Origin of the sequence: Curtobacterium sp. MCBA15_005 (assembly GCF_001864855.1) — a bacterium.
GTDB classification, from domain to species: domain Bacteria; phylum Actinomycetota; class Actinomycetes; order Actinomycetales; family Microbacteriaceae; genus Curtobacterium; species Curtobacterium flaccumfaciens.
This window is the reverse complement of the sequence record NZ_MJGL01000017.1, coordinates 61,375-104,386: the sequence shown is the minus strand read 5'-3', so window position 1 is coordinate 104,386 and position 43,012 is coordinate 61,375. Positions and strand designations below refer to the sequence as shown.

Here is a 43,012-nt window from a genome sequence, read left to right as displayed (position 1 = left end):
TACCGGGCCTCCCGTCTGTCAGGTGGTGACGACTACGCCAGCGTGGCCGCGTCGATCACGAAGCGGTAGCGGACGTCCGAGGACAGCACGCGCTCGTAGGCCTCGTTGATCTGGTCGGCGCTGATGAGCTCGGTCTCCGGGAGGATCCCGTGCTCGGCGCAGAAGTCGAGCATCTCCTGGGTCTCCTGGATGCCGCCGATGGCGGAACCCGCCCAGCTGAGCCGACGCGGGATGAGCGCGAAGGCCGGCACCTCGAGCGGCTCGGACGGAGCGCCCACGTTGACGAGCGTGCCGTCGACCTTGAGCAGGCCGAGGTAGGCGCCCATCGGGATCTTCGCCGAGACGGTGTTGATGATCAGCTCGAAGGAGTTCGCGAGCTTCTCGAACGTCTCCGGGTCCTTCGTCGCGTAGTGGGCCTTCGCGCCGTAGCGGAGCGAGTCCTCCTGCTTGGAGGTGGTCTGCGACAGGACGGTGACCTCGGCGCCGAGCGCGACGGCGATCTTGACGGCCATGTGGCCGAGCCCGCCCATGCCGACGACGGCGACCTTGGTGCCGGGACCGGCGTTCCAGTGGTGCAGCGGCGAGTAGGTGGTGATGCCGGCGCAGAGCAGCGGCGCGACCTTCTCGATGTCGAGCGACTCGGGGACACGGAGGACGAAGTCCTCGTTCACCACGACGGCCTGCGAGTAGCCGCCCTGGGTGATCGAGCCGTCGGCCGGGTCGACGCTGGCGTAGGTGCCGATGTTGCCCTTGAGGCAGTACTGCTCCTGGCCGGCGACGCAGTTCTCGCACTCGCCGCACGAGTTCACCATGCAGCCGACGCCGACGCGGTCGCCGACCTTGTGCTTGGTGACGTTCGCGCCGACCTCGGTGACGTGGCCGACGATCTCGTGGCCGACGACCTGCGGGTACTGGATGGGGCCCCACTCACCGCGGACGGTGTGGATGTCCGAGTGGCAGATGCCGGCGTAGGCGATGTCGATCGCGACGTCGTCCGGGCCGACGTCCCGACGGGTGATGGTGGTCTTGACGAGCGGCTCGGTCGCTGACGGTGCCGCGTACGCGTTGACGGTGCGCAATGATCTCCTCGTGGGGGTGGTGCGTTGCGGGCCGGTTCCGGCCCGGAACCAGTGTGCGCGCAGCCGCGGCCGGGTGGGAGGTACAACCAGGACACCCCTGTGCCCGCGGACGGGCGCGTCGCGGCGTTCTGCTCGCTCAGGCGAGCCGGGCCAGCCGCTGCCCGGCGATCGTGGCGAAGCGCAGCGGGTCGGCGAGGGCGTCGTCGGGCTCGCCGGTGGTCTGCGTCGCGAGCACGGTGAGCGACGCGGCGGCCGCGTAGTCGTCGAGCGGGGCCTCGATCGCGCCCGCGACAAGCATCGAGCGGGCACCGGGAGCGTGCGCCGCGGTCAGGTCGCGGACCACCGAGGGCACCTTGCCGACGGCGCTCTGCCCGTCGAAGCACCCTTCGCCGCTGATCACCACATCGGCACCGTCGAGCAGCGCCGGCAGCCCGAGGACCTCGGCGACGGCCGCGGCCCCACCGGCGAGCGTGGCGCCCCACACCAGCAGGCCGAACCCGACACCGCCGGCGGCTCCGGCGCCCGGGGTGTCCGGGTCGACGTCGGGGAAGCGTGCGGCCCAGGTGGCGAGTCGGTCGTCGAAGGACGCCACACGGTCGGGCGTGATGCCCTTCTGCGGGCCGAAGACGGCTGCGGCACCGGTCGGACCGAGCAGCGGAGAGGTCACGTCGGTGAGCACGGTGACACCGAGCGGGGGGAGCGCGCGGAGGCCGCCGGTGCCGGCTCCTTCGCTGTCGAGTCCGAGCGCCTCGAGCACCGGGCGCCCGCCGTCGGTGGACGCGCTGCCCCCGATGCCGAGCACGAGTCCCGTGGCCCCGGCGTCGAGCGCAGCGGCGATCGCTTCGCCGAACCCGCGGCTCGTCGCCGTGTCCGGCATCGGTGCGTCGAGCAGGGGGAGCCCGCTCGTCGCCGCGAGCTCCACCACCGCACGGCCGTCGGGCAGCCGCAGCCAGTGGGTGTCGACCGGCGTGCCGGCCGGTCCGGTCACGGTGACGGGGACCCGGACTGATCCGGGGACGGCGGACTCGAAGGCGTCGAGCGTGCCCTCGCCGCCGTCGGCCATCGGGACGAGCACCACGTCGTCGTCGGGGCGTTCGGTCAGCCAGCCGTCGCGGACCGCCGCAGCGATCGACGCCGCCGTCGCGGTGCCCTTGAACGAGTCCGGAGCCACGATGATGCGCACGGCTCCCACCGTAGTGGCCGGTCGCCAGACGCCGGCGTGCGTGCGAGACGCCGTCGTGTGCGCGTGTGCGCGTGTGCGAGACGCCGGCGTGTGCGCAGGACGCCTCGTTGTCCTCGAGACGCCTCCGGATCCGGCGGCGTCTCGACGACATGGCGGCGTCGAACGAACACGCCGGCGTCTCGCGAACGACCGCGCGCTGGCCTCAGGGCGCGGGCACGGGCTCCGGCAGGGTGAAGCGCGGGTGCGGCACCCCGCCCGTCGCGAGGTCCGCGAGCATCTCGCCGAGCAGCGGCGCGAACTTGAAGCCGTGCCCGGAGAACCCCGTCGCCACCGTGAGCGGCCCGACCCGGTCGATGACGAAGTCCTCGTCGGGGGAGTTGTCGTACAGGCAGCTGATGAACGTCGGCTTCGTCGCGTCGACCCCCGGCACGTACCGCGCGACGTACGCCTGCAGTCGCTCGGCCTCGGCCGGCACGGGCATGAAGTCCCGGTGGTCCGGGTCGACGACGGGGCCGGTGCCGTGGAACCCGACCTTGACGCCCTCGCCCGGCGTGAGCAGCCCGTACACGTCGTCGCCGTCGGCCCAGTGCACGAAGCTCGGCCAGGCCGCGTCCGGCAGGTGGCTGGGGAAGTGGGCGGGCTGCTCCTGGGTGACGCGGATGGCCGGGAGGCCCGCCCCGCGTCCGGCGAGCAGCCCGCCGACCAGCGTGGGGGCCCACGAGCCCACCGCGGCCACCACGGACGCGGTACGGACCGCGCTGCCGTCGGACAGCGTCACGGTGACGTCGTCACCGTGGTCCTCGAGCCCGGTGACCCGCGTGTCGAACCGCAGGTCGGCGAGACCGGTCCGTTCGGCCAGCGTCAGGAACACCTCGATCGTCCGGTCGGAGCGGATGCGCCCGGCGGAGGGATGGGTCAGCACGTGCCCCTCGAACGCGATGCCGGGCCAGCGCGCCGCCGCCTGGTCCGGGGTCAGTGACTCGTGTGGGATGTCCGCGTCGGCGAGGGCGGCGGCGATCGCGTCGACGACCTCGGGCCGACCGTGGTCGACGGCCCCCGTGCGGACGACGAGCTCCTCGCCGGCGGCGGCCTCGAGCGCTCCCCACAGTTCGAGCGCCCGGGTGGTCAGGGCGACGTACTCCGGGTCGGCGTAGCCCTGCCGGAAGATCCGGGTCGCACCGTGCGAGGAACCGAGGTGGTGGCCGCGGGCGTGCTGTTCCACGAGCAGGACGCGCTCGCCGCGAGCGGTGAGCGCGTACGCGGTCGCGGCGCCGACGACCCCGGCACCGATGACGACGTGCGTTGCCGGTGCGGGGATGGTCATGTCGAGATCGTAGTCGGGCACGCCGACCCCGACACGACCGTCCCCATCAGCCGCCCGAGGTCGGCACCGTGGTCCCGAGGCCTCGTTCGCGAGCGACTTCGAGCACCAGGGCGGCGACCGCCAGATCCTGCGCACCGAGCCCGACCGAGTCGAACACCGTGACCTGGTCGTCGTCGACCCGGCCGGCGGCACGTCCGACGATGACCTCGCCGAGCTCGGTCGGGTGGAGGTCCTGCGGGAGTGCGCCCTCGACGACGGCCTCGAGCAGGTCGCCCGACTTCGACCAGGCTGTGGCCCGGCTGTCGACGAACACCGTCCCACGCGCCATCGCGGGGCCGTCGAGCTCGCGGTGGGTGGGGCGCGGACGGGCGCCGACGGCGTTCACGTGCTGGCCCGCGTGCAGCCAACCGCCCTCGACGACCGGGCGTACCGACGGCGTGAGCGTGCACAGGACGTCGCACTCCTCGGCCACCTGGCGGGGACCGCCCACCACGGTGCACTGTCGAGCGAGGTCGTCACCGACGGCCTCGAGGAACCGACCGGTCGTCGCCGCGGAGCGAGACCAGAGGAGCACCCGTTCGAAGTGCCAGACCTTCGCGAACGCGCGCAGATGCTCGACGGCGAGGTTCCCGGCGCCCACGAGCCCCAGCGTCGTGTTGTGCGATCGAGCGAGGTGCTGTGTGGCCACGACCGACGCTGCCGCCGTCCGCGCGCGGGTGATGTCCTTGCCGTCCAGCACGCCCAGACACTCGCCGGTCATCGCAGACGACACCAAGATGGTGGACCGCTGGGTCGGCAGGCCGCGGGAGGCGTTGTGCGGGATGTCCGCCATGAGCTTCACCGCCACCAGACCCAGCCGGTCGGACCGCACCGCCATCGGCAGGAACAGCGCATCGTCGGCACCGGACATGGCAACCGGGGCCGGTTGCTGCATCCGGCCTGCTCCGAGGTCGGCGTGGACGGCTTCGACGGCTTCGAGCACATCGACGTACTCGAGCGCAGCAGCGACGTCGGACGCCTCGAGGACGAGCGTCACGAGACGGCGACGGCGCTCGGCGAACCGAGGAGTTCGTCGTACGACGGGACATGCGTCGTGAGTCCGCCGTCGAACAGGATCCGCATCCACCGGTCGGACGCATCACGGTCCACGACGGCGGAGTCCCACACGCCGCCCGCCGCCATCTCGTCGGCGGCTCGTCGGAGCAGTGACTGGTCCTTGTCCGGCCAGCGTGCTGCGAGCACGGCGGTGATCTCGGCGTCGGCGTGCCCAGCGGTGATCCGCTGCATGGCCGCAGCGATGCCGTCCATGAACCGGGGCACGCGGTCACCGAGTTCCTCGATGCGGTCGGTGCGGGTGTAGTAGACGCTGTTCGGCATCACCCCGCCGGCATCGAGGTGCCGGAAGACGATCGACCCGCCGCCTGCCGCCACGAGCTCCTCGGCGGAGACGAGGTCGAGGATGATGGCGTCACCGAGGCCTCCCCGGTAGAGCTCCACGAGCATGGCGGTCGACAGGTCGCGGACGAAGCGGGTCGCTGCGACGTCGAAACCGGCTTCGCGGACGAGCCCCGCCGTGAACTCGTACGGCGCGCTGCCGCCTGCACCCGGCGCGAGCACGACCTTCCCCGCGAGCCAGTCCAGGGTGATCGGGGCAGTCTCGTTCCGCGCGACGATGGTCATCGGGAAGGCGTTGTTCAGCTGTCCGACGACCGACAACTCACGGGCGGTGCCGGCGTACATCGCCGGCACCCAGAGGCCCCCGAGCGCGAGGTGGGCTGCACCCGAGTCGATGTCGTCGAGGACGCCGGTCCACGGGTCGCAAGCGGTGGCGGTCACGGTGAGTCCGCGTTCGGCGAAGAGGCCGCCCAGGTCGGCGACGTACTCGGGCAGGTAGTTGAGGCCGTTCGCGGTCGCCGAGATCTGCAGGGTGTCCATGGTGGTGCTCCGTTCGTGGTGTGCGGTGTGCCGGGCGTTCCCCGGCACACCGCTGGATCGTGTGGGTGGATCGGGTGGTTCAGGTGGACCTGGCGGTGAGGACGTTCTCGTTCACGTCCTCGAGGGACCGACCGCGCGTCTCGGGAGCGAACCGCGACGCGATCACGAGCACCGCGTACATGGCTGCCGCGAGTCCGAAGACACCGGCGAAGGCCCAGGAACCGTAGAGCGCGATCGCGGCGAAGGGCATCACGGCGCCGGCGATGTTGCCGATCCCGTTCACGATCGAGGCGCCGGACGCTCGGATCGCCGTGGGGTAGACCTCGGCGGTCCAGGCCGCGAGCGTGGTGTTCGTCAGCATCGTGAAGAACTGGAACAGTGCGCCGAGGGCGAGGATCGCGCCGGTGTCGTTCCCGAACGCTGCGAACGCCAGTGCGGTCAGACAGCCCAGGACCCCCGCGGTGGCGATCAACGGTCGACGCCCGATGCGGTTCGCGAGCAGGGCGGCGGCGGTGCACCCGAGGAGCGAGCCGACGTTCATGATCATCGTGTACAGCAGACTCTGCGAGACGGAGTACCCGCGTTCGACGAGCAGCGTGGGCATGAGGAAGTTCAGCGTGACCTGCACCCCGAAGGCCATCCACGACGCGATCCCGATGGCGATCGTCCGGCGCAGGACCAGCCGGTGGAACACAGCTGCGGGTGAGGCGTGCAAGGACACCGGCGGGAGATCTGCAGGGCTGAGCCGGACGGGGCCGACGGCGTCCGCAGGCGGTGTCAAGGTGTTCGAGGCGAGGACCGCGAGCGAGCGGTTCGCGTCGTCGATCCGGCCCTTCGAGAGGAGCCAGCGCGGCGTCTCGGGCAACTTGCGCCGGTACAGGACGACGAACAGCGCGGGGAGCGCCAGGATCACGAAGCTCCAGCGCCAGACGTGGTCGTCGCCGCCGAGCGGCACGGCCAGCGGGCCGAGGAGGAGCAGGAAGAGCCCGTAGGAGATGAAGTTGCCGATGCCGCCGGCACCGACGTTGATCGTGGCGATGAGTCCGCCCCGGTACCGGGTGGCGACCATCTCGGACAGCATCGCGATGCCGATCATGAACTCACCGCCGACGCCGATGCCGACGATGAAACGGCTGACCAGCAGCATCTCGAAGTTCGGGGAGACAGCGCTCAGCAGGCCGCCCAGCGTGTAGACGAGCAGGTTCAGGCCGAGTGAGAACCGGCGGCCGTAGCGGTCGGCGAGCCAACCGGCGAGGAGCCTGCCGACCAACCCACCGACGACGGTCGCGGTGTTGATGGTGGAGAGCTGGACGTCGCCGATCGCGAGGGAGGCCTTGATGTTGGTGGCCATCGCGCCGATGGAGTTCTGCTCGAGGGTGTCGAAGAACTCACCGGCGAGGATGAGCATGAGGACCCAGAACTGGGCTCGTGTGAACCCGATCGAGTCGAGTGCGGAGCCGACGCCTCCGGAAGGCTGGTCGGTGGTGGTGCGTGTTGGTGCGGTGGAGCGCGTTACAGCAGACATTCGTAACTCCAGCGGGGAAGAGTGAGCGGTGCACCGTGCGGTCACTCTTTTGTATACGAAAAGCTGTTTCGGGCTGGTTTCGACTGCAAGACGTTTCGTGACGTCTCCTGTTTGAACCGCACCAAGTGGGACATGCGGCCGGGGCTCCCGCTTGCGCGCGAACCGACGTCGTATACGTTCTATGCGCTGAGTTCGCGGTAGATCGCTTCGTCGCGACGCAGGTGCTCGTCCATCAGCAGCCCTGCCTGAACCGACGCTCCCCGCAGGATCGCGTTCGCGACGGCGGCGTGGTCCCCGCTGCTCGCGGCGACCTCTTCACGCGTCACGCGCTCGAAGGCCCAGGCGGTCTGGTGGATCAGCTGTTCGATCATGGTCTCGAGGCGGGTGTTCCCGGCGGCGCGTGCCACCAGGCCGTGGAAGGCGAACCGGGGCGACTGGGCCTCGACCTCCTGGTCGGAGCGGCCCTCGTGGCCGACAGCCCGGAGCAGGTCCGCGCAGTCGCCGCCCGTCCGGTCGGCCGCGAGCTCGGCGGCGAGGACCTCGAGCCCGCGCCGGATCTGCATCAACTCGATGACGACCTCGGTGGAGGAATCCGCGACCCGGACGCCCTTGAACTTCTCGGCGACGACGAAGCCCTCGGTCTCCAGCTGCCGGAGGGCTTCGCGGACAGGGACCCGGGAGACGCCGAAGCGCTCCGCGAGCACGTCTTCCTTGAGTCTCGAGCCACGTGCGAGCGAGCCGCTGATGATCTCGGCCCTGATGGCCTTGAGGACCGATGCCGGCTTGGACTCCACGGTTCGATCGTAGTTGGAGCGAGTGACGGGAATCGAACCCGCGCTACCAGCTTGGGAAGCTGGAGTTCTACCATTGAACTACACTCGCGCGCCCCGCAGAACGGGACTCGGCAAGCCTAGCGGATTCTCGCCTGGAAGCCAGCCGACCGCGCACCGTACGCCGTCTCGCGGGCGCGTGTCGCGCCTCCCGAGTCTCCGCTGTGAGGGTGCGAGCCTGACGGACAGGTGCCGCCCCCGTGTGTACCGTCCAGGGAGTTCCAGCCCCGAACCGAGGAGGACCCGGATGGTCAGGCATCCCCTCATCGACGACGTGGTCGGCTCGGCGATCGTGGTCGAGTCCGCCTCGCCCGTCGTGTGGCTGACCGATGCGCTCGCCTCGCTGCTCCGCCGGTCGGCGGACGCCGGACGGACGGTCGTGCTCCGCACCGGCCGGGCCGCGGCGATCACCCCCGCTCTCCGGCACGCGCTCGGCGCGTACGGCGCCGCGTGGGCGGTGTCCGACTTCGACGGCACACTGCGTGACGGCCGGACCGGCGTCGCCGCATCGGACATCGAGGACTTCGTGCACCGAGGCCCCGAACTCGTGGGCACGCCGTCGCCCGAGCACCCGGTCTCGGCCGACTCGGTGCGACAGATCAGCATCGACCTGACCCTCCGGCACCACCCCGGCCGTGCGGTCGACATGGGCTCCGCGATCGAGGCGTTGTGCCACACCGTCGGCACCTGCCCGACCCGGTGGGGCACCGCCGAACCGCTCACCGTGCCGTGGGACCGCTGGGTCGTGACGCAGTACGCCAAGCACGAGGCACCCGGGATCTCGACCTCGTACGCCGTCGGCGAGGGGTTCTCCGCGACGATGACCGCGCACCTGGTCGGCGGGGTCGTCGTCGAGACGATGTCCGCCGTGCTCACCGTGCCAGAGGAGAACACCGACCCGGGGCTGGCGAACCGGATGTTCGACGCCGTGCAGCGGGTCGCCGACCAGGTCGTCCCCGTGTTCGGCGTGGTCATGCAGCGCCGCGGGGACGCCGACCACCTGGTGCGGGCCGTCTCGCACGGCGAACCGTCGCCGCTCGCCGTCGTCGTGGGCCCCGAGGCCGCCGGCTTCCTGGACCGCGACGGCGTCTGGCCGCCGCCGCGCACCACGACCGCGACCTTCGCAGCCGGCTCCGGCTCGGCCGCCCGTCCGGATGCCGACGCGACCGACGACGGTGGGATGATCGTCCGCTTCGAGGACGGCTGGGAAGCGCTCGAGTCGTTCCTCGACCGCATCGACGAGGACCGCTTCCTGCAGCTGGTCGGCGGCGCACCGCTCGACCCCGCGCACGACGAGGGCACGCTCGACGGCCACGTCCGCGACGACCGGATGGTGGGCGGTCACGGTGCCGCGTGACGTCACCATCCTCTGCCGTCAGCCGGTCGAGACGCGCGAGGTGGCGGAGGCGCTCCTGCTGCACGACGAGACCTGGGGCGTCCGGGCGCTCGACGACGGCCCGATGATGCAGGTCTGCCGTGACGCCACGCACCCGGTGATCACCGTGCTCGGCGTGCGCCGGGTGGACTCCTTCGACGAGGTCGAGCGGATCCTGCCGGACGCCCCGACCCTGGCGACGCCGCTGTGGTGGGTCGACACCGTGACCCCCGCGGGCCCCGACGGGGAATCAGGGATCTCGGCCGCCCTCGAGGCCGCGATGGACCTCGACGCGGTCTGCATCGTCCACGGGGACTGACCGGGGTCGTTCCTGCCGTGTGGCCGGTACCGCGGGTCAGTCCCGCTTGCTCATCGCTGCCAGGCGCTCGTTGTAGGCCTTGAGGTCGGCGTCACCGTCGCGGTCGGCCTTGCGGTCCAGGCGCTTCGCGTCGCGCTTGTCCGAGCGCATCCAGTTCCGGACGACGAGCAGGGCCACGAACACCATCGGGAGCTCCGACGCACCCCAGGCGATGCCGCCGCCGGTGTGCTGGTCGTCGAGCAGCGCGGCGTCGTTCGTCTGGCCCAGCGCGTGGAACCAGTCCACCGCGAACACCGACTGCGACGTCATGACCGCGACGCCGAAGAACGCGTGGAACGCCAGGGTGGCCAGCAGGGTGATGATGAGCATCGGGTACGGCGGGCGCTGCGGGCCCGGGTCGACGCCGACGAAGACCCAGAAGAACAGGTAGCCGCTCAGGACGAAGTGGATGATCATCGCGACGTGCCACTCGTGCGACTGCATCGCGGCCTGGTACGCCGGCGTGAAGTAGAACACCACGAGGGACCCGGCGAAGATGATCCCCGCGACGGCGGGCTTGCCGAGGAACTGCATCCAGCGGGAGTGCACGAAGAGCATGAGCCACTCGCGGGCGCCGCGTGAGCCGTCGTTCCGGACCGGCAGGGTTCGGAGCGCGAGCAGCACCGGGCCACCGAGCACGAGCGGCAGCGGGACGAACATCATCAGCAGCATGTGCTGGAGCATGTGCGACGAGAAGTGGATCATGCCGTAGACGGCGGGGCCGGCCGAGGTGGTCCAGATGAACAGGGCGCAGCCGATCAGCCAGGCGATGGTGCGACCGACGGGCCAGGCGTCGCCGCGCTTCCGGAGCTTGCGCACCGCCAGCAGGTACCAGACGGCCCCGACGACGGCCAAGCCGAGCCACACCCAGTCGATGTGCCACTGGGTCAGGTAGGTCTGCGTGGTCTGTGCCGGCGGGAACGGGAACCCGATCAGGCCGGAGCGGGTGTCCTCGCCCGTCGCCGGGGTCTGCGGGATCGGCGGCTGTGAGCGGGACACGGCGACCGAGACGCCGATCGCCACGGCCATGAACACGATCTCGGCCAGCGCGAACCGGGTGAACAGGCGGCGGTCGAGCGGCGCGCGGAGGAGCCCGGGCACGAGCTTCCGGCGCTGCACGATGCCCGCGACACCGAGCAGTACGAGGATGAGCGCCTTGACGGTGATGAGCCAGCCGTACGTCGTCGTGACGAGGTCGAGCGGGCCGGTCAGACGCAGCGACGCGTTGACGATGCCGGAGAACGCCACGGCCCCGAACGACCAGCCGGCGAGCGTCGAGTACCGGGCGATCACGCGTCCGGTCGCGCCCTTGGTGCGGGTGCGGAGCAGGACCACGGCGACCAGGCCGCCGGCCCACACGCACACCCCGACCAGGTGGATCGCGAGCGAGTTCACCGCGTTGGCGTGCTCGAGCGACCCGGCGGCGTGGCCGGACAGGGCCAGGGGGAGCAGGGCGAACAGGCCGATCACGGTGGCGAACGCCAGGGTCGTCACCCGGGTGGCGAAGGCAGCGACCACCGTGGCGACCAGGATCGCGGCAGCCGACACCACGAGCGCCTGGCCGATCTCGACCTGGAACGCGAAGAGCATGAAGTTGCGGGCGAACACCGGGCTGGTGAGCGGGACACCGAGGGTGTTCGCGCCGGTCAGGACGATGCTCACCGCGGCCGCCAGGAACCAGACGGCGCCGGTCGCCGCGGCCCACCGGGTGGCCCGGTGCTGCACGCTCGACAGGGCGCCGTGGTCCTTCTTCTGCGCGGGCAGCGCGAACGCCGCGACGATGAGGAGCCCGATGGTCAGCGCCGCCATCGTGTCGTGCACGACGCGGGCGATCGGCAGGCCGTACTCGACGACGTCGCCGGCGGACACCAGCTGCTGACCCGCGCTGAAGGCACCGGTGATCGTCAGCCCGAGGATCGAGCACGCGACGGCGAGCGGGATCGCGATGACGAGGACCGTCGCGACGGTGGACGAGCGCCCGGTGCTGGGGGCGGCGTCCGGCGCTGACCCGGTGGGCTGGGTTTCGGGTGACGTGACGGTCATGACCGTCCAATGGTAGGCGTGCCGGCTGGCAACCGGCCCCTCGGATGCGCGCTCAGACCCGCCGTTCCCAGATGCCCTCGCAGCCGACGCCGACGAACCCGACGGCCTCGTTCACGTCGAGCATGTGGCGGTTCTCCTCCGCGTTGAACGTGATGATCGACGGGTGCCCCGGATGCTCGCGCTCGACGGCCTCGATCCCGACCGCCTTCAGGAGCCATCCGAGCCGCTGCCCACGGTGCTCACGGACGACGAGGGTGTCGCCCTGCATGACCGGCTGCGCGAGGGGACCGGGGACGGCGAGCTGGGTGAACCCGACGAGCGACCCGGTCGAGGTGTCCTCGACCACGACCGTGCGCATCGTCCGGGGCCCGTCCTCGAGGTGCTGCTCGTGTGTCCGGAGCCGCTCGACCGTCCAGGCGTCCTCGGGCTCGGTCATGTCGCCCGACGGGGCGTCGGTGCTCATCCGGGTCAGCAGGAGCGCGAGGTCCGACTGCCACCGATCGGGTGTCGGGCCCGTCCAGGTGTGCACGCGGTGGTGGTCACCCGACGCCGCGGTCGCAGCCGCACGGACGTCGGCCACCGCGGCCTCGGCAGCCGGGAGTGCGAGACGGCTGATCCGGTTGACCTGCCCGAGCCGCCAGCCTCGACGGGTCAGGAACCGGACCGCTGCCTCGTCCTCCGGGACGGCCCCGAACCCGGTGGGGGCCTGTCGGTACCCGGGGCCGGATGCCGGCCCGACCTGTCGTGAGACCGCGTAGGTCTTCCACTGCGTGCGTCCCTGACCGCGAGCGACGTCCTCCAGGTGTTCGGCCAGGAGCGTGCCCACGCCGCGACGTCGGTGTTCGGGTGCCACGCTGACCGCGATCCAGCAGTTCGGGGCGGCAGGGTCCACCTTCGAGTCGTACGAGCCGGCTCCGACCGCGGTCCCCTCGTCGTCGCGGACCACGAACAGTCGGCTGGGTGCGTCCGGGTCGAGCAGGTACGGCAGCTGTTCCTCGGGGGTCCAGAGCAGCTCGGGCAGGTGCGTGGTCGCGACCTCGGCCCGGTTCTGCACGTCGACCCACTCGCGGAACACCGAGACGACGGCCGGGTCGTCGTCCATGGTGGCGGGCACCGTGATCTCGTCGACGGTGTACGTGGTCATCACTGCTCCGAACGCCGCCCGCCCGGGTGGTGGGCAGCCTGGCAGCATACCGGCGCGACGCCCGCTGCCGCTAGGCTTCCTCCGTGCTGCTCTCCGACCGCGACATCACCGCCCAGCTCGCCGAAGGCCGGATCGGCCTCGACCCGTACGACGCCTCGCTCGTGCAGCCGTCGAGCATCGACGTCCGGCTCGACAAGTTCTTCCGGCTGTTCGACAACCACAAGTACCCGCACATCGACCCCGCGGTGGACCAGCCCGACCTGACCCGCCTGGTCGAGACCGACCCGGACGAGGCGTTCGTGCTGCACCCGGGTGAGTTCGTCCTGGGCTCCACGTTCGAGGTCGTGACGCTGCCCGACGACATCGCGGCGCGGCTCGAGGGCAAGAGCTCGCTCGGTCGCCTCGGCCTCCTGACCCACTCGACCGCGGGCTTCATCGACCCCGGGTTCTCCGGGCACGTGACGCTCGAACTGTCGAACGTGGCGACGCTGCCGATCAAGCTGTGGCCGGGGATGAAGATCGGGCAGCTCTGCTTCTTCCAGCTGTCGAGCCCGGCCGAGAAGCCCTACGGTTCCGCCGAGTACCAGTCCCGCTACCAGGGGCAGCGTGGCCCGACCGCGTCCCGCTCGGCGCAGAACTTCCACCGGGCGGACGTCTCCGACCCGCGCTGACGAGCGCCGGACCGTCCCGTTCCGTCCGGGCCTGCCCAGACCCGTCGGTTCCGCCAGCAGACGAAATGTCGCATGCTGTGTATCGTTGCAGCATGTCCGCTGTCCCCCCACGGTCCGCCCCGCCACTGTCGGCCGCGGTGCTCATCCGCGACGCCCGTGAACGCGCCGAACTGACCCAGGTCCAGCTCGCCCAGCGCGCCGGCGTCACCCAGAGCGTCATCAGCACCTACGAGAACGGTCGGCGTGAACCGTCGCTCGCCGCCCTGCAGCGGATGCTCCGGGCGGCGGGCTTCACGACGACGATCGACCTGCAGCCGGTCGAGGAACCCCAGCCGCTCCTCGAACGGGTGGTCGCCGCCCGGCAGGACCTCGTCGACATCGTGCAGCGGTTCGGCGGGCGGAACCCCCGGATCTTCGGGAGCGTCGCCCGGGGTGAGGACGGCCCGGACAGCGACGTGGACCTGATGGTCGACGTCGACGCGGGGCTCGGGATCTTCGCGCTCATGCGGATCCAGGACGCCGCCGAGCGGTTGCTCGGCGTCCGCGTCGACGTGGTCGACGCCGCGGGCATGCGCCCCGCGGTCGTCCGGTCCGCGGTGCCGCTGTGAGCGCCGAGCCGGGCGTCCGCCGTGCCGTCGGCGACCGCCTCGACGACGTCATCCGGGCCTGCGAGGCGATCCGGCGCTACGTCGACGACGAGCGGCTGCCCGAGGACCTGGTGCACGACGCGGTCCGGATGCGCCTGGTCGAGATCGGTGAGGCGGTCCGGGTGCTCCCCGCCGGGGTCACCGCGAGCGAGCCCGGCATCCCGTGGTCGCGCGTGTCCGACCTGGGCGAGCGGCTGACCCGGCGGTACTTCGACACGACGCGTGCGCTGGTGTTCGGCACCGCCCGCACCGACGTCCCGCACCTCGCCGACGCCGCGCGCCGGTTGCGCGCGGCCCACCCCTGACGGACGCGGGCACGGACCGGGCGCGGCCACGTGCCCTGGGCGGACCACATGCCGGACTGGAGGCACGGATCACGACGTGCACCGAGCCTCCCGTCCGCCGTGGCCGGCCTCAGGACGACGCAGGACGGCCCCGTCTCGCCGAGGCGAGACGGGGCCGTCCGTGGTGCTGGGGAGATCAGCCCTTCTTGGCGAGCTCCTCGAGGGTGTCGTTGCCCTTGTAGGCCTCGACGGCGTTGTCCTTGGTGACCAGGACCGGCGTGAGCTCGATCGCGGGGACCGTCTTCTTGCCGTTGTAGTTGTTCGTCTTGTCCATCTTCGTGTCGGGCTTGTCGCCCTTCGACAGCGTGGAGACGAGGTCGACGGCCGCCTGGGCCTCCTTCGACGTGTCCTTGAAGATCGTCGAGTACTGCGTGCCCTGCATGATGAGCGGGATGGACGCGGTCTCCGAGTCCTGGCCCGTCACGACGGGGTTGTCCTTGCCGGCGGCCTTGGTCGCGGTGAGGATCGCACGGGCGAGGGTGTCGTTCGGCGACAGGACGCCGTCGAGCTCGGTGTCACCCGTGTAGTACTGCGAGAGCAGGTCGGTCATGCGCGACTGGGCCTTCTGCGCGAGCCAGCCCTGCGTGACGACCTTCTGGAACGTGGTCTGACCGGAGACGACCTTGATCGTGCCGTCGTCGATCTTCGGCTGCAGGACGTCCATCGCACCGTTGAAGAACACGGTCGCGTTGGCGTCGTCCGGCGAACCGGCGAAGAGCTCGACGTTGTACGGCTTGTCGCCCTTCTTCTCCTCGAGGCCCTTGAGCAGCGCCTCGGCCTGGAGCTGGCCGACCTTGAAGTTGTTGAACGCCACGTAGTAGTCGACGTTCTTCGTGTTCAGGATGTTGCGGTCCCAGGCGATGACGACGGCGCCACGGTCCTTGGCGGACTTGACCTGCGCGGTCAGCTGCGAACCGTCGGCGGCACCGATGATGACGGCCTTGGCGCCCTTGGTGATCATGCCGGAGATCTGCGACTGCTGGTCGGGGACCGGGTTGCCGGCGTTGGCGTACTGGATGTCGGCCTTGAAGCCGGCGTCCTCGATCGACTTCTTGAACGCGGCACCCGCGAGGACCCAGTTCTGCGAGGTCTTGGCCGGCAGGGCGACGCCGATGAGGTCGCCCTTCTTGATGCTGCTGGTGCTGCCGGCGTCGTCGGACGAGCCGCGTGCCGAGCAACCGCTGAGGGCGAGGCCCGCGATGAGCGCCAGGCTGAGGCCGGCGACGATCTTCTTGCGCATGTGATTGCTTTCTCTTCGTTGAGGAGGTGTGGGGCCGGAGCCCCGCTGTGGGGAGGGGTGAACTAGGGGAGGGTGATCTTGTCCGGCTGGTCCTCGATGGACCGCGGCTGCTGGGCGGCCACCGTGTTCTGCTCGGTGTCCTTCCGCTGGAACTGCCGCATCATGCCGCCGATCAGCGACGGGCGTCCCTGCGACTTCGAGTAGACGTCGAAGGCGACGGCGACGAGCAGGACCAGGCCGCGGATGATCTGCACCTGGTTGGACTCGAGGCCCATGAGCTGCAGACCGTTCGACAGCAGCGCCATCACGAGACCACCGATGATCGAGCCGGAGATCGTGCCGACACCACCGGCGACCGCCGCTCCACCGACGAACACGGCGGCGATCGCGTCGAGCTCCCAGCCGGTGCCGTCCGCGGGGCCCGAGGCGCCGGAGTAGGCGACGAACACCATGCCGGCGATCGCGGCGAGGACCGACATGTTCATCATGACGAAGAAGTTGACCCGCCGCGCCGAGACGCCGGACAGGACGGCTGCGTTCGCGTTGCCACCCACGGCGTAGACCTGGCGACCGAAGATCGTGTTCTTCGTGACGAAGCCGTAGACGATGGTCAGGACACCGAGGATGATCGCGACGATCGGGACCGAGGTGCCGACCGGACCGGCGCCGAACAGGTACGTGGCGACGAGCGTGACGGCGACCAGGATGCCGGTGCGGACGATCGAGACCCACAGCGGCGGGACCTCGGCCTGCATCTTCCGACGGCGGGCACGGCCACGGGCCTCGATGATGATGAGCGCGAGGATCGTGACGAGGCCGATGAGCAGCGTGCCGTTGCTGAAGCCGAAGTCGGGGCCGAAGTCACCGAGGAAGCCGGCGCCGATCGGGGTGAAGGCGTCCGGGACGGGGACCGACGTCGAGTTGCCGATGATCTGGTTCACACCACGGAAGATGAGCTGACCGGCCAGCGTCACGATGAAGGCCGGGACCTTCACGAACGCGACCCAGAAGCCCTGCCACGCACCGATCAGGGCACCGCACGCGAGACCCAGGATGATGGCGGCCCACACCGGGAAGTCCCACACGGCCATGGACTGCGCCACGACGATGCCGACGACCGCTGCGACCGACCCCACCGACAGGTCGATGTGCCCCGCGATGATGACCATGACCATGCCGAGCGCCAGGATCAGGATGTAGGAGTACTGCAGGAACAGGTTGATGACGTTGGTCGGCTCGAGGATGAGCCCGTTCGTCGTGATCGAGAAGAAGATCAGCAGCACGATGAGCGCGATGATCATGCCGTACTGGCCGATGCTGTTGCCCTTGCCGAAGAGCAGTTTCAGGTTGTTCATGAGGCGGTGGCGCCCTTCCGCGCGGAGGTCATGCTGCGCATGAGCGATTCGGGATCGGCCTGGTCGGCCGGGAGGTCAGCGGTGATCTGGCCCTCGAAGATGGTGTAGATCCGGTCGGAGAGACCGAGGAGTTCGGGGAGCTCGGACGAGATGAGGATGATGCCCTTCCCCTCGGCGGCGAGCTGCTGGATGATCCCGTAGATCTCGAACTTGGCGCCCACGTCGATGCCGCGGGTGGGCTCGTCGAGGATCAGGATGTCCGGGTCGGTGAACATCCACTTGGACAGGACGACCTTCTGCTGGTTGCCACCAGAGAGCTTGCCGACGTTGTCCTCGACGCTCGGCACCTTGGTGCGGAGCATCTTGCGGTACTTCTCGGCGACCGAGTACTCCTCGAGCGAGTCGACGACACCGGCCTTCGAGATCTTCCGCAGGTCGGCGGCGACCGTCGAGCGCTTCACGGTGTCGAGCAGGTTCAGGCCGAGCGCCTTGCGGTCCTCGGAGACGTAGCCGAGGCCGTTCTCGATCGCCTGCTGGACGTTCGTGACCTTGATCTCGCGGCCGTCCTTGATGATCTGGCCGTCGAGCCAGGTGCCGTACGAGCGACCGAACAGGCTCATCGCGAGCTCGGTGCGTCCGGCGCCCATCAGGCCGGCGAAGCCGACGATCTCACCGCGGCGGACGTGGAAGTTCGAGGCCTTGCAGACCAGACGCGACGAGTCGAGCGGGTGCTGCACGGTCCAGTTGCGGACCTCGAAGAAGGTCTCGCCGATCTTCGGGGTGCGGTCGGGGAAGCGCGACTCGAGCGAGCGGCCGACCATGCCGCGGATGATGCGGTCCTCGTTGACGCCGTCCGCCTTGACGTTGAGCGTCTCGATGGCCTTGCCGTCGCGGATGATCGTGATCTCGTCCGCGATCTGCTCGATCTCGTTGAGCTTGTGGCTGATGATGATGCTCGCGATGCCCTTGGCCTTCAGCCCGACGATCAGGTCGAGCAGGTGCTGCGAGTCGTTCTCGTTGAGCGCGGCGGTCGGCTCGTCGAGGATCAGGAGCTTGACGTCCTTGTGCAGGGCCTTCGCGATCTCGACGAGCTGCTGCTTGCCGACACCGAGGTTCTTGATCTGTGTGTCCGGGTCGTCGGCCAGGCCGACGCGGGCGAGCAGGTCCTGCGCACGCAGCTGCGCGGCGGTCCAGTTGATGACGCCACCGCGGCTCGGCTCGTTGCCCAGGAACAGGTTCTCGGTGATCGAGAGCTCCGGGATGAGCGCCAGCTCCTGGTGGATGATGACGATGCCGGCCTGCTCGGACTGCTTGATGTTCGAGAAGCGGACTTCCTCGCCCTCGTAGACGATCTCGCCGCTGTAGGTGCCGTACGGGTAGACGCCCGACAGGACCTTCATCAGGGTCGACTTGCCGGCGCCGTTCTCGCCGCAGATCGCGTGGATCTCGCCGGCACGGACGCTGAGGGAGACGTCGGCCAGCGCCTTCACACCAGGGAACTCCTTGGTGATCGAGCGCATCTCGAGGATCGTCTCGGGTGCGGTGATCGACCGGGTCTCGAGGCCGGTGTCGATCGGGGTTGACGCCACAGTGCATCTCCTTCTGCCGCTTCGGTGCGGCAGTGTGTTCGGGTGGTTCTGCTGCGGCAGCGAAAGCACAGGGGGCCTGTGTGGACTTCGTTGTCGCGTCCGGATCCGGCTCGGTGTGACGCTCATGTGAACGGTCACATCGGCTGGACGGAGGCAATTTACGCACAGCCTCGGTGCGGCTGTCAATTCGGATTGGTCGCGTTTTCGTAACGGCGTGCGTGATCCGGAGGGAACGTCCCCCGGGTTGGGGCCAGGGGCCCCGGGAACGGGCGTTTCGTTGCGCGAATCCGCATGCGCGGACGGGAGGCCCGTGGCGGGCCGGCCGCGGGCCTCCCGTCCGCTTCGTGGTCGCGTCCGGAGCCGCGCTCGCCGGTGCGCCGCCGCCGTGCGGTTCCGGGCGTGGCTGGTGCTTCCGGGCGTACCTGGTCGGAACTTCGTGGCAGGTATGCCCGTTCGTGGCAGGTACTGCGGGGCGGCCGGGTGGTTCCGGGCGTACCTGGTCGTTCCGGGCGTACCTGGTGTCTTCGGGCGTACCTGGGCAGAAGTTCGTGGCGGGTATGCCCGTTCGTGGCAGGTACTCGGGGCGTTTCGCGGCCCGAGGCGCGTCAGCGCGTGCGGGGTGCGCTGGTGGAGGCGCGCACGACCAGCTGCGGGACGATGTCGATCGGGCGGAGCAGTTCGCCCTCACTCGGCAGCAGCAGGTCCACGCAGCGACGCCCGAGCTCGGCGAAGTCGACCTGCACCGTGGTGAGCGGCGGCCAGAAGTGCTTCGCCTCGGGGATGTCGTCGTAGCCGACCACGGACAGGTCTCCCGGGACGTCGAGTCCGTACGAGCGCGCGGCGTGCATCACCCCGAGCGCCATCTGGTCGTTCGAGCAGAAGATCGCGGTGCAGTCCCGCCACCGCAGCAGCTCACGGCCGGCGTGGTAGCCGAAGTCGGCGGTCCAGTCGCCCAGGATCGGCGGCGCAACGGCCATGTCGCGGTCGGACATCTCGTGCAGGAACCCCTGCATGCGGGCGTCGGCCTCGATCCAGTCCTGTGGTCCGGCGATGTGCCGGACGTACTCGTGCCCCAGGTCGAGCAGATGCGCGGTCGCGAGTCGTGCGCCCTCCATCTGGTCCACCCACAGCGCCGTCGGATCCTCGCCGACGCTCGCGCGCATGGTGACGTAGGGAGTGCGGATGCCGAGCTCCGCGATCAGGTCGAAGACCCGCTGCTGAGGTGCGATGACGACGATGCCCTCGACGTCCAGGTCGAGCAGGTGCCCGAGTCCCTCACGCACGGCGGTGTCGGTCGCCTCGGCGATGTTCGCCGTCGTGACCGAGTAGCCGCGGAGCATCGCGGCGTCCTCGATCGCCTGCAGTGCCACGGCGGGACCGTAGTGGGCGCGGCGGGCCGTCAGGACGCCGATCGTGTGGGTCCGGCTCGTGACAAGGGCGCGTGCGGCCCGGTTCGGCCGGTACTGCAGCTGCTCCATGGCCGCCAGGACCTTGTCGCGTGTCTCGGCCCGGATCGCATCCGAGTTGTTCAGCACCCGCGAAACGGTCTGGTGCGAGACGCCCGCGATCCGTGCGACGTCACGGATGCTGGGCGAACGCGGTTGCTGTGTCCGCGATGACGCCATTGCTGCTCGTTTCCGCCCGGGCGTCGTGGCACATCGATGTGCACGTTCACATTCCGGGCCAGATCATTATGCACGTCCGGCGGATCGACGCCACCTGTGCGTCGATCCACCGTCCACTCAGAGCCAGTTGCGCTTGCGGAAGATCGCCCAGAGCACGCCCATCAGCAGGAGCATGCCGAGGATCGCGACCGGGTACCCGTAGCGCCAGTGCAGCTCGGGCATGTGGTCGAAGTTCATCCCGTACACACCGGCGATCAGGCCCGGTGCGAACAGGATCGCCGCCCACGACGAGATCTTCTTCACCTCCTCGCCCTGGCGGTGTGCTGCCCGGGCGAGTTGCCGGCTCTCCTCACCCTGGGCCAGGCTCGCGCTGGTCATCCGGCGCATCGCCTCGTTCTGCTCCTGCGACACCAGGGTGGCGTGCAGGGTCAGGGCGTTCTCGAGCAGGGCGCGGAACGAGTCGACGCGCTCGGTGACGCGGAGTGCGTGGTCGTGCACATTGCGGAGTCGGTGCTGCACGTCGTCGTCCACGCCGTACTTGTCGGCGCCGCGGAGCAGCCCCGTGACCATCGCCGGCACCGGGGTGGTGGCGCGCTGGAACGCCAGGACCTCGCTGAGCAGCTGGTAGATGCGCTTCGAGACCCCGGGGTCGACCTGCCCGGCGAACAGCTGGTCCTCGATGGCGTCGATCTGCTCCTGCAGCACCTGGACGACGGGGCCGTAGCCGTCCACGACCTCGTCGAGCACAGCGGCGGTCACCGCCTCCGACCCCTTCGCCAGGAACTCCGGGTCCGCCTCGACCTGCGCCCGCAGCACCGCCAGGTCGGGTCGGGCGGCGTGCCGGACGCTCACGACGAAGTGGTCGCCGACGAACAGGTGCACCTCGCCGAACTCCACGGTGCCCTCGGACGGGTCGAACCAGGCCGGCCGGAGCACCAGGAACAGGGTGTCGCCGTAGCGCTCGAGCTTGGCGCGCTGGTGTCCCTTGCGGGCGTCCTCGACCGCGTTCTCGTGCAGGTCGAACTCGGTGGCGACGGCCTCGAGCTCGTGCGGGTCGGGCCGGAGCAGCCCGATCCACGTCAGGTCGCCACGAGCCGGTCGCGACAGGGTCGACGGAGACTCCACGCGGCGTCCCCGGACGTAGATCGCGTTGTCGATCAGTGCCATGTGCGTGCTCCTTCGGTGGGGAGCAGGCGGGCGCGATGGTGCCCCGGAGGTGATCCGGGACGGGGCAGGGTCAGCGAGCGGGCGCGACGACCGAAACGGGCGGCCGGCCCGATCGAGGATGGTCACCCGACATCGCGCCTCACCTGCCCTTCTCGTCTCGTCCTGGCGGCGCCCGGAGCGCTGCCGACGGTCGAGCGTACGCCTGCGGCGCGGGTCCGACAACCCGTCGCGGCACGCGCATGCGCGTCAGCGCGTGACGTGCAGCCCAGCGGTCTCGAGCTCGGCGAGCTGCCACCCGAGCCACGGGCTCCAGGCGAACGGCGCGCCGGCGACGGCCTGCCTGAGAGAGTCCTCGGACACCCATGCCCATTCGGCGACCTCGTCGTCCGCGGGCGCCGGGGTGTCGTCGGTCACGGCGCGGAAGACGGGGCAGACCTCGTTCTCCACGATGCCCGAGGCGTCGACCGCGCGGTACCGGAACTCCGGCAGCACGACCTCGACGTCGCGCACGGTGATGCCGAGCTCGCGGGAGGCCCGACGGGCGATCGCGTCCTCGAAGGACTCGTCCGGACCGGGGTGGCCGCAGAAGGTGTTCGTCCACACCCCCGGCCAGGTCTTCTTCGACAGTGCTCGTCGGGTCACCAGGACGTCACCGTCGGTGTTCCGGACGTGGCACGAGAACGCCAGGTGCAGGGGCGTGTGGGCTGTGTGCACCGTGAACTTGTCCGCCGTGCCGATCGGGGTACGGTCGTCGGCCAGGAGCACCACGGATTCAGGGAAAGCGTTCATCTGTGTCGATAGGTTAGGCCAATGAGCGAGGAAGCGACCACCGTGCCGCACATCGACCTCGCGCTCGTCGACGACTGCCTCGAGCGCTTCTTCGCCGTGTCGTCGGCGCGTGCCGAGCGCTACGGCCGACCGTCGGAAGAACTGTGGCGCGTGCTCCGCAAGGCGAGCATGGGCGGCAAGCGCTTCCGGCCCCGCATGGTCATGACCGCGTACGCCGGAATGGGCGGCACCGACGCGCACGCTGCCGCCAACGTCGCAGCGGCGTACGAACTCCTGCACACCGCACTCGTGGTGCACGACGACGTCATCGACCGTGACTGGTCGCGCCGCGGGCAGCCGAACGTCGCCGGGTCGTTCCGTGACAACGGGACGACGGGTGGCCTTCCGCTGCCGACCGCCGAGCACCGGGGGATGAGCGCCGCCGTGATCGCCGGTGACCTGGCCCTCGCCGGGGCGCCCCGCTTCATCGAGGCAGCGGGCGTCGACGGCACCCGGCGCGAGCGACTGCTCGAACTGTTCGACGAGGCCGTGTTCGCGAGCGCTGCCGGTGAGATGACCGACGTCGACCTGGCACTCGGCGTGATGCCGACGGTGGACGAGGTCCTGGCGATGGAGCGGGCGAAGACGAGCGTGTACTCGTTCGAGGCCCCGCTGCAGTCCGGCGCCGTGCTGGCCGGCGCCGACGAGGAGATCGTCACCGCCCTCGGTGCCTTCGGTCGCGAGATCGGCATCGCGTACCAGATCGTCGACGACCTGCTCGGGGTCTTCGGCGACGAGACCATGACCGGCAAGACCGTGCTGGGCGACCTGCGCGAGGGCAAGCGCACGATGCTCATCGCCTACGCGGCGACCACGGACTGCTGGCCGGACCTCGAGCCGTACCTCGGCGACCCGGACCTGACCGAGGCCCGTGCGGACGAGGTCCGTGCGACCCTGGTCTCCTGCGGTGCGCGCGGCGCCGCGGAAGAACGCGTCGCCGACCACACCGCACTCGCCCGGGCCGAGCTCGCCCGGCTGCCGTACGACCTCGCCGACCGCCTGGAGGCCCTCGTGACCGAACTCGTGGAGCGCGCCCGGTGACCCACAGCACCACCACGGCGACCGGATCCCGTCCGGCTCGCCTCCAGCTGTACGACGCCACGGCCGAGGCCGCGTCGGGTGTCGTCATCGACCGGTACTCCACGTCGTTCGGGCTGGCGAGCCGGATGCTCGCCCGCGACACGCGCGAGCACATCCGGAACGTCTACGCGCTGGTGCGCGTCGCCGACGAGGTCGTCGACGGCCCCGCGACCGAGGCCGGACTCGACCGCGAGCTCGCCCGCACGGTGCTCGACGAGCTCGAGGCCGACACCGAACGGGCCATCGCGCTCGGCTTCTCGGTGAACCCGGTCGTCCACGCCTTCGCCCGCACCGCCCGCGCCACCGGCTTCGGTGCCGAGCTCACCGCCCCGTTCTTCGCCTCGATGCGCATGGACCTCGACCGCACCGAGCACGACGACGCCTCGTTCGACGCGTACGTGTACGGCTCCGCCGAGGTCGTCGGCCTGATGTGCCTGCGCGCGTTCGTGTACCGGGCCGGTCGTCCGACGTTCGACCAGGCCGAACTGGTCGCCGGGGCGCGTGCGCTCGGCGCCGCGTTCCAGAAGGTGAACTTCCTGCGTGACCTGCACGCCGACTTCGAGGTGCTCGGTCGCTCGTACTTCCCGGGCGTCGACATCCGGTCCTTCGACGAGGCCACGAAGGACCGCCTGGTCGCCGACGTGCAGGCCGACCTCGACCACGCCGCACGGACGATCCGGCTGCTGCCGGCCGACGCCCGCAACGCGGTCGCACTCGCACACGCGCTCTTCCAGGAACTCAACGACCGACTCGCGCGCACGCCGGCGAGCCGCCTCGTCACGACGCGCGTGCGCGTCCCCAACCCGGTGAAGGTGCGCCTCGCGGCGCAGGTCCTCGCCGGACGCGCACCGCTCCGGTCGCGCGTCACCACCCACCGGCCGGGAGGCTCCTCATGACCCCGCCCCGCGCCTCCCGACCGACGACGGTCGTCACCACCACCCGGCGCAAGGTGCCCGCACGCCGCGCCGTCGTCATCGGCGGCGGCATCAGCGGCCTGGCGGCCGCGGCGCTGCTCGCACGCGACGGCTTCTCGGTGACGGTGCTCGAGCAGCGCACGCAGCTCGGCGGCCGTGCCGGCTCGTGGGAGCAGGACGGGTTCCGGTTCGACACCGGGCCGTCGTGGTACCTCATGCCCGAGGTCTTCGACCACTTCTTCCAGCTGCTCGGGACGTCGGCCGAGGCCGAACTCGACCTGGTGAAGCTCGACCCCGGTTACCGCGTCTACAGCGAGGGCCACGACGAGCCGATCGACCTGCGGGCCGACGCCGAGGCCAACATCGCGCTGTTCGAGTCCATCGAGCCCGGTGCCGGCGAGCGGATGCGGAAGTACCTCGCGTCCGCCGAGGACACCTACACGATGGCCGTGCGCCGGTTCCTCTACACGAGCTTCCAGGACCTCACGAAGCTCGCCGCACCCGACGTCCTGCGGCGCCTGCCCAAGCTCGCGCGCCTGCTGCTCGAGCCGCTCTCCACGTTCGCCGAGACCGCGGTGCGCGACCGTCGCCTGTGGCAGATCCTCGGCTACCCGGCGGTGTTCCTCGGCACGAGCCCGTACGCGGCACCGAGCATGTACCACCTGATGAGCCACCTCGACCTCGCCGACGGCGTGCTCTACCCGAAGGGCGGCATCACCGAGGTGATCTCCGCCGTCGAGCGGGTCGCCCGGGCCGAGGGCGCGAAGATCATCGCCGGTGCGAAGGTCGAACGGATCGTCGTCGAGGACGGCGTCGCCACCGGCGTCGTCCACCGCGACCGCGACGGCGTGCAGCACACGGCCCCCGCCGACCTCGTGGTCAGCGCTGCCGACATGCAGCACACCGAGATGCAGCTGCTCGACCGCGAGCACCGCACCCACGGCGCCGACCACTGGAAGAAGCGCGACCCGGGCCCGAGCGCGGTGCTCGTGTACCTCGGCATCGACGGTCCGACGCCGGGCCTGCTGCACCACACCCTGATGTTCACCGCGGACTGGAAGGCGAACTTCGGCGCGATCTTCGGGGACGACCGGCACGTGCCGGACCCCGCCTCGATCTACGTCTGCGCCCCCTCGGAGACCGACCCGAGCGTCTCCCCGCCCGGCACCAGCAACCTGTTCATCCTGGTGCCCCTGCCCGCCGACCTGTCGATCGGCAAGGGCGGCATCGACGGTGCCGGTGACTACCAGGTCGAGCAGATCGCGGACCGTGCCATCGACGTGCTGGCCGAGCGCGCCGGGGTGCCGGACCTGCGCGACCGCATCCGGGTCCGACGGACGATCGGGCCGCGCGACTTCGCCGACGACCTGAACGCCTGGAACGGCTCGATGCTCGGACCGGCGCACACCCTGAAGCAAAGTGCGTTCTTCCGCGAGAAGAACGCGTCGAAGAAGGTCGAGGGGCTGTACTACGTCGGCGCCTCGACGATCCCGGGCATCGGGCTGCCGATGTGCCTGATCAGCGCCGAGGTCCTGCTCAAGCGCATCCACGGCGACCGGAGCACCGAGCCGCTGCCGACGCCCCTCGGGGCTCCGCGGGACCGGACCGAGACCGCCTGATGCCCGGGGTCTACCTCGCCGGCCTGGTGGTGTCCTTGGTCGGCATGACCGTGCTGGACGCCCGCTTCCGGTTGTTCTTCTGGCGGGCACCGTGGCGGGCGGCGGCCGTGATGCTCGTCGGTGTCGCGTTCTTCATGGTGTGGGACGTCGCCGGTGTCGCTGCCGGCATCTTCTTCATCGGGCCGCAGAACCTGCTCACCGGGGTGCTCCTGGCGCCCGAGGTCCCGCTCGAGGAGCTCTTCTTCCTGCTGCTGCTCTGCTACTCGACGATGGACCTGGTCGGCTTCGTCCGGCCCCTGGTGCAGCGCGCGACCGATCGGCGGCGTGCGTGAACGGCACCGGGGCGTACGCGCTCCTGGCTCTGCCGTTCTTCGGCGTCACGGCCGTCGTGGCCGTGGCCGCCGGCGTCGTCGCCGCCCGCCGGGCCCGTGCGGCGGGTCGACGGCCTGCGGTCGGGCGCCGGGTCGCGGTGCTCACGTCCGTGATCGCCGGCATCGCGCTGCTCGTGATGACGATGGTGTTCGACAACGTCATCGTCACGCTGCGGATCGTCGCCTACGACCCCTCGCTCATCAGCGGTGCGAAGATCGGTGCGATCCCGGTCGAGGACCTCGCCTACGCGATGTCCGCCATCGTGCTGCTGCCCAGCCTGTGGGTCCTGTTCGACCGGACGGGCGCGCGCGACCGGACCGGCGCGCTCCGCGCGCCCGACCCGACCCCAGCACCAGCGGAGCCAGCACCAGCAGAGGACATGAAGTGAACGCCAGCACCGCCTCCAGGCCGTCGACCCTGCGCGCCCTGTTCGTGTCGTCGCGCCCGATCAGCTGGGTGAACACCGCCTACCCGTTCGGCGCCGCGTACCTGCTCGGCAGCGGGGTCGGCGTCGATGGCGGCGGCGGGTTCTCGCTCGTCGCGTTCCTGGTCGGCGTCGTGTACTTCCTGGTGCCCTACAACCTGGCGATGTACGGCATCAACGACGTCTTCGACTACGAGTCCGACCTCCGCAACCCGCGCAAGGGCGGTGTCGAGGGCGCCCTGCTCGACAAGAGCGTCCACCGCACCACGCTGTGGGCCGTCGTCGTCACGAACGTCCCCTTCCTCGTCGCGCTCGTGGTGCTCGGTGCGGTCAGCGGCAACGGGCCGTGGTCGTGGCTCGTCCTGGCGATCAGCGTGTTCGCGGTGATCGCGTACTCGGCCCCGGGCCTGCGGTTCAAGGAGAAGCCGTTCCTCGACTCGCTCACGTCGAGCACCCACTTCGTGTCGCCGGCGATCTACGGCCTCGCCCTGGCGGGCCCGCACTGGACCGGTGAGCTCGTCGCCGTCTGCATCGCGTTCTTCCTGTGGGGCGTGGCCTCGCACGCGTTCGGTGCCGTGCAGGACGTCCTGGCCGACCGCGCCGGCGGCATCGGCTCCGTCGCGACCGTGATCGGCGCACGTGCCACCGTCCGCCTGGCCTTCGTCGCCTACCTGGTCGCCGGGGTCGCGCTGCTGTTCTCGGCGTTCCCGGGCCCGATCGCCGCGATCGTCGTCGTGCCGTACGCGCTCAACGTGCTGCCGTGGTGGAACATCACGGACCAGGGTGCCGAGGCCGCGAACGCCGGGTGGAAGCGGTTCCTCTGGATCAACTACCTGGCGGGCTTCATCGTGACGATGGCGCTCATCGCGTACGCCTTCACGCACTGACAGACTGGACGCACGCACCGCGGCGTCCGTGGTGCGTCACCAGCCACGACGGTAGCCACGAAGGAGTGCACGCATGAGCGTCCGGATCATCCACGTCGGTCTCGGAGGGTGGGGCGGCAACTGGGCCCGCACCGCCATCCCAGAGGTGTCGGAAGTGCAGGTGGTCGGGATCGTCGACCCGTCGGCGCCGACGCTCGAGGCCGTGCGGACCGACCTCGGGCTCCCGGCCTCGGCGGCGTTCGGGTCCCTGACCGAGGCGCTCGCCGCGGTCGAGGCCGACGCCGTCGTCATCACCGCCCCGGCCGTGACGCACGTGCCGCTCGCGCTCGAGGCCCTCGACGCCGGCAAGCACGTCCTGGTCGAGAAGCCGTTCGCCAACACCACCGACGAGGCCGTCACCGCGGTCCGTCGCGCCGAGGAGCTCGGCCTGGTGCTGCAGGTCAGCCAGAACTACCGCTGGTACCCGGCGCCGCGGGTGGTGCAGGAGATGCTCGAGGCGGACGTCGTCGGCGAGGTCTCCGCGATCAACGTCGACTTCCGGCAGTGGGACAACGACCAGCCCGCCGAGACGTACCCGCACTACCGGTTCCCGCACGCGATGATCAACGACATGGCGATCCACCACTTCGACCTGCTCCGGATGATCACCGGGCAAGAGGCGGTCCGCGTCTTCGCCAAGGCGAGCTACCCCGCCTACAGCAAGTACCAGGACGAAGCGGTCGCCTCGATGATCATCGAGCTCGACGGCGGCACGGTCGTCAACTACCGCGGCAGCTGGCTGAGCCGTGGCCCGCGCACCGCCTGGGCCGGCGAGTGGAGCATCGAGGGCGAGGACGGCGAGCTCTGGTTCACGAGCCGCGACGGTGAGCCGAACGCCGTCGACGGTGACCGGGTCACCGTCCGCCGCACGCAGGACGACGTCGCCGAGCCGGTCGAGCTCCCCGTGCTCGCGCACACCGACCGCCAGGGTGGGCTGCAGGCGTTCGCCCGCTCGGTGCAGGGCGGCCCCGCTCCCGAGACGAGCGGCCGCGACAACCTGCGGAGCCTCGCACTGATGGAGGCCGCCGGCCGCTCCGCGGCGTCCGGTCTACCCGAGGACGTCGTCGTCCCGTCCTGACCGCGACCACCCACGGACTGGAGGCGCGGGGCGGGCCCGCACCGCGCCTCCAGGCCGGCTCTGGTCGCGTCGCGCCCCTTCGGCGACGTTTCGCGCTCACCGACAGTCCACGCGTCGGAGCGCCCGTGAGGTGTCGCTGAGCGCGTGGACTCGCGAGCTGGTCGCCGCGTCAGGCGGCTCCGGCCACCCGCCGCGCCTGCGCGACGGCCCGCCGCACGCCGAGCGACCAGCCCGGCCCGTGGCCGGGCAGCACGTGCTTCGCCTCGGTGTCCGCGAGCCGGTCGAGCGACGCGACCGCCGTGTCGACGTCGGAGGTCGCCGCGGGTGCCACGATCCGGGGTCCGATCCCGCCCGTGTACGGGTCGAAGGTGACGAGCGCGTCTCCGGCGATCACGGCGTCGCGGTCGGCGAAGTGCAGCGCCACGTGGCCGTCGGTGTGCCCCGGGGTCTCGATGATCCACGGGTTGCCCGGAACGTCGGCGCGGCTCTCCAGCGGTTCGGTGTCCGCGATGCCGTCGACGGTGACCGCACCGGCCAGCAGCATCCGGCCCAGGGGACGCAGACCGCCCGGGTGGAGCGCGACGAACCCGAAGCGGTTGGTCTGCGGCCGGTACGAGTACGGGTGCGCGGCCAGGTGCCGATCGCCCGGGTGGACGAACACGGACGTGCCCCAGTCGCGGTGCATCCGTGCGGCGGTGCCGACGTGGTCGAAGTGCCCGTGCGTGAGCAGGAGCCCCTCGACCTGGTCGGGCGTGTAGCCCAGGTCGTGCACGGCGAGCTGCAGGTGCGGCCACGCGGCGGGCAACCCCGCGTCGACGACGAGCAACCGATCGCCGGTCTCGACGAGGTACGTGTTGGTGTGTGCGATCTCGAGGCGGTGGATCCCCTCGGCGGCGTCCCGGAAGAGCATGTGCGGCACGGTAGACGCGGCCTGCTGGGCACGATCCCGGGTGGGACGTGTACGAAATGGGGAATGGCCAAGGACATTCTGCCCGAGCTCGAACTCGCCAACGTGCGCACCCGTGAGGGCATCACGGACACCGTGACGGAGCTGAAGCGACGTGCGGACCTGCCCGCCCGGACGCGGCTCGCCGTCGCGAAGACGAAGCAGCGGTGGCACCGCGACCCCACGCCCCTGGTGGCGATGGGCATCACCGGACTGACCGGCGTCGCGGCGATCGTCCTCGGCATCGCGTTGCGGAACCGCCCCGCCGGGCACCTGGCCCAGCCGCCGGCGAACTCGGCGTTCACCGCGCTGCTGCCGTTCGGTGCGCGTGGCGACGCCCCCTCGGCGAAGGAGCAGGCGCAGGCAGGCCGCAAGGGTCGGAAGGCGCGGGCCAAGGCGGCCGAGGAAGCCCTCGAGCACGACCCGGCGCACCGCGCCCGCGTGAAGCAGCAGGTCGGCATCGCGGCGGTGCAGCGACGGGCGAACAAGAACCGCAAGCAGGCGGTCAAGCGGTCGAAGCAGGCCGTGAAGGCGAGAGGGTAGTCACATGGCGCACGAACAGCACAAGCCGGACCCGGACGACGCCCGGAAGCCCGACAACCCCACCGACCTCAAGAAGCCGACGCTCGTCTACACGCTGAAGAAGACGCTGCGCGAGTTCACGAGCGACCAGTGCACCGACCTGGCGGCGAGCCTGACGTACTACTCGGTGCTCGCGTTGTTCCCCGGGCTGCTGGCGGTCGTGTCGATCCTCGGTCTGGTGTCGGATCCGAAGAAGACGATCGACACGCTGCTCGACATCATCGGCAACATCGGGTCGCAGCAGGTCGTCGAGCTGATCCGCGATCCGGTCGAGGGACTCGTCCGCTCGCCCGCCGCCCCCATCACGTTCATCGTCGGTATCGTCGGTGCCCTCTGGTCGGCCTCTGGCTACGTGGGCGCGTTCGGCCGTGCCATGAACCGGATCTACAACGTCCGCGAGGGCCGGCCGATCTGGAAGCTCCGCCCGACCATGCTCGGCGTCACGGTGACCACCGTCGTCCTGCTCGTGATCGGTCTGCTGGTCCTGGTGAGCGGACCACTCGCCCGGAGCTTCGGCGACGTCATCGGCTTGGGCGACGTCGCCGCGACCGTGCTCCTCATCGTGCAGTGGCCGATCCTGCTCGTCATCGCGATCATCGTCGTCGCAGTGCTCTACTACTGGTCGCCGAACGTCAAGCAGCCGAAGTTCCGGTGGGTCAGCGGCGGCTCGATCCTGGCGATCCTCATCTGGATCATCGCCAGCGTCGGATTCGGGTTCTACGTCGGGAACTTCTCGAACTACAACGCCACGTACGGCTCCCTGGGTGGGGTCATCGTGTTCCTGCTGTGGATCTGGATCACGAACAACGCCCTGCTCTTCGGTGCCGAGTTCGACGCCGAGATCGAGCGGGGTCGCGAGCTGCAGGCCGGCATCCGAGCGGAGGAGGACATCCAGCTCCCCGAGCGCGACACCCGCCAGATCGAGAAGCAGGACGAGAAGCGGGCGCAGGACGTGCTCGAGGGCATCCGCATCCGCCAGGGCGTCGACAACGACTGAGTGTCGTTCGTCTGACCGGCACGGGGTGCGCTGACGGGCGCTCTCCGGGTGGGGACGCTACGGTGCGAGCGTGCCGTCCTTCCTCGAGGGGCTCCCGTTCCGGTGGCTCGTCCTCGCGCTCTTCGTGATCGTGTTCTGCCGTGCGCAGGCCACGTACTGGGTCGCGCGGCTCGCGGTCACGGGTGCGTCCCGATCGCGGTGGGGCGGATGGCTGCGCTCGCCGGCGGTCCGTCGCGGTTCTGCACTGCTCGATCGCTGGGGGTTGCCCGTCGTGACGGTGAGCTTCGTCGTGGTCGGCCTGCAGACGGTGATGAACGCCGCAGCGGGGCTGGCACGGGTCGCCTGGTGGCGGTACACGATCGCGATGGTTCCGGGATGCGTGGCCTGGGCGTTCCTGTACGCGACGGTCGGGCTCGCCGTGTTCTGGGCGGTCGTCGCGGCGCTCGCCGGCTCGCCGTGGGGCATCGCGGCGCTCGTGGGCCTGGTGGTCGTCGCCGGCGTCGCGCTGACGGTCCTGCGTCGTCGCCGCGACCGCACAGGAGGCCCGGCCCGGCTTCCGTAGGCTGGCCCACGTGACGACAGACCAGCTCCAGAACCGTCCGGTCGCCCTGGTGACCGGAGCCACCCGCGGCATCGGCCGCGCGATCGCCGCCGACCTCGGCCGCACCCACCACGTGCTCGTGGGCGGCCGGTCCGCCGACGCCGTGGACGCCCTCGTCCAGGAGCTGCCGAGCGCGGCGCCCTTCGTCGGTGACCTGGGCGCGGGCGAAGTCCCCGCGCTGCCCGATCGGCTCGACGTCCTGGTGCACTCGGCCGGTGTCGAGCAGGGCACCACCGTCGCCGACACCCCGCGCGCGGTGTGGGAGCAGGTCTTCGCGACGAACGTGTTCGCGGTCGCCGAGCTCACCCGGTCGGCGCTGCCGGCACTGCGGGCAGCCCGGGGCATCGTCGTACCGATCAACAGCGGCTCCGGGTTCCACTCGGGCCCCGGCGGTGGCGTGTACGCGGCGTCGAAGTTCGCGCTGCGGGCCTTCGCCGACGCCCTGCGCGAAGAGGAGCGGGCGAACGGCGTGCGGGTGTCAAGCGTGCACCCGGGCCGGACCGACTCGGACATGCAGCGGCAGCTCGTGGCGAAGCTCGGGGAGTCCTACGACACCGACTACTACCTGGCACCCGAGGACGTGGCCGCCGCGGTCCGCACCGTCGTCGACCTGCCCGAGCGCGGCACCGTCGAGTCGCTCGCGATCCGGCCGACCCGACGGCGCTGACGCCCGTCCCTCGACGGGTCATCGCAGCTCGATCCGTTCGTCGAGGTCGAGCCGTTCCAGGAACGTCTCGTCGTGGCTCACCACGACGAGTGCTCCCCGGTAGGCCCGCAGCGCGTCGACGAGCTGGTCGACGCTCGTCAGGTCGAGGTCGTTCGTCGGCTCGTCGAGCACGAGCAGCTGCGGCGGCGGGTCGGCGAGCACCAGGGACGCAAGCGCCACCCGGAACCGCTCCCCGCCGGACAGGTCCCCGGCCGGGCGCTCGACGGTGTCCCCGCGCACCAGGAACTTCGCCAGCCGGTTGCGGACCTCGGCGACGGGCACGTGCGGGGCGTCCCGGCGCACGTTGTCGAGCACCGTGGCGGTGTCGTCCAGGGTGTCCTTCCGCTGCGGCAGGTACGCGATCCGGTCGACGTGGGCGACGGCTCCGGTCTCGGGCAGCGGGTGCTCCCGGGCAGCGGGGTCGCCGACGAGCTGCTCGAGCAGGGTGGACTTGCCGACCCCGTTGTCCCCGGTGACGGCGATCCGTTCCGGCCCCTGCACGACGACGTCACGACCCCGCACGGTCACGGTGGCGATCCGACGCGATGCCGGCACGTCCGGGTCGGGCAGGGTGACGTGGATCGACTCGTCGTCGCGCAGACGGAGCTCGGCCTCGCGCTTGGTGGCGAGGGCGGCAGCTTCGTCGTCCGCGTACCCGACGCGCAATCGGCCGGCGGTCTCCTGCGCCTTCTTCCGCTGCTCGTTCGCCAGGATCTTCGGCATCGAGCGGCCCGCTTTCTCGCCGGCCTTCGCACGTCGGGCGATCTTGGTCTCCGCCTCGATGCGCTGCCGCTTCTCGGTGCGGTGCCGCTGTTCGGCGACCCGGACCTCGCGCTCGACGGCTGCCTGCTGCACGGCGAGGTGCTCCTCGAACGCGCTGAACGTCCCGCCGAACACGGTCATCGCCCCGGCGCGGAGCTCCACGGTCTCGTCGACGTGCTCCAGGAGTTCCCGGTCGTGGCTGACGAGCACCAGGGTGCCGCGCCAGTCGTCGACCAGGTCGAGGAGCAGCCCGCGGGCCCGGCGGTCCAAGTTGTTCGTCGGCTCGTCCAGGAACACGATCGGCCGGGCGCGCAACCGGACCCCGGCGACGGCGACGAGCACCGACTGCCCGCCGGACAGCGTCGACACCGGCCGGTCGAGGTCGGTGCCGTCGAGCCCGACCCGGTCGAGCACCGCGGCGGCCCGTTCCTCCAGGTCCCAGTCGTCGCCGACCGCCTCGAGCTGTGCGGCCGTGGCGTCGCCGGCCAGGACGGCCCGGAGCGCCGTGAGGGTGGGCCGGACGCCGAGCAGGTCGGCGACGGTGTCGTCGTTCCCCGTTGCAAGGCGTTGCGGCAGGTGGTCGACGGGGCCGGACGTCGCGATGCTGCCCGATGTGGGGTGGAGCCGGCCGGTCGCGAGCCGGACCAGCGTGGACTTGCCGGCCCCGTTCCTCCCGACCAGGCCGGTCCGGCCACGTCCGAAGGCGGCGGTGAGGTGGTCGAGCGCGACGGTGCCGTCGGGCCAGGCGAAGGTGACGTCGTGCAGGACGACGGACGGACTGGTGGGCATGGGGGTGTCTCCCGGTGTCGATGCTGGGCGCACGACACCGAGGCCACCGCGGTGCGGTGGAGCGCCCGACGGGGCGCGCGATCACGGTGTCAGCGCGTGGGCTGAGCGGTACCGGTGATCGACAGCAATCCGTCTGCTTCCGTCGGGGGACCCCCGTGTCCGCCATCCGTTCCGCCGGTCGGTCTCCCGCCCCGGCGGCCCCGCGATGACGACGAGGTGACCTCCACGGTAATCCCGTGACACGGGCACCCGCAAGGGATGACAGGCTGGGGGCATGCCGGAGAACCTGTTACCGACCCCGTCGTCGAACCCCGAGACCCTGCTGCCCGCCGAGCCGGAGGTGACCGCCGCGATCGAGGCGGAGGCCCCCGTCGCCAGCGTGGTGGTGTCCTACCCGTCGTCGAGCCTGGCGTGGGCGTTGCTCGCCGACGAGGCGTGGGCGCGCGGGGCGACCCTCGAGTCCTACGCGTACGCCCGCGTCGGGTACCACCGTGGGCTCGATGCCCTGCGCAAGGCCGGCTGGCGCGGTGTCGGCCCGGTGCCGTGGTCGCACGAGCCCAACCGTGGCGTGCTGCGGGCGCTGTTCGCCCTGCGCCGTGCCGCCGAGGCGATCGACGAGCCCGGCGAGCCCGAGCGCCTGACCGATTTCCTGAACGCGAGCGACCCCGAGGCCCTGCGCGCACTGTCCGCCGGCGCGTAGGTCCCGCACGCAAAACACCGGTGTTCGCACTGCACGCCGCGGGATGCGGGTGTGCAACGTGCGAACACCGGTGTTTTGCGCGTGACCGACTAACCCAGCAGCACGCTCCAACTGAACGCCTGCGGCCAGAGCTGGTGCTCCGGCAGCACGTCGAGCCCGCACGCCCGGCTGCCGAGCCCGTGCTGCGCGGCGTCGAGGTACAGGTACAGGTGGTCCGACGTCGGCAGCTCGTACGGGTGCTCGGCAAGGTCGATCTGCTGCGCGCTCCACGGCGACAGGGTGAACCCCGCACGGTGCGACCCGACCGTCGACACCGTGAACGGCCCGACCGCCAGCGACCGGAGCGACGGCCGGTGCCCGGTCTCCTGCGGCCGCGAGTACGCCACCCCGAGTGACCGCACCGGAGCGGTGAACCGACCGACCCGGGCAGCGTGCGACGAGTCGGCGTAGGACTCGAGCGGCCCGGTGCCGAACCACGTGGCCGTCTCGTCGGCCAGCCCGGCCGGCAGGTCGAACCGCACCCCGATCCGCGGCCACGTGACGTCCCAGGCGCCGAACGGCACGGCGTCGGTCTGCAGCACGAGCCCGTCGGAGGTCAGGGTCCAGCGGTGCGTGACCTCGAGGCCCCACCCGCTGTTCGCCGCCGCGACGCGGACGCGCTGCTCCAGACCGGAGTCGGTCCGCGACACCGACACCAGCCGGTGCGTCAGCCGGTCCAGCCCTCGGTCGCGCCAGCGCGACGCGGACGGGGGAGCGGTCGGGTCGCCGACACCGTGCGTCAGCACCGGGTCCGCGGTCTCGTAGCCGCCCTGTGACGCCAGGCTGTCGTTGTCCGTCGGCGCACGCCAGAGCTCCAGGCGGGGCCCCGCGATCTCGTGGCCCTTCCAGGACACCAGGTCGCCGCGGGCACTGAAGGTGCCGTCACCGAGTCGGTCGCCGTCCCACCCCCGCCGGGAGGCCCGTGGTGCGTCCGCCGCGCGCGCCGCGACGAGCCGCTGGGTGCGTGCGACGACGTGGCCGGTGTCCGCCCACGCGGTCGGCCCCGCCAGTTCCACGGTCAGGTCGAACCAGAGCTCGTCGCCGGGTGCGAGTTCGGACGTGGCCGCGTCGAGCACCTCGGAGGGCACCGGGACCGTCGCCGACTCCCGGGCGGCGACGATGCCCGTGGACAGGCGTCCCGAGGCCTCGACGACGCCGTTCCGCGACAGGGTCCAGCACAGCCGGAGACCGGCGGTCGAGGCCGAGTGGTACCGGTTCTCGACCAGCACCGTGGTGTCCGAGACCGCCAGACGGATCGGGGCCACGACGGCGGCGAACTCGGCGAGCCCCGGCGTCGGGGTGTCGTCGGGCAGCACCAGGCCGTCCATCACGAAGTTGCCGTCGTGCACGACCTCGCCGAAGTCCCCGCCGTAGGCGTAGTAGTCCTCGCCGGCGGGCGTCTTCGCGAGCAGGCCGTGGTCCCGCCACTCCCACACGAACCCGCCGTGCAGTCGTGGGTACCGGTCGACCAGGGCCTCGTACTCGGCGATCTGCCCGGGGCCGTTGCCCATCGCGTGCACGTACTCGCAGTGGATGAAGGGCTTCGACCGCTGCCGTGCGGCCTCGGCCGGGCCGCAGCCGAGCAGGGGCGTCGGGGTGCCGCCGCCGATCGACTCGGTCTCCTGCAGCGTCGGGTACATCCGCGAGTAGACGTCGGTGTACTCGCCCGTGTAGTCGCCCTCGTAGTGGACCGGACGCTCGGCGTCGCGGTCGTGCACCCACTGCGACATCGCCGCGAGGTTCCGGCCGGTGCCGGACTCGTTGCCGAGCGACCACATCACGATCGACGCGTGGTTCTTGTCGCGCTCGACGGTGCGGGCGATGCGGTCGAGGTAGGCGTCGGCCCACGCCGGGTCGTCCGAGGGGTTGCCGACCCAGTCGGTGAACAGGAACCCGTGGGTCTCCAGGTCGCACTCCAGGATCACCCAGAACCCGAGCTCGTCGGCCAGGTCGAGCACGCGGGGGTGCGGCGGGTAGTGCGAGGTGCGGATGGCGTTGACGTTGTTCCGCTTCATCAGCGCCATGTCGGCGCGGGCGTGCTCCTCGTCGAACACCCGGCCGCGCACGGGGTGGGTCTCGTGCCGGTTCACGCCGTGGAAGACCACGCGCTCGCCGTTCACCAGGAACCGGTCGCCGACGATCGACACGGTGCGGAAGCCGAGCCGGAGCGACACCGTCTCGCCGCCCGAGGCGGCCGCGCCCGCCGCCGCGGAACCCGTCGACAGCGTCGCGTCGTACAGCTTCGGCAGCTCGGCACTCCACGGCTCGACACCCTCGACCTCGATCGGCGCGACGTCGTCCGCCGTGGCCCAGGTCACGTCGACGCCCAGGTCGGGCACCGCGAACCGCACCGGGAACACCGCGTCGAGCGTCGGGAACGTGATCGTGCCGGTCCCCGTCTCCGGCCGTCCCGACGCCGCGGTGCCCGCCGAGGCGGCCGTGCCGAGCGTCGCTCGCCAACCGGCCTGCACGAACACGTCGTCGATCGGCGCCGTGGGCCGCGCGAGCAGCGTGACGTCGCGGAAGATCCCGGGCAGCCACCACTGGTCCTGGTCCTCCAGGTAGGACGCCGCCGACCACTGGTGCACCCGGACCGCGAGCTCGTTCGCCCCCGGGCGCACCAGTTCGGTGACGTCGAACTCGGTCGCCAGGCGGGAGCCCGTCGACCACCCCACGAGCGTCCCGTTCAGCCACACCCGGAAGTGGGACTCGACCCCGTCGAACCGCAGCAGCACCCGGCCGGCACCGTCGAACGACGACGGCAGCTCGAACGTGCGGCGGTGGTCACCGGTCGGGTTCTCCTCCGGCGGGTGCGGCGGGTCGATCGGGAACGGGTACTGCAGGTTCGTGTAGCTCGGAGCGCCGTGCCCGTGCAGCACCCAGTGCGACGGCACCGGGAGCTCGCCCCAGGCCGGGTCGTCGTCCTCCCCACCCTCGGTCGCGAAGTCCTCGGAGACCGAGGCGACGGGCGACCACCGGAACCGCCAGTCCCCGTTCAGCGACAGGGACGGGGCGTCGGTGTGCAGCCAGGCACGGGGTGCCAGCCGCGAGTCGGAGCCGGGTGCGGTGGACGAGAGTGCGGAGTGGGTCAACCCTTGACCGATCCTTCCGTGAGGCCTCCACGCCAGAAGCGCTGGAGGACGATGATGGCGATGACGAGCGGGATGACCGAGACGAGCACCCCGCCGGTGGTGAGCTGGTAGAACTCCGGCAGGCGGTCGACCTGCGAGCGCCAGTTGTTCAGACCCAGTGTTATCGGGTACAGCTTCTGGTCTGCCAGCATGATGAGCGGCAGGAAGAAGTTGTTCCAGATCCCGACCACCTGGAACAGGAACACGGTGACGAGCGCCGGGGTCATCTGCCGGAGCACCACGGTGTGGAAGATCCGCAGTTCACCGGCACCGTCGATGCGAGCCTGTTCGAGCAGGGTGGTGTCCACCGACGCGGCGGCGTACACCCGGCACAGGAACAGGCCGAACGGCGACACCAGGCTCGGGATGAGCACGCTCCAGTACGTGTCCGTCAGGCCCATCGACGAGAACAGCAGGAACAGCGGCAGCGCCGTCGCGGTCCCGGGCACGAGCACGCCGCCGAGGATCGTGCCGAACACGAACTGGCGCCCCCGGAAGTCGTACTTCGCCAGCGCGTACCCGCCGGCCGCGGCGAAGTAGGTGGCCAGGACCGCACCGACGCCGGAGTACAGGATGCTGTTCGCGATCCACCGGACGAAGATGCCGCCGTCGTAGGTGAACACCTGCTGCAGGTTGCTCCAGAGCGCGAACTCGCCGCCGAACCAGAACCCGTTGGTCGAGAACAGCGCGCCCGTGGTCTTCGTCGCTGCGATGACGACCCAGTACAGCGGGACGATGAAGTACAGCGCGACGACGACGAGGATCCCCGTGACGACGATCTGCGAGCGCGGCGACCGGTCGAGCTTCCGTCGCTGGTGCGCCGAGATCGACGTGGTGTCGACCGGGACGGCGGTCTTCGCCGTGGCCGGCGCTTCGATGGCTTCGCTGGTCATCGGTCAGTCCCTTCGGTGGTCGCGACGCGACCGGCCTGGAGGCCCGGGTCGGCTTGGGTGGTGACCGCGCTGCCCGCCGCAGCGCGCGTCTGGAGCGCGGTGCGGGCCTCCCGGCCGTCGCGCCGTGCGCGCTTGCGTCGGTCGCGTTCGTCCTTGGGTGGTCGGTTCGTCAGCGCGAGGAACGTGAACGACAGGATGAACGCGGCCAGCGCGATGATGACCGCCTGCGCACTCGCGACGCCGTACTCGTTGAACGCGAACGCGTTCGTGTAGGCGGCGTAGTTCGGCGTGTACTCGGTGTCGATCGCCGGGGCGACCGTCGACAGGATCTGCGGCTCCGCGAAGAGCTGCAGGGTGCCGATGATCGAGAACACCGTCGTGAGCACCAGGGCCGGCGCGATGAGCGGGATCTGGATCCGCCACGCGACCTGGAACGCGTTCGCTCCGTCCACCTTGGCGGCCTCGTAGACCTCGCCGGGGATGGACTTCAGCTGCGCCACGATGATGAGCATGTTGTAGCCGGTGTACGTCCACGTGACGATGTTCGCGATCGACCACAGCACGCTGTTCGCGCCGAGGAAGTCCGGCTGCAGCCCCATCGACTGCAGCAGCGACACGATCGGTGACAGGCCGGGCACGTACAGGAACGACCACAGGATCGTGGCGATGACCCCGGGGACGCCGTACGGCATGAAGTAGATGGCCCGGAAGAAGCCCGGCCAGCGGGCGCTCGCCGACTCGAGCAGCAGCGCGAGGATCGTGCAGGCGATGATCATCACCGGGACCTGGACGATGCCGAAGAGCAGCATGCGGCCGATCGAGGCGACGAACCCGCTGTCCTGCAGGGCGATCGCGTAGTTGTCGAACCCGGCGAACCGGCCGACGACGCCGTCCTCGCCGAACAGGCCCTCGCGGTCGACGGTGGTGAACGACTGGAACAGGGCGCTGATGATCGGGATGACGAACGTCAGCAGGAACAGCGCCAGGAACGGGGCGAGCAGGATCCACGGGGCACGCTTCTGCGCGCTCGTGGCCTTCGTGCTCGTGCGGAACGCGGGGGTGCCGCCGGCCGGTCGGCCGGTGGACTGCCTGGTGGTGGTCTGCTGGGTCATCGTGCCGTCCTGACGCTGAGGCCCTTGTCCTTGAAGGACTGGACGATCTCCCGCTGTGCGAGCTCCACGGCGTCACTGAGCTTCAGGCCCGAGGTGAGCTTGCGGCGGAACTGGTTCTGCAGGCTGGTGAAGGCCGACTGGGTCACCGGGGACCACGACCAGTCGATGTTCTGCTCCTTCGAGGCCGGCACGAAGACGTCCTCGTTGTAGTTCTGGCCGGAGAACCACTTCGATGGCTTCTCGCGCTGCGCCCCGATGTAGTCGACGGCGGGCGACCAGCCGATGCCGCAGTGCTTGATCATCGCGTCGATGCCCGCCTTCGAGGTGGTCATCCACGTGATGAACTCGAGCGCCTCCTTCGGGTGCTTCGCGTTCGCCAGCACCGCGGCGGTCGAACCGCCGATGGCGCTCGAGCCGAAGCCGTCGGCGCCCCACTTCTGCATCGGGGCGACCTTCCACTTGCCCTCGCCGCCCTGCACCGACTCGATCAGGGCGTCACCCCAGCTGGCGCTCGTGACCGCGGCGATCTTGCCGCTCGCGGCCGCGGCGTACCACCCGGGGGAGTACGCACCGGCACTCGTGTCGACCAGCTTGTCGTCGATCACACCGTCGAAGAAGTCCGCGACCATCAGGGTCTTGTCATCGGTCATGTCGACGACCCACTCGTCGCCGTCGACCTTGAACCAGCGCGCGCCGGCCTGCTGTGCGTACGCGGCGAACGGTGAGGCGTCGGCGACCGGGAACACCTCGAGGTAGTTCTGCTTCCCGGTGCTCCGGACCTTGTCGGCCAGGTCACGCCACTCGTCCCACGTCGTCGGGGGTTCGCCGCCGGCCTGCTCGAGGATCGCGGTCTGGTAGTAGAACCCCATGGGGCCGGTGTCCTGCGGGATGCCGTAGATGCCGTCGACGAACGACACCTGCGCCCACGCGGCCTCGTCGTACTTCGACTCGAAGTCCTTCGCGCCGTACCGGGCCAGGTCGACCAGGCCGTTCGCGAGCATGAACTCGGGGATCTGCCGGAGCTCGACCTGCCCGATGTCCGGGCCGCCGCCGGCCGCGAGCGCGGAGTACATCTTCTGGTACCCGCCGCTGTTGCCGCCGGGGATCCAGTTCGCCGACACCTGGATGTTCGGATGTGTCTCGTTCCAGACGTCGCAGACCTTCTGCAGGTCCTTGAGCCAGGCCCAGTAGGTGAGCTGGACGGTCTCACCCGAGGCCGCGGCGGGCACGAGGGCCGCCTTGTTGACGTTGGTCGAGCCCGGGACCGCACAGCCGGCGAGGAGTCCCGCCGCCGCGGTGCCGAGGCCGAAGCCCAACAGGTGTCGTCTCGTGATGGGTCGTGGTCGTGGCGCCATTGCCGCACTCCGTTCGTCGTTGATCGGGGTTGTCCACACCCAACCACAGAACCGAACGCCGTTGTGGTTTCGTGACCGTACCGACACTGCGCGTTCCCGGCGCACCTTGGAACGGCCCCAGGCCCGGGCGCGGACGGTGGGGTCACAGAGCAGACACCGACGCCCCGGACGGCGAAGGCCGCCGGTGGCACGACCGGGAGGAGAAGCGATGACCGAACGCGGGAACACCACCCATCGCCCCGAACTCGACGAGCAGCTCGCGCACGAGGCGCAGAGCATCGTCCAGGGGCACGGCAGCAACGCCCACGTCGAGGAGTTCCGGCAGTCCGAGCCGGTCCCCGACGACACCGACAGCCCGGAGACCCTCGCCGCGTCGGGCTACGACGGCGAGCTCGAGGGCGAGCTGCAGGACGACACCACCGACGTGCTCCCCGAGGACGACGCCGACCGTGCCGACCCGCTGCCCACCGGCGAGGGCGACGGAGCCGACGCGACCGTGTACCGCACCGAGACCGGGGAGGGCAGCGCCGATGGCCCTGACGCAGAATGACGCCCCGCACCTGCAGTCCGGCATCGCCGAACGCCTGAAGCGCGGGGGCACGTGGACGTGGGCCTACGTCGACGCGTCCGGTGACCGTGAGGACCCGCAGCACCTCGCCGCCCTGCAGCGCCGGAAGGCCGAGGACGTGCTGCGGTCGGCCGGGGCGGACGCCGAGGTCGTCGACACGGTGATGGCCGAGCTCGAGGAGACGCCGGGGGTGCCGGCACCCGTCAGCCGGTACGTGCTCGTGCACGCTGGCGAACTCGTGCTCAGCGAGGTCCTGCCCGGCGCGATGCACGCCCCGACGTCGATCGGCCACGACCCCGTGCCCGACCTGCTGCCGCTCCTGGCGCACCGGCCGCTCGACCTGCCGTTCCTGATCGTCGAGGTCGGTCGCGAGGGCGGTGGCTACCGCGCCTACCGCTTGGGCCACGCCGACGTGCCGGACCGTCGCGACGAGCAGCGCGTGCAGGGCCGCACCGACACGCTCCACAAGTTCCAGGGCGGCGGCTGGTCGCACCTGCGGTGGCAGCACCACACCGAGGAGATCTGGCGCGACAACCAGAACGAGGTCGCCACGGCGGTCGACGAGGCGTTCCGGCGGCTGCAGCCGAAGCTCATCGTGGTCGCGGGGGACATCCGCGCACGGGGGCTCCTGCTCGACCAGTTGTCCACCGAAGCGCGCGCCGTCGTCTCCGAGGTCCCGGTCGACACCCGGGCGTCGGACGCGTCGGAGACCGCGCTCGTCGAGCACGTCGACATCGCGCTCGCGCGGGTCATCGCGACCCGCCGGCACGACTTCGAGGACCTGCTCCGCACCCACGTCGGCCGCGGGGACAACCAGACGGTCACCGGTCTCGGTTCCGTCGTCGAGGCGCTGCAGCAGGCGCAGGCCTCGGTCGTCGCGATCGACGCCGCCGCGATCGGCGACCGCACCCTGCTCGCGCTGGGAGCGGTGCCGTGGATCGCCATGGCACCCGAGCAGGCGGCGGGGGCACCGGTCGTCGGACCGGTCCCGGCCGTGTGCGCGATCGTCCGGGCGGTCGCCCTCACCGACGCGGAGCTGCTGCTCGTGAACGCCGCGTCGCTCCCGAACGGTGCGCCCGCCGCGGCGTTGCTGCGGTGGCCGGTGGGACCGGCGGTGCCGGCCGCCTGAGCGGTGACCGGACGACGGACGGGAGGC

General features: G+C 70.8%; 40 protein-coding genes and 1 tRNA gene. 19 read left to right on the top strand and 22 right to left on the bottom strand.

The features are described 5' to 3' along the window. Positions 1-32 precede the first annotated feature (32 nt). The 8 genes from BIU89_RS09920 to BIU89_RS09885 form a co-directional block, all read right to left on the bottom strand. Entirely contained in the window at positions 33-1,079 is a 1,047-nt protein-coding gene (locus BIU89_RS09920; RefSeq protein WP_071246224.1) for an NAD(P)-dependent alcohol dehydrogenase, read from the bottom strand. Positions 1,080-1,215: 136 nt separating this feature from the next. Beyond that, the gene (locus BIU89_RS09915) at positions 1,216-2,262 is read right to left on the bottom strand and encodes a glycerate kinase (RefSeq protein WP_071246222.1); all 1,047 of its coding nucleotides are present in this window, start codon (positions 2,260-2,262) and stop codon (positions 1,216-1,218) included. 202 nt (positions 2,263-2,464) lie between these two features. Continuing rightward, positions 2,465-3,586, bottom strand: coding sequence for an FAD-dependent oxidoreductase (locus tag BIU89_RS09910; RefSeq protein WP_071246318.1), 1,122 nt, complete (start codon positions 3,584-3,586; stop codon positions 2,465-2,467). A gap of 46 nt (positions 3,587-3,632) precedes the next feature. After that, on the bottom strand, positions 3,633-4,622 hold the full coding sequence (locus BIU89_RS09905) for an ornithine cyclodeaminase family protein (protein ID WP_071246220.1): 990 nt from the start codon (positions 4,620-4,622) through the stop codon (positions 3,633-3,635). After that, complete coding sequence (locus tag BIU89_RS09900; protein ID WP_071246316.1) at positions 4,619-5,521, bottom strand: ABC transporter substrate-binding protein; 903 nt, start codon at positions 5,519-5,521, stop codon at positions 4,619-4,621. Before BIU89_RS09900 ends, BIU89_RS09905 begins: the two co-directional genes overlap by 4 nt. A 79-nt stretch (positions 5,522-5,600) precedes the next feature. Then, positions 5,601-7,046, bottom strand: a complete 1,446-nt coding sequence (locus tag BIU89_RS09895; protein ID WP_254791581.1) for an MFS transporter — start codon at positions 7,044-7,046, stop codon at positions 5,601-5,603. Positions 7,047-7,225: 179 nt separating this feature from the next. Next, positions 7,226-7,840 carry a GntR family transcriptional regulator gene (locus BIU89_RS09890; RefSeq protein ID WP_071246216.1) on the bottom strand — a complete coding sequence of 205 codons (615 nt, stop codon included), beginning with the start codon at positions 7,838-7,840 and terminating at the stop codon, positions 7,226-7,228. 14 nt (positions 7,841-7,854) lie between these two features. Then, positions 7,855-7,928 (bottom strand) — tRNA-Gly (locus tag BIU89_RS09885). Positions 7,929-8,123: 195 nt separating this feature from the next. Between BIU89_RS09885 and BIU89_RS09880 the strand changes: the two genes are divergently transcribed. Beyond that, positions 8,124-9,233 carry a DUF6177 family protein gene (locus BIU89_RS09880; protein WP_071246214.1) on the top strand — a complete coding sequence of 370 codons (1,110 nt, stop codon included), beginning with the start codon at positions 8,124-8,126 and terminating at the stop codon, positions 9,231-9,233. Further along, positions 9,223-9,570: a hypothetical protein gene (locus BIU89_RS09875; protein ID WP_027464937.1), complete on the top strand. Its 348-nt coding sequence runs from the start codon at positions 9,223-9,225 to the stop codon at positions 9,568-9,570. The genes BIU89_RS09880 and BIU89_RS09875 overlap by 11 nt, the downstream gene beginning before the upstream one ends. A 36-nt stretch (positions 9,571-9,606) precedes the next feature. On the opposite strand, the gene BIU89_RS09870 is transcribed toward BIU89_RS09875, so the two are convergent. Together BIU89_RS09870 and BIU89_RS09865 are read right to left on the bottom strand one after the other, a co-directional pair. Continuing rightward, the gene (locus BIU89_RS09870) at positions 9,607-11,652 is read right to left on the bottom strand and encodes a cytochrome c oxidase assembly protein (protein ID WP_071246212.1); all 2,046 of its coding nucleotides are present in this window, start codon (positions 11,650-11,652) and stop codon (positions 9,607-9,609) included. Positions 11,653-11,704: 52 nt separating this feature from the next. Continuing rightward, positions 11,705-12,796, bottom strand: a complete 1,092-nt coding sequence (locus BIU89_RS09865; protein ID WP_071246210.1) for a GNAT family N-acetyltransferase — start codon at positions 12,794-12,796, stop codon at positions 11,705-11,707. An 83-nt stretch (positions 12,797-12,879) separates the two neighbouring features. Between BIU89_RS09865 and dcd the strand changes: the two genes are divergently transcribed. From dcd to BIU89_RS09850, 3 genes are all read left to right on the top strand, one after another. After that, positions 12,880-13,467 (top strand): dCTP deaminase, encoded by a 588-nt coding sequence (gene dcd, locus BIU89_RS09860; RefSeq protein ID WP_027464935.1) that lies wholly within the window; start codon positions 12,880-12,882, stop codon positions 13,465-13,467. 92 nt (positions 13,468-13,559) lie between these two features. Continuing rightward, a complete protein-coding gene (locus tag BIU89_RS09855; protein WP_071246209.1) occupies positions 13,560-14,075 on the top strand; it encodes a helix-turn-helix domain-containing protein in 516 nt (171 codons plus the stop codon). Next, on the top strand, positions 14,072-14,419 hold the full coding sequence (locus BIU89_RS09850) for a HepT-like ribonuclease domain-containing protein (RefSeq protein ID WP_071246207.1): 348 nt from the start codon (positions 14,072-14,074) through the stop codon (positions 14,417-14,419). The genes BIU89_RS09855 and BIU89_RS09850 overlap by 4 nt, the downstream gene beginning before the upstream one ends. Before the next feature lie 175 nt (positions 14,420-14,594). On the opposite strand, the gene BIU89_RS09845 is transcribed toward BIU89_RS09850, so the two are convergent. The 6 genes from BIU89_RS09845 to idi all read right to left on the bottom strand — a co-directional run bounded on the left by BIU89_RS09845 (position 14,595) and on the right by idi (position 22,223). Beyond that, positions 14,595-15,698, bottom strand: a complete 1,104-nt coding sequence (locus BIU89_RS09845; RefSeq protein WP_027464932.1) for a substrate-binding domain-containing protein — start codon at positions 15,696-15,698, stop codon at positions 14,595-14,597. Between the two features lie 62 nt (positions 15,699-15,760). Next, positions 15,761-17,053 (bottom strand): multiple monosaccharide ABC transporter permease, encoded by a 1,293-nt coding sequence (gene mmsB, locus BIU89_RS09840; protein WP_035807945.1) that lies wholly within the window; start codon positions 17,051-17,053, stop codon positions 15,761-15,763. Then, positions 17,050-18,573, bottom strand: coding sequence for a multiple monosaccharide ABC transporter ATP-binding protein (gene mmsA / locus BIU89_RS09835; RefSeq protein ID WP_051596601.1), 1,524 nt, complete (start codon positions 18,571-18,573; stop codon positions 17,050-17,052). Before mmsA ends, mmsB begins: the two co-directional genes overlap by 4 nt. A 674-nt stretch (positions 18,574-19,247) precedes the next feature. Beyond that, positions 19,248-20,267, bottom strand: coding sequence for a LacI family DNA-binding transcriptional regulator (locus BIU89_RS09830; protein ID WP_071246205.1), 1,020 nt, complete (start codon positions 20,265-20,267; stop codon positions 19,248-19,250). A gap of 117 nt (positions 20,268-20,384) precedes the next feature. Continuing rightward, a complete protein-coding gene (locus tag BIU89_RS09825; protein WP_071246202.1) occupies positions 20,385-21,434 on the bottom strand; it encodes a magnesium and cobalt transport protein CorA in 1,050 nt (349 codons plus the stop codon). Between the two features lie 246 nt (positions 21,435-21,680). Further along, positions 21,681-22,223, bottom strand: a complete 543-nt coding sequence (gene idi / locus BIU89_RS09820) for an isopentenyl-diphosphate Delta-isomerase (protein WP_071246200.1) — start codon at positions 22,221-22,223, stop codon at positions 21,681-21,683. A 21-nt stretch (positions 22,224-22,244) separates the two neighbouring features. Between idi and BIU89_RS09815 the strand changes: the two genes are divergently transcribed. The 7 genes from BIU89_RS09815 to BIU89_RS09785 all read left to right on the top strand — a co-directional run bounded on the left by BIU89_RS09815 (position 22,245) and on the right by BIU89_RS09785 (position 28,675). Continuing rightward, positions 22,245-23,303: a polyprenyl synthetase family protein gene (locus BIU89_RS09815; protein ID WP_071246198.1), complete on the top strand. Its 1,059-nt coding sequence runs from the start codon at positions 22,245-22,247 to the stop codon at positions 23,301-23,303. Further along, the gene (locus tag BIU89_RS09810; protein WP_071246196.1) at positions 23,300-24,238 is read left to right on the top strand and encodes a phytoene/squalene synthase family protein; all 939 of its coding nucleotides are present in this window, start codon (positions 23,300-23,302) and stop codon (positions 24,236-24,238) included. Before BIU89_RS09815 ends, BIU89_RS09810 begins: the two co-directional genes overlap by 4 nt. Next, positions 24,235-25,875 carry a phytoene desaturase family protein gene (gene crtI / locus BIU89_RS09805; RefSeq protein WP_139178940.1) on the top strand — a complete coding sequence of 547 codons (1,641 nt, stop codon included), beginning with the start codon at positions 24,235-24,237 and terminating at the stop codon, positions 25,873-25,875. Before BIU89_RS09810 ends, crtI begins: the two co-directional genes overlap by 4 nt. Beyond that, positions 25,875-26,207: a lycopene cyclase domain-containing protein gene (locus tag BIU89_RS09800; protein ID WP_071246194.1), complete on the top strand. Its 333-nt coding sequence runs from the start codon at positions 25,875-25,877 to the stop codon at positions 26,205-26,207. The genes crtI and BIU89_RS09800 overlap by 1 nt, the downstream gene beginning before the upstream one ends. Further along, on the top strand, positions 26,204-26,635 hold the full coding sequence (locus BIU89_RS09795; RefSeq protein WP_071246192.1) for a lycopene cyclase domain-containing protein: 432 nt from the start codon (positions 26,204-26,206) through the stop codon (positions 26,633-26,635). The genes BIU89_RS09800 and BIU89_RS09795 overlap by 4 nt, the downstream gene beginning before the upstream one ends. Then, on the top strand, positions 26,632-27,558 hold the full coding sequence (locus tag BIU89_RS09790; RefSeq protein ID WP_071246190.1) for a prenyltransferase: 927 nt from the start codon (positions 26,632-26,634) through the stop codon (positions 27,556-27,558). Before BIU89_RS09795 ends, BIU89_RS09790 begins: the two co-directional genes overlap by 4 nt. Before the next feature lie 73 nt (positions 27,559-27,631). After that, positions 27,632-28,675, top strand: a complete 1,044-nt coding sequence (locus BIU89_RS09785; RefSeq protein WP_027464923.1) for a Gfo/Idh/MocA family protein — start codon at positions 27,632-27,634, stop codon at positions 28,673-28,675. A gap of 169 nt (positions 28,676-28,844) precedes the next feature. Here BIU89_RS09785 and BIU89_RS09780 read toward each other — a convergent pair whose 3' ends face one another. Next, complete coding sequence (locus BIU89_RS09780) at positions 28,845-29,585, bottom strand: MBL fold metallo-hydrolase (RefSeq protein WP_071246188.1); 741 nt, start codon at positions 29,583-29,585, stop codon at positions 28,845-28,847. Between the two features lie 63 nt (positions 29,586-29,648). Between BIU89_RS09780 and BIU89_RS09775 the strand changes: the two genes are divergently transcribed. The 4 genes from BIU89_RS09775 to BIU89_RS09760 all read left to right on the top strand — a co-directional run bounded on the left by BIU89_RS09775 (position 29,649) and on the right by BIU89_RS09760 (position 32,468). Continuing rightward, the gene (locus tag BIU89_RS09775) at positions 29,649-30,164 is read left to right on the top strand and encodes a hypothetical protein (RefSeq protein WP_071246187.1); all 516 of its coding nucleotides are present in this window, start codon (positions 29,649-29,651) and stop codon (positions 30,162-30,164) included. A gap of 4 nt (positions 30,165-30,168) precedes the next feature. Beyond that, positions 30,169-31,200 carry a YihY/virulence factor BrkB family protein gene (locus BIU89_RS09770; RefSeq protein ID WP_071246186.1) on the top strand — a complete coding sequence of 344 codons (1,032 nt, stop codon included), beginning with the start codon at positions 30,169-30,171 and terminating at the stop codon, positions 31,198-31,200. A gap of 70 nt (positions 31,201-31,270) precedes the next feature. After that, on the top strand, positions 31,271-31,762 hold the full coding sequence (locus BIU89_RS09765) for a VTT domain-containing protein (protein WP_027464919.1): 492 nt from the start codon (positions 31,271-31,273) through the stop codon (positions 31,760-31,762). A 10-nt stretch (positions 31,763-31,772) separates the two neighbouring features. After that, entirely contained in the window at positions 31,773-32,468 is a 696-nt protein-coding gene (locus BIU89_RS09760) for an SDR family oxidoreductase (RefSeq protein ID WP_071246184.1), read from the top strand. 18 nt (positions 32,469-32,486) lie between these two features. Here the strand turns inward: BIU89_RS09760 and BIU89_RS09755 are convergent, their stop codons facing one another. Beyond that, positions 32,487-34,058, bottom strand: a complete 1,572-nt coding sequence (locus BIU89_RS09755) for an ABC-F family ATP-binding cassette domain-containing protein (RefSeq protein ID WP_071246182.1) — start codon at positions 34,056-34,058, stop codon at positions 32,487-32,489. A gap of 274 nt (positions 34,059-34,332) precedes the next feature. Between BIU89_RS09755 and BIU89_RS09750 the strand changes: the two genes are divergently transcribed. After that, a complete protein-coding gene (locus BIU89_RS09750) occupies positions 34,333-34,758 on the top strand; it encodes a DUF3151 domain-containing protein (protein WP_071246180.1) in 426 nt (141 codons plus the stop codon). A gap of 89 nt (positions 34,759-34,847) precedes the next feature. Here BIU89_RS09750 and BIU89_RS09745 read toward each other — a convergent pair whose 3' ends face one another. From BIU89_RS09745 to BIU89_RS09730, 4 genes are read right to left on the bottom strand one after another with little or no spacing between them, the layout of a single operon-like run. Beyond that, on the bottom strand, positions 34,848-37,889 hold the full coding sequence (locus BIU89_RS09745) for a glycoside hydrolase family 2 TIM barrel-domain containing protein (RefSeq protein WP_071246178.1): 3,042 nt from the start codon (positions 37,887-37,889) through the stop codon (positions 34,848-34,850). After that, positions 37,886-38,821, bottom strand: coding sequence for a carbohydrate ABC transporter permease (locus tag BIU89_RS09740; RefSeq protein ID WP_027464914.1), 936 nt, complete (start codon positions 38,819-38,821; stop codon positions 37,886-37,888). Before BIU89_RS09740 ends, BIU89_RS09745 begins: the two co-directional genes overlap by 4 nt. Further along, a complete protein-coding gene (locus BIU89_RS09735) occupies positions 38,818-39,933 on the bottom strand; it encodes a carbohydrate ABC transporter permease (RefSeq protein WP_071246176.1) in 1,116 nt (371 codons plus the stop codon). Before BIU89_RS09735 ends, BIU89_RS09740 begins: the two co-directional genes overlap by 4 nt. Next, the gene (locus BIU89_RS09730) at positions 39,930-41,288 is read right to left on the bottom strand and encodes an extracellular solute-binding protein (RefSeq protein WP_071246174.1); all 1,359 of its coding nucleotides are present in this window, start codon (positions 41,286-41,288) and stop codon (positions 39,930-39,932) included. Before BIU89_RS09730 ends, BIU89_RS09735 begins: the two co-directional genes overlap by 4 nt. Before the next feature lie 208 nt (positions 41,289-41,496). Here BIU89_RS09730 and BIU89_RS09725 point away from each other — a divergent pair, with 208 nt between their 5' ends. Both BIU89_RS09725 and BIU89_RS09720 read left to right on the top strand, forming a co-directional pair. Continuing rightward, entirely contained in the window at positions 41,497-41,838 is a 342-nt protein-coding gene (locus BIU89_RS09725; RefSeq protein WP_071246172.1) for a hypothetical protein, read from the top strand. Beyond that, positions 41,819-42,985: a baeRF2 domain-containing protein gene (locus tag BIU89_RS09720; protein WP_071246170.1), complete on the top strand. Its 1,167-nt coding sequence runs from the start codon at positions 41,819-41,821 to the stop codon at positions 42,983-42,985. Before BIU89_RS09725 ends, BIU89_RS09720 begins: the two co-directional genes overlap by 20 nt. Positions 42,986-43,012 lie beyond the last annotated feature (27 nt).

What these genes read in the sequence shown, in the direction of transcription:
- BIU89_RS09780 (WP_071246188.1), bottom strand. Translation starts at nt 29,585, where the DNA reads ATGCTCTTCCGGGACGCCGCCGAGGGGATCCACCGCCTCGAGATCGCA.
- BIU89_RS09785 (WP_027464923.1), top strand. Translation starts at nt 27,632, where the DNA reads ATGAGCGTCCGGATCATCCACGTCGGTCTCGGAGGGTGGGGCGGCAAC.
- BIU89_RS09845 (WP_027464932.1), bottom strand. Translation starts at nt 15,698, where the DNA reads ATGCGCAAGAAGATCGTCGCCGGCCTCAGCCTGGCGCTCATCGCGGGC.
- BIU89_RS09910 (WP_071246318.1), bottom strand. Translation starts at nt 3,586, where the DNA reads ATGACCATCCCCGCACCGGCAACGCACGTCGTCATCGGTGCCGGGGTC.
- BIU89_RS09770 (WP_071246186.1), top strand. Translation starts at nt 30,169, where the DNA reads ATGGCGCACGAACAGCACAAGCCGGACCCGGACGACGCCCGGAAGCCC.
- BIU89_RS09740 (WP_027464914.1), bottom strand. Translation starts at nt 38,821, where the DNA reads ATGACCAGCGAAGCCATCGAAGCGCCGGCCACGGCGAAGACCGCCGTC.
- BIU89_RS09725 (WP_071246172.1), top strand. Translation starts at nt 41,497, where the DNA reads ATGACCGAACGCGGGAACACCACCCATCGCCCCGAACTCGACGAGCAG.
- BIU89_RS09855 (WP_071246209.1), top strand. Translation starts at nt 13,560, where the DNA reads ATGTCCGCTGTCCCCCCACGGTCCGCCCCGCCACTGTCGGCCGCGGTG.
- idi (WP_071246200.1), bottom strand. Translation starts at nt 22,223, where the DNA reads ATGAACGCTTTCCCTGAATCCGTGGTGCTCCTGGCCGACGACCGTACC.
- BIU89_RS09895 (WP_254791581.1), bottom strand. Translation starts at nt 7,046, where the DNA reads ATGTCTGCTGTAACGCGCTCCACCGCACCAACACGCACCACCACCGAC.
- BIU89_RS09755 (WP_071246182.1), bottom strand. Translation starts at nt 34,058, where the DNA reads ATGCCCACCAGTCCGTCCGTCGTCCTGCACGACGTCACCTTCGCCTGG.
- BIU89_RS09750 (WP_071246180.1), top strand. Translation starts at nt 34,333, where the DNA reads ATGCCGGAGAACCTGTTACCGACCCCGTCGTCGAACCCCGAGACCCTG.
- BIU89_RS09825 (WP_071246202.1), bottom strand. Translation starts at nt 21,434, where the DNA reads ATGGCACTGATCGACAACGCGATCTACGTCCGGGGACGCCGCGTGGAG.
- BIU89_RS09815 (WP_071246198.1), top strand. Translation starts at nt 22,245, where the DNA reads ATGAGCGAGGAAGCGACCACCGTGCCGCACATCGACCTCGCGCTCGTC.
- mmsB (WP_035807945.1), bottom strand. Translation starts at nt 17,053, where the DNA reads ATGAACAACCTGAAACTGCTCTTCGGCAAGGGCAACAGCATCGGCCAG.
- BIU89_RS09730 (WP_071246174.1), bottom strand. Translation starts at nt 41,288, where the DNA reads ATGGCGCCACGACCACGACCCATCACGAGACGACACCTGTTGGGCTTC.
- BIU89_RS09870 (WP_071246212.1), bottom strand. Translation starts at nt 11,652, where the DNA reads ATGACCGTCACGTCACCCGAAACCCAGCCCACCGGGTCAGCGCCGGAC.
- BIU89_RS09800 (WP_071246194.1), top strand. Translation starts at nt 25,875, where the DNA reads ATGCCCGGGGTCTACCTCGCCGGCCTGGTGGTGTCCTTGGTCGGCATG.
- BIU89_RS09865 (WP_071246210.1), bottom strand. Translation starts at nt 12,796, where the DNA reads ATGACCACGTACACCGTCGACGAGATCACGGTGCCCGCCACCATGGAC.
- mmsA (WP_051596601.1), bottom strand. Translation starts at nt 18,573, where the DNA reads ATGCGCTCGATCACCAAGGAGTTCCCTGGTGTGAAGGCGCTGGCCGAC.
- BIU89_RS09720 (WP_071246170.1), top strand. Translation starts at nt 41,819, where the DNA reads ATGGCCCTGACGCAGAATGACGCCCCGCACCTGCAGTCCGGCATCGCC.
- crtI (WP_139178940.1), top strand. Translation starts at nt 24,235, where the DNA reads ATGACCCCGCCCCGCGCCTCCCGACCGACGACGGTCGTCACCACCACC.
- BIU89_RS09830 (WP_071246205.1), bottom strand. Translation starts at nt 20,267, where the DNA reads ATGGCGTCATCGCGGACACAGCAACCGCGTTCGCCCAGCATCCGTGAC.
- BIU89_RS09775 (WP_071246187.1), top strand. Translation starts at nt 29,649, where the DNA reads ATGGCCAAGGACATTCTGCCCGAGCTCGAACTCGCCAACGTGCGCACC.
- BIU89_RS09735 (WP_071246176.1), bottom strand. Translation starts at nt 39,933, where the DNA reads ATGACCCAGCAGACCACCACCAGGCAGTCCACCGGCCGACCGGCCGGC.
- BIU89_RS09880 (WP_071246214.1), top strand. Translation starts at nt 8,124, where the DNA reads ATGGTCAGGCATCCCCTCATCGACGACGTGGTCGGCTCGGCGATCGTG.
- BIU89_RS09900 (WP_071246316.1), bottom strand. Translation starts at nt 5,521, where the DNA reads ATGGACACCCTGCAGATCTCGGCGACCGCGAACGGCCTCAACTACCTG.